This window comes from Paracoccus xiamenensis (assembly GCF_011308835.1).
Classification (GTDB): Bacteria; Pseudomonadota; Alphaproteobacteria; order Rhodobacterales; family Rhodobacteraceae; genus Paracoccus; species Paracoccus xiamenensis.
Genome location: NZ_JAAOHY010000006.1, coordinates 56,410 through 112,987 on the forward strand (window position 1 = coordinate 56,410; position 56,578 = coordinate 112,987).

The following is a 56,578-nucleotide window of genomic DNA, read 5'->3' on the forward strand; positions in this document are numbered from 1 at the left end:
CCTTTCGGGCGCCGCCGAAGATCTGCACCAGTCGCGGGGCCGCGCAAGCGTTCCCACGCCCGAAGATGCCGCCGCCGCCGCGGCCGAGGCCCGGATGGCCGAACTGCGCGGCGCTGCTGCGGCTTTGAGGGTGGCGATTGGCGGCGCCCGCTCTGACGTGGCGGCGGTGCTGCGGCAGATGCAGGCCGAACTGACGGCTGCAATGGACGCGCTGTCGAAGGGGCGCGAAGCCAGCCCGGAGGGGAATGCCGAGGCCGCGTCGTCGGGGGCCGCTGGCAGTGGTGAGTTACTGGTCGGACAGGCTGCCACGCTCAGCGCGCGAATCGGGCGCAAGTGATGCGCCGCGCCTGACCGGCACGGCGCCTGTGCAACACGCCGAGACCGTCAGGCCTTCAGGCGATCACGCAGGAATTGCAGGGTGGCGCCCAGCCCGTCTTGCGAAATTCCGTGCCCGGTCCCTTTCATCACGTAGGTGAAGACCTCAAACCCGGCTGCAGCCAGCGCATCTGCTGCCAGGCCCAGATCGGCAAAGGGGACAACGGGGTCTTCGTCGCCATGGATCAGCAGGACAGGCGGCTTGACGCGCGCCTCGGCCGCCAGCAGTTCCGGCGCCAGCAGACGGCCCGAGATGCCGACGATTGCCGCCACCGGCTTGTCGCGCCGCGGCAGCACATGCAGCGCCATCATCGTGCCCTGCGAAAAGCCGACGACTGCCAACTGGTCGGGGGTGATTCCCTCATCCGCGATCACCTTGTCGAAAAAGGCGTTCAGGTCCTGCGCCGATTGACCCATCGATGCGCGGGCCTGTTCCTCGCTGGATCCGTCGAGCCAGGGAATCGGGAACCACTGCCGCCCAAAGGGATTGCCGCCGTTAGGTTCAGGGGCGTCGGGGGCATAGAACGCCGGGTCGGGCAGATATGGGGCCAGAACATCGGCCAGGCCCAGCAGGTCCGCACCATCGGCACCATAGCCATGTAGGAACACGACAACCCGAGACGCCTTTTCGGGGCCTTTGCGGTCGGACTTCAGGGCGCGGGTCATGGCAGGATCCTTTGCATCAGGGGCGCTTGGCGTCGACAGATAAGGTGGGCGGGGACGGCCCGCAACTCATTGCCGCGAATGCTGTCCACGCAATGCAGCCGAAGCGACGGCAGAATCGCGCCGCAGGCCCTTGTTTCAGCGGTCGCCGACCTTGCCATCGCGCGGGGGATTCCCATGTTGATATCGAACGCTATTTGCCAAGGAGCCCGCCGATGAAATGTCCCGTCGATGACGAAACCCTGCTTATGACCCAACGCGATGGGGTCGAGATCGATTATTGCCCCAAATGCCGGGGTGTCTGGCTGGACCGGGGCGAGTTGGACAAGATCATCGAAAAATGCATTGGCTCTGCCACGCCAGCCGTGCCGCTGACCCCGCCGCAGGGGGCGCAGCCGGCCGCGGTCAACCAGGCCCCACCGCAGCCGCAATACCAGCAGCCACAATATCAGCAACCGCAATACCAGGACCGCCGCGAGCCGCGCTATGACGACCGCCAGCGGTATGATGACCGGCGGCGCTATGACGATGATGATTACTACAAGGGCAAGCGCAAGAAACGCGAAAGCTTCCTTAGCGAGCTGTTCGATTTCTGAAGATCCGGCCACTCTGCACACGCGATGCGGCGATGGGAAACCATCGCCGTTTCTGTTTGCGGTCGGGCAATGCGAAGCTTGGGCCGTGCGCCAGCGCTGCGGTCACCTTTCTTCTGCCGCGTTGCAGTCGCCTCGCACGGGGCAGGTATAAGCCGCTAGCGATCCCAGATGTGGCCGCCTTGGCCCTGTAAGACCATTGCTGTGGGGTTGGCATCCGGGTGCGCACCGCCCTAGAATGCCGCCTTCACGAGGGGGCGCATTTGACGGCATTCCAAACTGGCGGCGCTAACGCCCCGCAATTCGACGATTGCGATCCCCGCGTTGCCTATAACCGGGTCTTCTTTGCGCTGCTGCGTGTGCAGCGTAGTCTCATGGCGGGGATCGAGAAAAGCCTGACCAAGTTCGGAATCCGGCACCCGATCTGGTACGAAATCCTCTATGCGGTCGAGCAGGCCGGCCAGAATGGTATCCAGATGCTGGATCTGCAGCAGCGGCTGGCGGTCCCGCAATATGCGTTGTCGCGCCATGTCGACCGTATGGAAAAGGCTGGACTGATCGTCAGGCGACCGCTGCCGGGGGCCGGGCGTGCGAAAAGCCTGCACCTGACCGAGGCCTCGGTGGGTTTGCAGGACGAGGTCTGGGAGGTCTATGTCCGGCACATTCAGGACGCCATCGGCCCCAGAATGACAACGGACGAGGCCTATGACCTCGTCCGTATCCTGAACCGCCTTTACGGTGACGATTAGAAGCGTTTGCTCACCACAAGCGAGATATTGCGGCCCGGTTCATACAGCGGCTCTACCGAGGAAAAGTCCTGACCATAGGTCGCCCGGTCGGCGTAGTTCTTGTCAAACACGTTGTCGATTTCACCCCGGATGACCAGCCCGTCCAGCGAACGCGGCGCATATTCCGCGAACAGGTTCAGCACCGCATAGCCGGGGATTTCCCTGTCGGCGTCCACTTCGGTATCCGAATAGCGCTGCGCGGCCTCGATACTGCCGCCAACAGTCAGGTCATAGGCGTCCAGCTCATGCTGAGCCTCGATCGCAAAGACGCCGCCAAGGGGCGTGCCCAGATCAACGGCGGTGTAGCTGTCGGTGCCGGCGCCGTTCACCTCGACCTTGCTGTAGGAATAGGACGCGCGCAGGAAGCCTGCCTGCCAGCCGTAACCGAGGCCAAGGTTGAAGCCGCGGCTGGTCATGTCGGCGTTGCTATTGGCGCGATAGCTGCTGAATCGCAGGTTGTCGATTTCGGTGCGGAAGATTTCACCGTCCAGCCGCAGATCACCCGATTCGTAGTCGAAGCCGACGGTATAGTTGCGCGAACGCGACGCTTTCAGGTCTTCATAGTCCCATGCCGGGTTGAAGATGAAGTTATCTTCCAGCATCACCCCGCCAAAGACGGTAGACATTCCCGCCCGCAGGCTAAGCGCGTCGGTCACCGCATAGGACACCGAGCCATTGCCGCTGAAGCCAGAGAAGCTGTCTTCCCATCCATTGGTGCCTTCGAATTCCTGCCGGTCCCAACGCGCGCCGAACGATACGGCGATCCGGTCCGTCGGTTCCATCCGCGCCTGCGCATAGATGCCGACGTTTTGCGACTTTTCGGTCGTGCCGTCGTTCTGCGCGTCGCGATAGCGGCTTTCGCGGTCGTGGTAATCGACCCCGGCGGTGATGTTGTCGGTGCCGTTCAGGTGAAAGCGGTTCTCGGCCTTGACCGAGAATGTTTTGTTCAGGCCGCGGCTGGTGCCATATGCTACATCAAGCGGCTGGGCGACGCCGATATCGACCTCGGACCAGCCAATGGTGACGCGCGGGTCCCACATGCCCTCGGCCTGCATATTGCGATAGGACAGCGCATAGGTGGTGCGGTCGGTTTCGTAGCGGCGCAGCGGGAAGCCGCGACCGTCATCGACGAAATTGGCGCGGTAAGGGCGCAACGCGTCATCTTTCATGCGCTGGCCGGAAAGTTCGAAGCGGTGGCCTGCGTCGGATTCGTAAGCGAGTTTCAGCAACCCGGTTTGCAGATCGGCAGCGCTGCCGGCCACGTCCTTGCCGGCGCCGGTCTCGTAATCGTCGCCGGTTGCGGATTTTGCGTAGCCGAGCACCTCGAAGCCGTTATGTCTGCCTGCGAGCGTCAGCGACCGGCCAAAGGTATTGCCATTCTCCGCATAGGAGAGGCGGATATTGCCGCCAAAGCTTTGGCCGTCCAGCAGGACATCCCCCGCGTCCACGGTTTCCATGACCACCGCGCCGGCCATGGCATTCGGCCCGGCATCGGCCGCCGCGATGCCGGCATCGACGCGCACGAATTTCATCAGGCCGGGATCGAAGGCATTGGCCGAAACGTGGTGGAAGATGCGGTTGTTCTGCGACACCCCGTCGACGGTGACGGCCAGGTTCAGCATGTCTACGCCGTTCACGAAGATCTTCTGCGCGACCGGGATCGCCCCGCCGACCGAGACCGATGCGATGCCGCTGAACAGGTCCTTCAGATCCCCCATCCGGGCGCGATCGAGTTCTGCGTCGGCGACATACTCGCTCGTCCCGCGATCAGCCGCGTTTCCGTCATCGTCACGGGCGCGGATGACGATGGGATCCAGCAAGATCGGCTGATCCAGTTCCTGGGCGATGATGGGAAGCGGCATCGCAGAAAGCAGCAGCGATGCCATGAGTTTTCGGTTCAGGGCCATTTCAATCTCCAGCGGGTGAAAATGGCTGGGGCTTGGGCCCTTGGCTGGTTTTCAGCTATCAGAGAGGGCTCGATCATGCAACTGCATGAATCTGGATGAGCCAATCAAATGCGGGAAATTACAGATTTGGTGGCATAGATGCAGAAGGATGGCGCAGATTGCGCCATCTGCTTCAGATGATCTCGACCGAGTATTTTTCGATCACGGTATTGGCCAGCAGGCTTTCGCACATGCGGGTCACCTCGGTCGTGGCGGCGGCGGGATCGGTGGCGGTCAGGTCCAGCTCGATCACCTTACCCTGGCGGACGCCGTCCACGCCCTTGTGGCCAAGACCGGCAAGCGCGTGGCGGATCGCCTCACCCTGCGGGTCCAGAACGCCGTCCTTCAGCATGATGGTCACACGGGCTTTCATCGGCGTAGTCCTTAGTTGATCAGGGTAGGTTTGTTCATCGGTGTGGCGCTGGCGGGCATCAGGCCCAGGCGGCGCGCGACCTCGGTATAGGCGTCCGTCAGGCTGCCCAGGTCGCGGCGGAACACGTCCTTGTCCAGTTTCTGCCCGGTCTTGACGTCCCACAGCCGGCAGCTGTCGGGGCTGATTTCATCGGCTACGATCAGGCGCATGAAGTCGCCGTCCCAGATCCGGCCGATCTCGATCTTGAAGTCGATCAGCTTGATGCCGACGCCGAAGAACACGCCCGAAAGGAAGTCGTTTACACGCAGGGCCAGCGACACGATGTCGTCCAGATCCTGCTGAGAGGCCCAGCCGAAGGCGATGATGTATTCTTCCGACACCATCGGATCGCCCAATTCGTCATTCTTGAACGAATATTCGACGATCGGGCGGGGCAGTTGCGTGCCCTCTTCCAGCCCCAGCCGTTTGGACAGCGAACCGGCGGCAAAGTTGCGCACGATCACTTCCAGCGGGATGATCTCGACTTGGCGGATCAGCTGTTCGCGCATGTTGATGCGGCGGATGAAATGGTTGGGCACGCCGATATTGGTCAGCCCGTTCATGAAGAATTCGGACAGCCGGTTGTTCAGGACGCCCTTGCCTTCGATCGTCGCCTTCTTCTGGGCGTTGAAGGCGGTCGCGTCATCCTTGAAATACTGGACAAGGGTGCCGGGTTCGGTGCCTTCATAAAGGATCTTGGCCTTGCCTTCGTAGATCTTCTTGCGCCGGGGTGCCATGGAATGCGCCGTCCTTTCAGGGCCGGATGAATATGGGACGGCTATAAAGAAGATGCTCCGGCGCGGCAATACTGGGCAGGCCCCTTGCAATACAGGGTTGTGATATAAAGGTGGTATGGGCATATCTGACAACAGGGATTCAGGAGATATGAATGACCACCTTTGACGACCGCGAACGTTCCTATGAGGCGAAGTTTGCCCGCGATGCCGATCTGCAGTTCAAGGCGGAGGCACGCCGCAACCGTCTGCTGGGCGAATGGGCGGCCGAATTGCTGGGCAAGTCGGGCGAAGATGCCAAGGCCTATGCGCTGTCTGTCGTGACCTCGGATTTCGAAGAGCCGGGTGATGACGACGTGTTCCGCAAGATTGCCGCAGACCTTGAGGGCAAGGCCGACGAGGCCGCCATCCGCGCCAAGATGGCAGAGCTGGTGGCAGTGGCCCGCCAGCAGTTGATCGACGAGTCCTGATCGGCGCTGATCGATCCGGCAAGGTTGAAAAGGCCCGGCAGCGATGCCGGGCCTTATGCGTTGGTCGGGATCAGGGCGCGGGGCGGTCGTCCAGGCGCAATTGCAAAAAGGCCAGATCCAGCCAGCTGCCGAATTTCACCCCGACCTGCGGCAGCAGCCCTGTCTGGGTGAAACCCAGCTTTTCATGCAGGCGGATCGAACCCGTATTGCCGGCCTCGATACCCGCCACCATGACATGTTTGCCAAGGTCGCGGGCGCGGGCGATCAGGGCCTCCATCAGTGCGCAGCCAATGCCGCCGCCGCGCAGATCGGCGCGGACATAAACGGAATGCTCGACCGTGTGGCGATAGCCGTCGAAGGCGCGCCAATCCCCGAAAGAGGCATAGCCCAGCACCGCCCCATCCCGCGCTGCGACCAGCACCGGATAGCCGGCGCGGCGGCGGTCGGCCAGCCAGGTGGCGCGATTGGCCAGATCGACCGGCGTGTCGTTCCAGATCGCCGTCGTATGGGCGACGGCATCATTATAGATCGCCATGATCTCGGGAAGGTCGCGGTCTTCGGCGTCGCGGATTTCCATGGGTTCTGCCTTGTCGCTGCTGGGGGGCGCGTCGTCATATTGGCAGATGGGTCGGCACCGGCAAGCCGGATCACGCGGGCGGGTGGCTGTAGCCCGTCACCCGGGCAGAGCCGTCCACCGTGCACAGATGCCGGCGTCCGCCGTCCCATGTTTCCACCGTGGCAAGCCCGCCCGCTTCGGACAGCCAGCGGGGCCGGACCTCAGCGGTCGGGCGGTTCACATGCGCGGCAATGGCATTGGCGCAGGCGGTCTCTTGCCGCTGGCGCAGGTCATCGGGCGGGGGTGTGGCCTCCATACAGGCGGCAAGGGCGCAGGGCAGGATCAGGCAGAGAATCGCACGCATGGCAAAGCTCCGGTTCCGGGGGCATGCGCCATCATCGGTCCGCCGCGCCTGCGGATCAAGGCGCGTATATAAGCGGGCAGACGGCCTAGCTGACGCCCAGCCCCGCCTTCATCATCAGCCGCCGGACCGGGGCGATGCCGTAGATTGCGCCCAGCCCCGCTGCCCGCAGGTCGCGCAGCGGCCGGGGCGTTATCATGCTGGCGCGGTTCAGCAGGTCGATGCCGGCGATACGCAACCGCGCCTCGCGCCAACGGCGGCGCTGGAATTCGTCCAAGCTTTCGCGGCTGCCGGGATCGGTTCGCGACAGGTCCAGAAGCAGCGTCAGATCGGCCAGGCTCATGTTTAGGCCCTGCGCGCCGATGGGCGGCACGACATGGGCGGCCTCGGCGATCAGGGCGGCGCGCGGACCGGTGAAGCGGTCGGCAAGCTGGCTGATGATCGGCCAGGCGGTCAGCCGGGTCGCAAGGCTCAGATGCCCGAGGATCCCGGTCGAGCGGGCGTTCAGCTCTGCCTCGAACGCATCCGGGGGCAGCGACATCAGGCGCGCGACCTCGGGGCCGCGTTCCATCCACACAACGGCCGAGGAGGGCTTGCCGTCCCGGTCAGGCAGCGGCACCAGCGTGAACGGCCCGCCGGATCGGTGGATCTCGGTCGAGACATTCTGATGCGGGATTTCGTGGGTGACGGCAAAGGCAAGCGCCTTCTGGCCGTAGCGCGTCGTCTTCACCCCGATCCCCAACGCCTGCCGGATGGCCGAATCGCGCCCATCCGCACCCACCACCAGCCGCGCGGCGACCCGGCTGCCATCCGACAGCGTTACCACTGCGGCATCGTCTCGCGCGGTCAGCCCGCGCGTCGCTGTGCCGGGGCGGAAGTCGACATTCTCCATCGCCGACAGGCGGGCGGTGATTTCGCGGCGCAGCAGCCAGTTGGGCAGGTTCCACCCGAATGGCGCGTCCGAGATGTCCGAGGCGTTGAAATCGCGCACCAACCGGGCCTCTGGCTCTGCTCCGCCGGCATCGACGATCCGCATGATCTGCAAGGGCGTGGCGTGCGGCGCCAGCAGATCCCACAGCCCGGCCCGTTCCAGCAGCCGGATCGAGGGTTGCAGGAAGGCCGTGGTTCGCAGGTCCGACCCGTCAGCGGCTTCCTCGGTCACCGGGGGGGCGGGGTCGACGCAGATGACGCGATGGCCGTCGGCGCCAAAGGCGGCGGCGGCAACAAGTCCGGCAATACCGCCGCCCGAGATCAGGATGTCGGTCGGTATCGTGTCTTCCGTGATCGTCATGGGGTCAGTTTCCGGCCATGATCGACAGCAGCGCCGCCCAGATAACGGCAGTGCCGACCAGACCCAGAATGCCAAGCGCGGGCAGGCCGAACAGCACCACGATCACCGCGCAGATCACCAGCAGCGCGGCAACGATCAGCAGGATGCGGGCGGCAAGCGCGTTTTCCGCATTCGTGGCTTGCGGGTCGTCGATCAGGGCTTCGGCCATGTCATTTCTCCAGTCCGGGGTTCCCCAGACTTTGCCAGAGCCGGCGCTTTCAGACAAGCGAACGCAGGAAGCCCGTCAGGTCGTCGGTGCGGTGCTGGACATGCGGGCCAAGGCTGAAATCGGCCGTCAGCTCGTCCGGGCCGTGGCGTCCCTGACCGACCAAAACCGTGCGCATGCCCAGCTTTGCCGGCACTTCCAGGTTGCGCGGGTCGTCCTCGAACATGGCCGCGGCGCTGGGGTCGAAGCGGTGGGCGTCGATGACTGCGGCATAAGCGCGCGCATCGGGTTTGGGGTGAAAGTCCACCTCTTGGATCCCATAGATCGCCTCGAAGACGGGCAACTGCCGCGCCCTCAGCACCTTGACCGCATAGGCCGCATCGGCATTGGTGTGAACGATCTTGCGCCCCGGCAGCGCGGCAATCGCGTCAGCCAGCGCCGGGTCGGGGGTCAGCACCGAAAAGTCGATGTCATGCACATCCAGCAGATAGGCCTCCGGGTCGATCTTGTGTTCGGCCATCAGCCCGGCCAGCGTGGTGCCGTAATCGCGCCAGTAATGGGCGCGCAGACGGTCGGCCTCGGCTGCTTCCACGCCCAGCAGGTTCTGGACATGGGCAACCATGCGAGCCTCGATCTGGCCGAACAGCGCGGCTTCCGGCGGATACAGCGTATTGTCCAGATCGAAGATCCAGGTGGTGACATGCGAAAAATCCATGCGCGCGTGATAGGCCCGAGGGTTGCGGGTTGCAACGCCCGGTCTTCGCGCTTGCATTCCGGCGGCGCATCACGGCTACTGTCGCCATGAAAGACGCCTATGCCCTCATCGTCGAGGCGATTGACGACGGTATCTACAAGCCCGGCGACCGTCTGGTCGAATCGGAACTGGCGGAACGCTTCGGCGTGTCGCGGACGCCCGTGCGCGAAGCGCTGCAGCGGCTGGAAACCCAGACCATGGTCAAGCGCGACGGTCGTTCGCTGATCGTATCGACGCTGGACCATAACCAACTGTCCGAGCTTTATACCGTACGGACAGAACTAGAGGCTCTGGCCGCCCGCCTTGCTGCCCGCCACGCCACGCCCGAAGAATTGCGCGTCCTGCAATCCATGATCGAGGATGACCGCAAGGTCCTTGGCGACCCCGAGGCGCTGGCGCGGTCGAACTGGCGTTTTCACCATCAGATCCACCTCGCCTCGCATAACCGCTATCTGGTGCAGCAGCTGGACATGGTCCATCGCAACATGGCGCTGATGGCGCGCACCTCTCTGGCCGCCGAAGGGCGCGACCGTGCGGCGCTGGCGGAACATCAGGCGGTGGTTGATGCGCTGGTATCTGGCGACGGTGCGGCGGCGGATGCGGCGCTGCGGGCGCATATCTCGAAAGCCTTCGAGACCCGCCTGCGCGAGGACGCCCGGCGCGAGCCATGAGGATCATCGAAACCCCCGACGATCTGGCCGAGGGCCGCGCCCATCTGGCCGCCGTCTGTCCCGTCTGGGCGGGGGCGCTGCCGGAACTGGAATTGCCGATGCGTCGCCGGGATGACGGATTTGCGGCGATCCTTGATGCGATCATCGGCCAGCAGATTTCCATCGCGGCTGCGGGGGCGATCATGGCCCGGCTGCAAGCCGCGGGGCTGAGCGAACCCGCAGCGATCCGGCAGGCGGGCGAGGAGGGGCTGAAAGCCTGCGGCGTGTCGCGCCCGAAGATCCGCTATCTGCTGGGCATCGTCGCCGATGAACCCGACTGGGTCGCGCTGCGCGATGCCCCCGACGCCGATGTCATCGCTGCGCTGACCGCGCTGCCGGGGATCGGCCAATGGACGGCCGAGATCTACCTCGCCTTCGCGCTTGGCCGCACCGATGCCTTCCCCGCCGGCGATCTGGCCCTGCAGGAATCCGCCCGCCTGCTTTACGGGCTAGATGAACGCCCCAGCCCCAAGGCGCTGATCGAACTCGCCGAGCCGTGGCGCCCATGGCGATCTGTCGCCGCGCGTGCGCTGTGGGCGCATTATCGGTTGGCGAAGGGCAGGGAGGGCGTGCGGTCGTAAAAGGGTCGTTCACGCGATGGTATCATACGCAGATCAGTTTTCGTCCTTGGGTTGCCGCAGCCGGATCAGAGCTGATTGTGCTTGCTCCTTAAATAGTCCTCGGTCGAGACTTCGTGCATCCGCGTCCCGATCAGGTACCAGTCGTTGCGTTTTTTCTGATGCCCCGTCACCCAGGACAACAGCAGGTCGCGGATATCCTCGGCGACGGTGATTGCCTGCGAAATGACGGGGATGTAGTGCAGTGGCCGCAATAACCAGCCACCGATTTCATAGGCGCGCCTCGCCTTCAGGTCGCCCTGACGTCGTTGGCACGCCCCAGCCATGGCTTGAAGCAGCTGCCGCTCTGCATCCTTGCTGGGGGCAGAGGACAGAATTTCGCCGATCTGCTTGGAATAGTCGGCGACTGTCCGGTCCTTCCGTACAGCCAGCAATTCGTCGGCGTCAGTTGCCTGAAAGCGGATCAGCGCCCCGATGGGTTCATAGCGCAGCGGGTCAATGCCGGTCATGTCGGGCAGATCGATTGGTGCGGGGCAGAACGTACGGGCAACGAAGGACACGACGTCCTTGAGTACGGCGATATCGGCCTCGGGCAGGACCAGCTTTGCCTGCTCGCGCTGCGCCGTCTCGACCTGAGACAGCAGCCGGTCAAGATACATCAGCCGCGCATTTTCTACATAGTCGCTGTGATCTTTCGCCAGTTCTGCCTGCAATTCGGGCGGATAATGCGCAAAGTCCAGTCGGCCCGCGCGGGCGAGGCTGGTCGGGGACAGCGCGTTGTTTTGCAGCAAAAGGCCGGCGAACTGGCGAATGTCGGAATGGCCATCCGGGCGCGAATCGCGGATACCGAAATCGGCCACTTTGAAGCTGCCGTAGTCATTGCCGTAAGGCATGTTCCAATCGGCGCTGGGAACCAAAGTCGCGGCCGAGATTGCCAGGAAGGTGTCGGCGCAGCCGAAGCTGGGCGGATCGACGAACCTGTTCAATGCGACATAGTAGGGGTGCTGGCTGATATTGCGTTCGGGCATGACCGTTTCGTCAAAGCGCCGTATCATGGCATTTTCCGCATGCCCGCCCAGAACGATGTTTAGCCGGTTTTCCATTTGCCCCCTCCACCCTCTCGACCACTGCATGATAGTGCTGCTGCCGCATCAGGCCAGCTGAATTTCGCCGGTCGAAGCGTGCCTGGCCGGACCCGCCCGAAAGGGCGGTCATTCGTGGACAAAAAGGCGGACAAAAAAACGGCCCGGCAAAAATGCCGGGCCATTGTGCTTTCGCGCTGCTGAGTTCCTACTGCGCTGCAGCCAGCAGATCCGTGATCCGGCGGACCGAGGCGCGGCGGTTGTCGCGTTCGTCGGTCAGGACCGGGACCTTCAGGTATTCCTCGCCATAGCCCTGCACGACCATGTTTTCCGGGGGCACGTCGAAATACTCCGCCAGTGCCAGCGCCACCGATTCCGCGCGCCGGTCCGACAGGGCCAGATTATAGGTGGCTGAACCCACCGCATCTGTATGGCCTTCGATCAGGAAGACCTCGCGCGGATTGGTCTTGATGGCGTCTTCCAGCACCGTGCCCAGCGTCGCCAGCTGGCGCGCCTGATCGGGGTTGATTGCGGCTGAACCGGTGTCGAAGGTGATCGCGTCGATATCGACCGGGGCAACCAGATTGCGCACCTCGGGGATCGATCGGATCTGGCCCAGTGTAAAGTGGCGGTTGACGGCGGCCTCGCGCGCCAGTGCCTCGCGCAGCGCGGCCTCGGTCGTGGGTGCTGTGGCCTCCGGCTTCGGCGCAGGCGGCAGATCCGAGACCTGCACCGGCGGCACCTCGACCGCTTCGTCGATCAGCACGGTTTCGGTCCCGTCCGCCGCGACATGGATCCGGCGCAGCACGCCCAGATCGGCGCCGCGAATGGTGATGATCTGCGAACCATCGGGCCGCACGACCACGGTACGCGACGAGCCGTCGGCATAGTTTTCCGTCCGCAGCTCGTTGCCGGGCTGACGCAGCAGCATGTTGTCATCCTTCAGCACCTGCTGGCTGCCATCGTTGCGGGTGACGATGACCCGGTCGCCGGTGTTCAGCGCCACCTCGCGATTGCCTTGCAGGATCTCGCCCACCGCCAGCGCACCAAGGCCCGCCAATGCGATGCTGGCCAGATCGCTGCCGCCATCATCCCCACTGTCACCCGAGCCCTGCAGGGCGTTGGCCGTCTTGATCGCATCGGCGATCTTAGTTTCGAAATCCTGATCCGAGCTGCGCACGCTGTCCTCGGTCAGCGTCTCGGTCACCACCTCGGCATCTGCCGCGTCGCTGTCATCCAGCGCTGCCGCCTTGGGCTTGGCACCCTCGGCCGCTTCCTTCGCCGCGGCGGTGTTTGAGCCACGGGCGCGCAGCTTGCCATCCTCGCCGACGGTATATTGCTGCTGGCCAAGCTGGCCGATGATGATCTGGCCTTCAGGCCCCACATTTACCGCCACGCCTTTGGGGCTGACGAGGGCCACGTCCTCGGCGCAGGGGCGGGGGGTGCCGTCGATGCAGGCCAAGCCGTCCGCCGTCAGGCCGTCGGCGATTTCTGCCTGAAGGACCGCGTTCAGACCCGGCATCGCGGCGACCCGGTTCGGTAGCCGTTCTTCGATTTCGGCGGCTGACATGCGCGGCTCATCGCCGGCATGGCTGTCCTCGGTCGCCACCAGTGCGGCGGCCGGCTGTTCGCCAGCCGCTGCAGCAGCCAGTTGCTTGGCCAGTTCATCCTGCGCCGGATCCGCCTCGGTACTGAGGGCGGCCTCTGCCTTTTCCTTCGCCTCGGTCAGCTTTTCCGCCAGTGCATCGGCTTCCGGCTGGTCCTCTGCGTCGGCGGGCTGTGCCTCGGCTGTCTCAACCTCTGCCGGCGGCTCGGCTTCCGGTGCGGCCTCTGCGGCCTCTGTGGGGGCAGTTTCGGCCTGCTCCTCAGTTGCTGCCTCGGCGGCGGGTTCTTCCAGCTTCGCAGGCGCTTCAGCCGTCTCGGTCTCGTTCACCGCTTCGGCCTGATCGGTTACTTCATCGGTTGCGCTGGCATCGGCTGCCTCGCTCGTCTCATCCTCGGCGGTCGGAGCTTCGCCCAGCAGCTGTGCCGCCTGTGCTGTTGCATCGGCCAGCCGCGCTTCGGCCAGGGCGCTGAAATCACTGTCGCGCACCACGGGCTGCCCGTTGGTGATGCGGAAGGGCTGCTGCGCCGTCGGGGCCAGAATGATCTCGCCGCCTTCGCTGAGCTGCACGGCGACGCCGGCGGGCGTCACCAGCGGCATGTCATCCGCGCAGGGCCGGGCAGAGCCGTCCAGGCAGGAAAGGTCTGCGTTTTGCAAACCAGCGGCGCGTTCCGCCGTCAGCAGCGCGCTCAGCCCGGGCAGACTCTCGGCCCGTTCGGCGCCGCGGGTCTTCGCGGCATCATCCGGCAGCACGATCTCCGCCGCTGCGGGCACGCCTAAACCCAACGAAAGCAGTGCCGCAAGGGCGGTAGAATTGGCCGTGAAACGGGGCATGTGATCCTCTCCCGGTCTGATTTTCTGTCGGCAGCATAACGGACGGAACGGTTCATCGTTCCATATTCGGGGCTGCACGGGCCGTAACGCTTGCGCGACCGTGCGCGCCGTCCTATCCCCTGACAGACATAACGGAAGGGAGGCCGAAAATGGCACTGAAACCGAAGGATGCCCCGGATCTGGGCCGTTTCGACTGGGAAGATCCGTTCCGGCTGGAAGACCAGCTGACCGAGGAAGAGCGCGCCATCCGCGACGCCGCCCGCGCCTATGCCCAGGACAAGCTGCAACCGCGCGTGATCGACGCGTTCCGCGACGAACAGACCGACCCCGAGATCTTCCGCGAAATGGGCGAGATGGGCCTTCTGGGCGTCACCGTGCCTGAAGAATACGGCGGCATCGGCGCATCCTACGTGGCCTACGGTCTGGTCGCGCGCGAGGTCGAACGCGTCGACAGCGGCTATCGCAGCATGATGTCGGTGCAAAGCTCGCTGGTGATGTACCCGATCTATGCCTATGGCTCGGAGGAGCAGCGCCAGAAATATCTGCCGAAACTGGCATCCGGTGAATGGATCGGTTGCTTCGGCCTGACCGAACCCGATGCCGGTTCGGACCCGGCGGGCATGAAGACGCGGGCGAAGAAGACCGCGGATGGCTATGTGCTGAACGGGTCCAAGATGTGGATCTCGAACTCGCCCATCGCCGATGTCTTCGTCGTCTGGGCCAAATCCGAAGCCCATGGTGGCAAGATCCGCGGCTTTGTTCTGGAAAAGGGCATGAAGGGGCTTTCGGCGCCGAAAGTGGGCGGCAAGCTGAGCTTGCGTGCCTCCATCACTGGCGAGATCGTCATGGACGATGTCGAGGTCGGCGAAGACGCCCTGCTGCCGAATGTCGAAGGTCTGAAAGGTCCGTTCGGATGTCTGAACCGTGCGCGCTATGGGATCAGCTGGGGGGCGTTGGGTGCGGCCGAGTTCTGCCTGCACGCCGCCCGCCAATACGGCCTGGACCGCCACCAGTTCGGCAAGCCGCTGGCCCAGACCCAGCTGCATCAGTTGAAGCTGGCCAATATGATGACCGAGATCGCCCTGGGCATGCAGGGCAGTCTGCGTGTCGGCCGGCTGCTGGACGAAGCCAAGGCCGCGCCCGAGATGATTTCGATCGTCAAGCGCAACAATTGCGGCAAGGCGCTGGAAATTGCTCGCTGGGCGCGCGACATGCATGGCGGCAACGGCATTTCCGAGGAATTCCAGGTCATGCGCCACATGGTGAACTTGGAAACGGTGAACACCTATGAGGGCACGCATGACGTCCATGCCCTGATCCTCGGCCGTGCAATTACCGGACTGCAGGCGTTTTTCTAAAGGACCGCGCCAAAAGGGTGGGGGCTGTCTGCCCCCGTCCTTCGGACTCCCCCGAGGATATTTCGGCCAGAGCGAAAGCGTATTTCATTCTGGGATAAATATCCTGGGGTGAATGGCCGCAGGCCAGAGGGGCAAGGCCCCTATGCGGGCGGGGCCGCGGGCTTTCGCCTCAACAACCGCAGCAGCGGCATTTCGATCAGCAGATAAAGCACATGGCTTGCCGGGCCGCCGCGCGGGGGATCAAATCCCCTCGCCGACGAAGGCCTTCTCGACCACGAATTCACGGGGTTCGGAATTTGCGCCTTCGTGCAGGCCGAAGCCTTCCAGCACCGCCTTGACGTCGACGTTGAAGGCCAGGCTGCCGCAGATCATGGCGCGGTCTTCCTGCGCGTTGATCGGCGGCAAGCCCAGATCGGCGCATACCTTGCCCGAGGTCATGTTGTCAGTGATCCGGCCCATCAGCGGCGATTCCTCGCGCGTGGTGGTGGGGTAATACAGCAGACGCTCGGCGAAGCTGTCGCCGTAAAGTTCGGTCAGCAGTTCGTCGTTGCGCAGGTTTTCGACCAGCTCGCGGCCATAGTTCAGTTCATCTGCGGTGCGGCAGGTATGCATCATGATGACCTGTTCGTAACGCTCGAACGTTTCAGGATCGCGCATCAGTGAGGCAAAGGGGGCAAGCCCGGTGCCGGTGGCCAGGAACCACAGCCGTTTCCCGGGCAGCAGTGCATCCAGCACCAGCGTGCCGACAGGCTTCGGGCGCAGGATGATCTGATCGCCTTCCTTGATATGCTGCAGCTTCGAGGTCAGCGGCCCGTGCGGCACCTTGATCGAGTAGAATTCCAGTTCCTCGTCCCAGTTGGGCGAGGCGATGGAATAGGCGCGCAGGATCGGCTTGCCGTTATCGCCCGGCAGCCCGATCATCACGAATTCGCCCGAGCGGAAGCGCAGGCTGGCGGGACGGGTCACCCGGAAGGAAAACAGCCGGTCGGTCCAGTGTTTGACGGCGGTGACCGTCTGCGCGTCGGGCAGGGTCGGCTTTTCACGATTCGGGGCGGGGGCGGCGTCGTTCACGGCGATATCCAGTGTCATAAGCGATCCTGCGTCATCTAGGGCATGGCGGCCCGTCATTGAAGTCCAGCTGCGGCGGCATATTGTCCCGGCCAGAGTGATTCAATCCGCAGTTCTAGAACAATTTCCGCATTTGCGGCAGGGGGTCTGGCTGGATAAGGAAATTCTTGTAAGGTCGAGGTCTGTCCGAGGGACCGTTTCCTGTATCGCGCTTGCGGCGACGGCCAGCTTGCTGCGCCGGGCCCGTCAATCAGGACTGATCGTCCACCACCGACAGGATATCGGGCACCGCCGGGCAGGGCAGAAGGCGGTTATGGGCGACATCTGCCAGCGTCGCATTGTGCAGGAAGACATATACATGGGCAGAAAGGCTTTGCCACAGCCGGTTCGACAGCGTCTGCGCCCGTGATCCCGACACCCCGCCCGACGCGCCGGCCCCGATATGCAGCGCGCTGACGGTTTCGTCGACCGCGGCCAGCACGTCGGCCACGCGGATCTCGGTCGCGGGGCGCGACAGCTTGTAGCCGCCGCCCGGTCCGCGTGCGGATTCGACCAGTCCGGCCCGGCGGAGTCGAACGAAAAGCTGTTCGAGATAGGGCAGCGAGACATCCTGCCGTTCGGCGATGTCGGCCAGCGAAGTCAGTGAACCGGCCGGCTGCAGTGCCAGATCGACCAGGGCCACCATGCCATAGCGGCCCTTGGTGGAAAGTTTCATGCGATTTCCCCTCGCGCTGAAGTCGGGTGTGGCGGTGGCGGCACCCGGTAAAGATTGACGAACGCGCGGGGCTTGGGCTAACTGCCCCGGTCCCGGCAGCCCTTGCGCAGGCCGGTCCTGGCCCACATCTACCGGGCTTGGAATAGTTGTCGCCCTTGCTTGCGTCAAGAAAACCGTTTCGCGAAGGATCCCATGCCCGAACTGATCTTTGCCGGCCCCGATGGCCGCCTTGAAGGCCGCTATCACGCCCAGCCCAAGCCCGATGCGCCCATCGCCCTCATCCTGCACCCGCATCCGCAATATGGCGGGACGATGAACAACCGCGTCGTCTATAACCTGCATTACGCCTTCCACAAGATCGGCTTTACGGTCATGCGGTTCAACTTCCGTGGCGTTGGCCGCAGCCAGGGAGAGTTCGATCAGGGCATTGGTGAGCTGTCGGATGCCGCAGCAGCGCTGGATTATCTGCAGGCGATGAACCCGAATTCAAAGCATTGCTGGGTTGCCGGCTTCAGCTTTGGTGCCTGGATCGGGATGCAGCTGCTGATGCGCCGGCCGGAAATCACCGGGTTCATCAGCGTCGCGCCGCAGGCCAACATGTATGACTTCAGCTTCCTCGCGCCGTGCCCGGCATCGGGGCTGATCATCAATGGCTCGTCCGACCGGGTGGCCCCGCCGAAGGATACCGAGGGTCTGGTGTCCAAGCTGCGCGAGCAGAAGGGCATCACCATCAGCCATGATGTCATCGAGGGTGCGGATCACTTCTTCCGCGACGATGAGGTGCATATGAACCCGATGATCGACAAGGTTCAGACATATGTCCGCCGCCGTCTGACCGAGGGCACGCGCTGATCGCACTGCGGTGATCCTTGCCGTGCTGTGGCTGTCACCGAATCAAGCGGCTGAGCCGCTGCAACCGGAAAGTGAAGGGGGCCGCGCGGCCCCTTTTTCATGTGCGGATCAGATGCAAGTGGCGGCGTGGGGACAGGCAGGCTAATACTCCGCACAAAACGGAGGCCCTGATGACCCAGCCCGATCTTGATGCCCAATTCGCCTTTCTTGCCGAGGCGGATAAGCTGAAATCTGTCATGCGGGCCAACACCCTGATCGACCTTTCGCGGCACGAAAACAGCGCCGAACACAGCTGGCATCTGGCGCTTTACGCGATGGTGCTGGCCGGGCAGGCGGCCCCCGGCGTCGATCTGGGTCGGGTCATCCAGATGCTGATTCTGCATGATCTGGTGGAAATCGACGTGGGCGATGTGCCGTTGCATTCGGCCGGTGGGCAGGCGCACGACTCGCCCGAGATCCAGCAGGCCGAAGCCGAAGCCGCCCGCCGCATCTTCGGCCTGTTGCCTGCCGCGCAGGGCGCGGCCTTCCTGACGCTTTGGCAAGAGTTCGAGGCCAACCAGACCCCCGACGCCGTTTTCGCCAAGTCGCTGGACCGGACCCAGCCGGCGATCCAGAACATCGCCTCGGGCGGGGCGGGCTGGCGGGACTACAATGTCAGCTTCGCCGATCTTGAACAGCGCGCGGGTCGCAAGATCGCCCGTGGCCTGCCGGCGGTCTGGGATTGGCTGCTGCCCCGCGTCAAGGCCTTCTTCGACTGACCGGAACGGATGGCGCGGCAAGCGTCTGGGTCAGTATGCGAAGGCATACCGCCTTCCTTTCCCGAACGATTGCCGCTATACCGCCGCCAAATCGAAATCCAACCGAAGGGATGCCCCATGTCGAAGATCAAGGTAGCCAACCCTGTCGTCGAGCTCGACGGCGACGAGATGACCCGGATCATCTGGGACTTCATCAAGAAAAAGCTGATCCTGCCTTATCTCGACGTCGACCTGAAATATTATGACCTGGGCATCGAAGAGCGTGACCGCACCGAAGACCAGATCACCGTCGACGCGGCCAACGCGATCAAGGAATATGGCGTCGGCGTAAAATGCGCCACCATCACCCCCGACGAGGCGCGGGTCGAGGAATTCGGCCTGAAGAAGATGTGGCGCAGCCCCAACGGCACCATCCGCAACATCCTTGGCGGCGTGATCTTCCGCGAGCCGATCATCGCCCGCAACGTGCCCCGTCTGGTCCCGCACTGGACCAAACCGATCATTGTCGGCCGTCACGCATTCGGCGACCAGTACCGCGCCACCGATTTCCGTTTTCCCGGCAAGGGCAAGCTGACGATCAAGTTCGTCGGTGACGATGGCGAGACGATCGAGCATGAGGTCTTCCAGGCGCCCGGCTCTGGCGTGACCATGGCGATGTACAACCTCGACGACTCGATTCGCGATTTCGCCCGCGCCTCGATGAACTATGCGCTGCAGCGCAACTATCCGCTGTATCTGTCGACGAAGAACACGATCATGAAGGCCTATGATGGGCGCTTCAAGGACATCTTCCAGCAGATCTTCGACGAAGAATTCGAAGACAAGTTCAAGAAGGCCGGCCTGACTTACGAGCACCGCCTGATCGACGACATGGTCGCCAGCTCGCTGAAATGGAATGGCGGCTACGTCTGGGCCTGCAAGAACTACGACGGTGACGTGCAGTCGGATACCGTTGCGCAGGGCTTCGGCTCGCTTGGCCTGATGACCTCGGTGCTGATGACCCCTGACGGGCAGACGGTCGAGGCAGAGGCAGCCCACGGCACCGTGACCCGCCACTATCGCGAGCATCAGAAGGGCAAGGAGACCTCGACCAACTCCATCGCTTCGATCTATGCGTGGACCGGCGGGCTGAAGCACCGCGCCAAGCTGGACCAGAATGATGCGCTGATGACCTTCGCGCAGACGCTGGAAAAGGTCACCGTGCAGGCTGTGGAAGACGGCTATATGACCAAGGATCTGGCGCTGCTGGTCGGGCCGGAACAGAAATGGCTGTCGACCATGGGCTATCTGGAAAAGGTCGATGAGTACCTGAACAAGGCGCTCGCCTGATCGACAGACGCGAAAGCCGGGCCCCAACGCCCGGCTTTCTGCTATCCCGAGCGCCCAAATGCGCCGGGGGACGGGCGCAACGCGACCAAGGGGGCCGCGCCCCCTTTCCCTGAGGCTCGACAAGCGCTATCTGACCCACATTCCCAGCCAGACCGGAGCCCGCGCCATGAAAGCCGCCGTCATCACCTTCCCCGGATCGAATTGCGACCGCGACCTGCGGGTGGCCCTGCGCGAGGCGGGCGCCGATGTGGCGCAGGTCTGGCACAAGGATGACGCGCTGCCTGCGGGCACCGACCTGGTGGCGGTGCCGGGCGGGTTTTCCTTTGGCGACTATCTGCGCTGCGGTGCCATTGCCGCGCAATCGCCCATCGCGCGGGCGATCCGCGCCCATGCCGAACGCGGCGGCTTCGTGCTGGGCGTCTGCAACGGCTTTCAGGTGCTGACCGAATTGGGTCTGCTGCCGGGCGCGCTGATGCGCAATACCGGGCTGACCTTTATCGCCAAGCCAGTGGGGCTGGAAGTCACCACCACTGACAGCGCCTTCACCGCCGACTATGCCGCCGGTCAGATCCTGCAAATCCCGGTTGCCCACCATGACGGCAATTACCAGATCGACCCCGAGGGTCTTGCCGCGCTGCGCGATCAGGACCGCATCGCCTTCCGCTATGCGCCGGCGATCAATGGCTCGGTGGCGGATATTGCCGGGGTGCTGTCGGAAAACCGCCGCGTGCTGGGGATGATGCCGCATCCCGAACGCGCCATTGACCCGTCCCATGGCGGCACCGATGGCTGGGCCATGTTTGCCAGCCTTGCCGGTGCCTTGCTGGCGGCGTGACAACGCGCTTCTTGGCAGAAGGCACGGGCTTGCCTAGATTGTCCTGATCGGCAATCGCAGCGGAAACCGGCATTTGAACCTGAACACGCCCGAAGACGACCGCCCCGCACGCGTGGCGCGCGCGGTTGATGGCGATACCGCCGTCAATCCGTGGATCCTGCGTGTGGCGCTGGTGTTGCTGCTGGGCCTGTCGGCGCTGGTGCTTTGGGCCACGAATATCTGGCTGACGGAACGCTTTTCCGAAAACACCCGCGTCCGGGCAGAACTGCGCGCCACGCTGTATTCCGGGCAGCTGCAATCGGAACTGCAGCGCAATTCGGTGGTGCCGATGATGCTGGCGCGTGACCCGGCGCTGATCTCGGCGCTGTCCTCCAGCGATTTCGCCACGACCTCGGCGCGGCTGATTACGGCGCAAAAGGATATCGGCGCCGCCTCGATCCGGCTGCTGGATGCCTCGGGGCGGACAGTGGCGGCGACGGACCGCCAGCTGCTGGGCACGAACTATGTTGCCGCGCCTTATTTCGTTGATGCCATGCGGGCGCGCGATACCGTCTTTACGGTCGCGTCCTCGGAACGTGGTGGGTTCGAGTTCGTCTATTCCCGCGCCATCGCCGACAGCACCCGCACGCTGGGGGTTATCGTGGTGGGCACCGACCTGACGCGGCTGGAACAAAGCTGGGCCGGAATCAGCGACGCGGTTGCCGTTACCGATTCCACCGGCCAGGTGATCCTGACCACCGAAGGCCGCTGGCGTGGCCTGCCGCTGGAGGAGGCGCTGGCGATCCGGCCTGCGCCCTCGGCGATCGAACGCGCGTTTCAGGTCACCAATGACTGGTCGAACACCCCCGTCGATGCCTGGATCAAGGGCCGCGCGGTGATGCAGACCGAAACCCGCATCCCCTTCAGGGGCTGGCGGATGTATAACTTCACCACCTACGAATCCATTCGCGAACGCGTCCTTGCCGTGTTGGGGATGGAGGCCACGTTCTTCGCCGTTCTGGCCGCCTCCATCTTCTATGTGCTGTCGCGGCGGGCGCAGCGCCGCTCGGTCGTCTATATGCGCGAATCGGCGGATCTTCGGGCGCTGAACGTGCGCCTGACCCGCGAGATTGCCGAACGCGAGCGGGTGCAGCGCGAATTGCGGGTGGCCGAGCAGACCGTGCAGCAATCTTCAAAACTGGCGGCACTGGGCGAGATGTCGGCCGGTGTCAGTCACGAGCTGAACCAGCCGCTTGCTGCGATGAAGACCTATCTGGCCGGCGCGCGGTTGCTGCTGGACCGGGGCCGCTCGGACGAGGCGCTGTCCAGTTTCCAGCGAATCGACGATCTGGTGGACCGCATGGGGACCATCACCCGGCAGCTGAAATCCTATGCCCGCAAGGGCGGTGAGGCGTTCGAGCCGGTCGATCTGCGCGCTGCCCTGTCCAGTGCCCTGACCATGATGGAGCCGCAACTGCGCGCGCGCCCCGTCCGCATCATCCGCAACCTGCCGCGCAAGCCGGTCATGGTTTACTGCGACCGTATCCGGCTGGAACAGGTGCTGATCAACCTGCTGCGCAATGCGTTGGACGCCACCAAGACGGCGAAAGATCCACGTATCGAGATCGGGATCGAAACCGGGGCTCAAGCCGTTGTGACCGTGCGTGACAACGGACCTGGGGTTAGTGATCTGGACAAACTCTTCGAACCGTTCTTCACCACCAAGAAGCCCGGCGAGGGCACCGGCCTGGGGCTGGCGATCTCGTCCGGTATCGTTGCTGATTTCGGCGGTCGCCTGACCGCGCATAATGCCGAGGACGGAAGCGGCGCCGTATTCGAAATGGCGTTGCCGATCTACGATCCCGACGGCGGGCGAGCCAACGCCCCGCTGGCTGCGGAATGAAAAGGAATGAATGAGTATGAGCAAGACGCTCCAAATCGCCATCGTTGATGACGAGCCCGATATGCGCGAATCCATCAGCCAGTGGCTGGTTCTGTCGGGCTTCAACACGGTCACCTTCGCCTCGGCCGAGGATGCGCTGAAGGAGATCAGCAGCGACTGGCCCGGCGTGGTCATCAGCGACATCCGCATGCCCGGCATGGATGGCATGGCCTTCCTGAAACGCCTGATGAGCATCGACAGCGCGCTGCCGGTCATCATGATCACCGGCCATGGCGACGTGCCGATGGCGGTCGAGGCGATGCGGATGGGGGCCATGGACTTCATGGAAAAGCCCTTCAAGCCCGACCGTATGACCGAGCTGGCGAAGAAAGCCACGCAGATGCGCCGCATGACCCTGGACAACCGCGCCCTGCGCCGCGACCTGTCCGAAGGCCAGCAGGTGATGTCAAAGCTGGTCGGCCAGTCAGCGGCGATGGAACGCCTGCGCGAGGATATTCTGGATCTGGGTCAGGCCGATGGCCATGTGCTGATCGACGGCGAGACCGGCACCGGCAAGACGCTGGTGGCCCATGCGCTGCATGCGGTCGGGCCGCGCGCCTCGAAGAAATTCGTGCCGGTGGCCTGCGCGGCCTTCGATCCCGACAGGCTGACCTCTCGGCTGTTCGGCCCGATGGAAGACGGCATCCCCGCGGTCGAGGAGGCCCGCGGCGGCACCCTGTGCCTGGAAGATATCGAGGCGCTCCCGGATGCCTTGCAGGCCCGCCTTCTGGGCTTTATCGCCGATCAGGGCAGCCCGGCCGAAACCCGCATTATCGCCATTTCCAACGCCCGCGGCGACGGCCGCCGGCCCGAGGATCTGCTGCGCCCCGACCTGTTCTATCGCCTGTCGGCCTTGCAGATCACCGTGCCGCCCTTGCGTGCGCGGGGCGAGGATATTCTGGCGCTGTTCACCCGCATGACCGAACAGTTCGCCGATGAATATGGCTGTGAACCGCCACAGGTGAACGCGCAGGAAGCGGCGCAGCTGTTGCAGGCCCCGTGGCCCGGTAACGTCCGCCAGCTGATCAACGTGGCGGAACGCGCTGTGTTGCAGAACCGGCGCGGTTCCGGCTCGATCACCTCGCTGCTGATGACCGAAGGCGACGAGGATCAGGCCCAGGCCACCACGACCGAGGGCAAGCCGCTGAAGGAATATGTCGAAAGCTTCGAAAAGATGCTGATTGACAACACGATGCGCCGCCACAAGGGCAGCATCGCGGCGGTGATGGACGAATTGTGCCTGCCGCGCCGCACCCTGAATGAGAAGATGGCGAAATACGGGCTGAGCCGCGGCGACTATCTGTGATTGGTCGGCGTCGTGCCTCGACGGCGCGATGCCGCCCCGGATTGCTGGTTCGACTGACCGCCGATCATGCGGGCGTAATCAGTTTCCCATTGAACTTTCGGCCCCGCCGCCCTTATGTTCAACATATGCGCGGTCATTCAACTGTCGGTTGATCCGTTCCGGGATGAGCGCGCCATCAGTTTCGCAGCGGAGGCTGGCCCGCCTGAAGGTGGCCGTCATCCGCCAAGAAAACCGCCCTGCGGCGCATTCAGTGCGAGGGCTGTCATTCGCTGCCCCTCAGCCCATGGCCGGGGCCAAGAGGTAACAGACGCGATGCAACGCGCGCGACTTTTCAAGGCGGAATTGCTGCGGGGACCAACCCCTGCATACGCCTGCGTCGCCGCGCCCGCGTCCCCATCATATCGCAGCCCTGACCAGCGTCCTGCCGCAAGCAGGCGTGTCAGGCTGCGCGAAAGAATCAACTATGGCAAAGAAAATGCTGATCGACGCCACGCATGCGGAAGAAACCCGCGTCGTCGTGGTGGATGGAACCAAGGTCGAGGAATTTGATTTCGAGACCGTCAACAAGCGCCAGCTTGCGGGCAATATCTATCTGGCCAAGGTAACGCGGGTTGAACCCTCGCTGCAGGCCGCATTCGTGGATTATGGCGGCAATCGCCACGGCTTTCTGGCCTTCGCGGAAATCCACCCGGATTATTACCAGATCCCCGCCGCCGACCGTCAGGCCCTGATGGAGGAAGAGCGCGCCTATGCCGAGGCCGTCGCCGCCGAGGAAGCCGCGCGCGAAAAATCCGGGGGCCGCAAGTCGCGCCGTCCGGCCCGTGCCGAAAAGGTCGAATCGGGTGACGAGACCGTCGCCTCGGACGAGATTCCGGGGATGGAGGTCGTCGATCACGCCGAGGAGGGCGCGGCCGAGGGCGAGGTCGCTGCCAAGGAGGCCGAAGCCGTTGAAGCCGACACCTCTGCGGCGGAAACGGCCGAGGTCGATGCCTCTGACGATAGTGCCGAGCGCGAAGCCGGCGATAAGGATGACAGCATCGAATCGGTCGCCGACGAGGACGTGACCGAAGAAATCCGCGCGCCGAAGAAACCGCGTGCGCGCCGCTACAAGATCCAGGAAGTCATCAAGGTCCGCCAGATCATGCTGGTGCAGGTGGTCAAGGAGGAACGCGGCAACAAGGGCGCGGCACTGACCACCTATCTGTCGCTGGCAGGCCGTTATTGCGTGCTGATGCCCAACACCGCGCGCGGCGGCGGGATTTCCCGCAAGATCACCAATGCCGCCGACCGCAAGAAGCTGAAAGACATCGCAGGCGAATTGAAGGTGCCGCAGGGTGCGGGTCTGATCATCCGCACCGCCGGCAGCCAGCGCACCCGGACCGAGATCAAGCGCGACTATGAATATCTGATGCGGCTGTGGGAACAGATCCGCGAACTGACCTTTGCATCCACCGCGCCGGCGCCGATCTATGAGGAAGGCGATCTGATCAAGCGCACGATCCGCGACCTTTACAGCCGCGAGATTGACGAGGTGCTGGTCGAGGGCGATCGCGGTTACCGCGTGGCCAAGGACTTCATGAAGATGATCATGCCGTCCCATGCCAAGAACGTGAAGCATTACACCGACCCGATGCCGCTGTTTGCGCGTTATCAGGTCGAGGGCTATCTGGCCGGCATGTTCAACCCGGTCGTGCAACTGAAATCGGGCGGCTATATCGTCATCGGCGTGACCGAGGCGCTGGTGGCCATCGACGTCAACTCTGGCCGGGCCACCAAGGAAGGCTCGATCGAGGATACGGCGACCAAGACCAACCTCGAAGCCTGCGACGAGGTGGCCCGCCAGCTGCGCCTGCGCGACCTTGCCGGGCTGATCGTCATCGACTTCATCGACATGGACGAGCGCAAGAACAACGCCGCCGTCGAAAAGCGCCTGAAGGACAAGCTGAAGACCGACCGCGCGCGGATCCAGGTCGGCAAGATCTCGGGCTTCGGGCTGATGGAGATGTCGCGCCAGCGGCTGCGTCCGGGGATGCTGGAATCGACCACGCAGCCCTGCGCGCATTGCCACGGCACGGGCCTGATCCGTTCCGATGACAGCCTTGCGCTGACCATCCTGCGCGCCATCGAGGAAGAGGGGACCCGCAAGCGGAGCCGCGAGGTGCTGGTGCGTGCGCCCATCGCCGTCGCCAACTTCCTGATGAACGCCAAGCGCGAACATATCGCCACCATTGAAAGCCGTTACGGCATGTCGGTGCGGGTCGAAGCCGATCCCTCGCTGACCTCGCCCGATTACGCGATCGAGAAGTTCAAGACCGCCACCCGTGCCGTTCCCGAAGTGATCGCCCCGGTGCTGTCGGTCGATGCGCAGCTGATGGCGCAGATCGACGAGGACGAAAACGTCGTCGAAGAAGCCGAGGAAATGGAGGCCGAAATCGCCGCCGAGATCAAGGCGGATGACGAGGCCAATGCGCGTGCTGAAAGCGAATCCGACGGCGAGGGTCGGGGCAAGCGCCGCCGCCGCCGCCGTCGCCGGGGTGGCAAGGACCGCGAGGATCGCGACGCCCAGAATGGCGAGGACGAGGACGAGACCTCGGAATCGCCGGTCATGGTGAAGGCGGTCGAGGAAACCGACGCCGAAGCCGCGCCCGCCGAGGACGCGCCCGAGGCACCGAAAACCCGCAGCCGCTCGCGCAGCCGGTCGCGGCGCAAACCCGTCGAGGCGGAAGCGGTCGTAGCCGAAGCAGTCGCGGCGGAAGAACCCGCCCCGGTCGCCGAAACGGTGGTCGAGGCTGTTGCAGACCCGGTTGCAGCCGATGCGCTGCTGGAAACCGAGGCCGGCCCGTTGGGCGATGATACCGCGTCAGCGCCTGTCGCCGATCAGCCTGAAACCCAAACGGATGCTACCGCTGCCGCAGTGGAACAGGCCGAAATCGTCAGCGAAGACAGCGCGCCTTCGGCCGAGGCCGCTGTGCCCGCGCCCGAACCCGAGCCCGAGCCCGAGCGGGTGGCGGAAACGGTCGGCGAATCGGTTGCCGCGGCAGAGGCCGAACCCGCCCCGGCACGGCCCAAGCGGCGCGGCTGGTGGTCGATCGGCTGACCCTGTCCCGCACACGCACAGCAAAGGCCCGCCACATGGCGGGCCTTTTGCATTGGATGCAGCGGGCCTGCACGCGGTGGGCTGACGACACTGTGACAGGCTGTCCACTGGCGCGGGCGGCGAAAATCTCTAGTCTCTCCGCATGTTTGGCATTGATCTGATAGACGCGAGCTTCCTGCCCGCCGCCTTTGTCGCCCTGCTGGCCGGGGTTGTGTCCTTCCTGTCGCCCTGCGTGCTGCCCATCGTGCCGCCCTATCTGGCCTATATGACCGGGGTGGGGGTGAACGGGCTGAAGACGGGCGAACGCAGCGCGGTGCCGGCGGCGCTGATGTTCGTGCTGGGTCTGTCGACGGTGTTTCTGGTCATGGGCTTCGCGGCATCCGCGCTTGGCCGGGCGTTTCTGGAATATCAGGTCTGGCTGGCCCGGATCGCCGGCGTCGCCGTCATCATCATGGGCCTGCATTTCCTGCATGTCTTCCGCATCCCGATCCTCGACCGCGAGGCACGGCTGGAGACCGGCGATCAAGGCGGATCGGCGCTTGGGGCCTACGTTCTGGGCCTCGCCTTTGCCTTTGGCTGGACGCCCTGCATCGGGCCGTTGCTGGGCACGATCCTGTCGCTGGCCGCCACCGATGCCGATGCCACGCGCGGCACCGCGCTGCTGGCGGTTTACGCGCTGGGGCTGGGCATCCCGTTCCTTCTGTCGGCGATCTTCATCAACCGCGCCATCGGGCTGATGAACCGCATCAAGCCGCATATGAAAGCGATTGAGCGGGTGATGGGCGTGTTGCTGATCGGCGTGGGGCTGATGCTGATCAGCGGACGTATGGCCGCCCTGTCTTACTGGATGCTGGAAACCTTCCCCGGCCTTGCCACGCTGGGTTAGCGCTTCACGTTCCGCTTCAGGTCGGCCAGCGTGATGGCGCGGGTTGCGAAGCTGAGGGTGAAATAGATTGCCGCCCCGCCAAAGACCAGCAGCGCCAGTTCCGGCAGGCGCGCCATGCCGATGCGGTCGGTCCAGCCATTGATGAACCACAGCGCCGCCGCCATCAGAGCCGAGGAAAGCAGGATCCGCGGCGCGGTCCGACGCACACGGGCATCGGCCTGCACCGACTGGCCCATGCCGCGCGTTCCCCGCCACAGCTGCGCAACCATTACCCACGCCGCAACCGAGGTGCCGATGGCCGCCGCCAGAAAGCCTACCGCGCCCATCAGCCCAAAGGCCACGGCGGCATTTACCACCATCGAGATGACGGCGTAGCGGAAGGGGGTCTTTGTGTCCTCGCGCGCGAAATACAGCGGTTGCAGGATCTTTTGCAGCACAAAGGCTGGCAGCCCAAGGGCATAGACGATCAGGGCATTGGCCGTCTGGCGGGTGTCAAAGGCGCTGAACTCTCCCCTTTCGAACAGGGTCGAGACCATGGGAACGGCGATGACACTGATCGCAAAGGCGGCCGGCAGGGTCAGGAACAGCCCGAATTCCAGCGCCCGCGAAAAGGCGGCTTGGCCGCCTTCGTGATCCTCGGCCCGCAGACGGCGGGCGAGTTCGGGCAGCAGAACGACGGCGACGGCGGCGCCGACGACGCCAAGCGGCAGCTGATACAGCCGGTCGGAATAGGACAGCCAGGCAATTGCGCCGTCGAAGAACGACCCGACCTGACGACCGACCAGCAGGTTGATCTGCACCACGCCGCCCGCGAACATGGCGGGCAGGGCGATGGCCAGCAGGCGGCGAAGGTCCGGGGTCAGGCGCGGTCGGCGGGGCAGGAAGGTCCAACCGGTGCGATGCGCGTCCCACCAGACCAGCCCCAGTTGCGCGATGCCGGTGATCGGCGTCGCCCATGCCAGCGTCAGGCCCAGATCCCAGCCGAACCAGCGGCCCAGATACATGGCGATGATGAACAGCAGGTTCAGCAGCACCGGGGCGGCGGCGGCGGCGGTAAAGCGGTGGTTCGCGTTCAACACCCCGCCCACCATCGAGGCCAGCGAGATCAGCAGGATATAGGGGAAGGTGATGCGGCCATATTCGACCGCCAGATCGAATCGTTCATCGCCGACAAAGCCCGCAGCCATCAGCCAGACCAGCCCCGGCATCAGGATCATCCCAAGTGCAGAAAAGATCATCAGCACGAAGCTGAGCCCCGCGAAGGCGTCGCGCGCAAAGCCCTGCGGGTCGTCGCCGCCTTCCAGTTTCTTGGAAAACATCGGCACGAAGGCGGTGTTAAAGGCCCCTTCTGCGAAAAAGCGGCGGAACATGTTGGGCAGGGACAGCGCGACCAGAAACGCCTCGGCCACGGGACCGGTGCCCAGCCATGCCGCCATCAGGATGTCGCGGACAAAGCCGGTGATGCGGGACAGAAATGTCCACAGCCCGACCGAGATGAACCCGGCCACCATTGATTTCTTCATGCTTATGCTCCTGCCCGCTCGGCGCCTTCACGGATTGCCTGACGCAGCCTTTTTTCCAGTGTCTCGCGGCGGCCTGCCTGATGCAGTTTCAGCCCGAAGGCGTCCTTGACATAGAAGCTGTCGACCACCTGCGCGCCATAAGTCGCGATGACCGCGCTGGCGATCTGGATGTGATTTGCGGCCAGCGTCCGGGTCAGGTCGTAAAGCAGGCCCGGACGGTCGCGGGTGTCGACCTCGACGATGGTATAGATTTCCGAACCCTCATTGTCGAAGGTGATGTGGGTCGGGAATTTGAAAGCGCGGTCGCGCTTCTTCATCTGGTCCTTGTCGGCAAAGGCGTCGCGCGCCACCACCTCGCCCTTCAGGGTCCGGTCGATCATCTTCGACAGACGCGGCAGGCGGTCGATGTCATAGGGGTGGCCCTCGGCATCCTGCACCCAGAATACGGCGGTCGCGAATCCGTCTTTCGAGGTATAGGTGCGCGCATCGACGACGTTCGCCCCGACCAAAGCCAGCGCGCCCGCCAGCCGCGAGAAGATGCCCGGATGATCGGACAGTACAAAAGCCGCCCGCGTGGCATCGCGGTCGGCATCGGGGTGCAGGTCGATGCGGATTTCGTTGTCCGAGATGCCCTTGAGCAGCTGCGCGAAAACGGCATGCGTTTCCGTGGGCAGCCCTTGCCAGTAATTCGCATAGTGGCGCGCGGTTTCGGCCCGGATGGCCTTTCCCTCCCACCCTTGGGCGGCGAGGTAATGGCGCAGCGACCGCTTGGCCTCATCACGGCGTTGATCGCGGTTCAATGCCTCCATCCCGCTGTCCAGAACGGTGGCGGTCTGTTCGTATAGCTGGCGCAGCAGCACGGCCTTCCAGTTGTTCCAGGTGCCGGGGCCGACGCCGCGAATGTCGCAAACGGTCAGCACCAGAAGCAGGTCAAGCCGCCGGCGCGATTTCACCGCCTTGGCGAAGTCACGGATGGTCCGGGGGTCCGAGATGTCGCGCTTCTGCGCCACATCCGACATCAGCAGGTGGTTGCGGACCAGCCATTCCACGGTCTCGATCTCATCGGGGGAAAAGCCCAGCCGTGTCGTCACACGCCGGGCGATCTGGGCCCCGATGATCGAGTGATCCTCGGGCCGGCCCTTGCCGATATCGTGCAGCAGCGTGGCCAGATACAGCACCCGCCGGTTGATCTCGCCGGCCATGATCCGGCTGGCGATCGGCAGATCCTCGACCTCACGGCCCTGTTCGATTTCCGACAGGGCGACGATGCATTGAATGGTATGCTCGTCCACCGTGTAGTGGTGGTAGACGTTGAACTGCATCATCGCCACGATGGGTTCGAATTCGGGGATGAAGGCGGACAGCACCCCCAATTCGTTCATCCGGCGCAGGGCGCGTTCCGGGTTGCCGTGTTTCAGCAACAGGTCAAGGAAGATCCGCACCGCTTCGGGGTTTTCGCGCATGTCCTCGTCGATCAGATCGAGGTTCGATGCCACCTGCCGCATCGCTTCGGGATGGATGAGGATGCCGGTGCGCAGCGCCTCTTCATAAAGGCGCAGGATGTTCAGCGGGTCCTTCAGCGCGGTATCGGGATCGGAAAATGTCAGGCGCCCGGCGTTTTCGGCAAAGCCCGGCCGCATCTTCTTGCGCCGGCGAAAGATGCGTTCCAGCAGCGGTTGCTGAAAGACGTGGCGACTTTCCAGCGCGGCCAGGAAGACGCGGGTCAGGTCACCCACGCGGGTGGCATGGCGGAAATAGTCCTGCATGAACAGCTCGACCCCGCGCCTGCCGGGGCGGTCGTGATAGCCCATGCGGCGCGCCACCTCGACCTGCATGTCAAAGGACAGCACGTCGACGGGCCGCCCTGCGATCAGGTGCAGGTGGCAGCGCACGGCCCAAAGGAAATCCTCGGCCTGCCAGAAGGCCAGGTGTTCCTCGCGCGAGAAGAAGCCAAGATCGACCAGCTGCGCGGCGCGTTCGACCCGGTGAATGTATTTCGCGATCCAGTACAGCGTTTGCAGGTCGCGCAACCCGCCCTTGCCTTCCTTGACGTTGGGTTCAAGGACATAGCGCTGTCCACCCTGCCGGGTATGACGCTGGTCGCGCTCGGTCAGCTTTGCCTCGATGAATTCGGGGACTGTGCGGTCGAACAGCTCGGCCCACAGCCGGTCGCGCAGCGTTTCCGCCAGCGAGATCTGGCCCGCAACCGGGCGATGTTCCACCATCGAGGTGCGGATGGTCATGTCCTGCGCGGCCAGTCGCAGGCAGTCATCGATGCTGCGGGTGGCGTGGCCGACCTTCAGCTTCAGGTCCCACAGCATGTATAGCATGGATTCCACCACGCTCTCGGCCCAGGCAGAGGTCTTGTACGGCGTCAGGAACAGCAGATCGACATCGGATTGCGGGGCCATTTCGGCCCGGCCGTAACCGCCGACGGCCAGCACGGCCAGATGCTCTGCCTCGGTGGGCGAAAGGATCGGGTGCAGGTGGGTGGTGGCGACGTGGTAAACCGTGGTGACGATGGCGTCGGTCAGGCTGGCAATGGCGCGCACCGTCTCGCGCGCGGCGCGCGGGTGGGTGTCGAAGCCGGCGATGATGTCATCCATCGCGGCTGTGCGCGCGGCCTGCAGGGTGGCCACCGTTTCAGCGCGGACCGCACGGGCATCAGGGGCAGATTTCAGCCTTGCATCCAGGTCCGGCAGGAAGATTGCAGGATCGAATATCGAATGCGCCCCGGGCAATGCCGGGGCGCTTTGGGGCAGGGTTTCGCCGGCGGAGCTCAAGTCAGAGCCCGAAGCCGCCGCCGAAGCTGCGCGGGGCGGGGTCGATGATGACGACCCTGCCATTGTTGATCGTGGCGATCGACATGCCGCGTTCATTGGTGCCGTTCGGGCGCAAGCGGAAGACGCCGTTGACGCCGGTAAAGCCGGCCGAGCGGGTCAGCCCGATGGTGTTCACCGCGTTCTTATTGCCCGAGCCGGCAAGCGCGGCGATTGCGGCCACGCCGTCGTAACCCAGCGAGCCGAGGTCATGCGGTGCTTCGCCGTAAGCGCCGCGGTAGCGGTTGATGAAATCGCCCTGCAGCGTGGTGTCTGGCAGTGCAAACCAGCCGCCCTGGACACCTGGCAGCGACAGCCGCGCGGCCGGGATGTCCCAGCGAGTCAGGCCCATGAACTGCGTCTGCGCCGAGGTGACACCGGCGGCATTCAGCTTGTCCGTCAGATAGGGCAGCACGGCCTGTTGGTTGGCAGTCATGAAGATGGCGTCGATGCGCCCCGATTTTGCCGCCTCGGAAACTGCCGGGATGATCGCGTCGATACCATCCTGCGACAGCGCGTGCTGTTGCTTGCCGGTCAGGGTGGCGCGGTTCTGGGCGATGGCAGTTTCGATCGCGCCCGCGCCGATCTGGCCGGCCGGGTCGTTTTCATAGACCATCAGGAAGCGCCGCAAGCCTTGCTTGACGCCATAGCCGACCAGCCGGTCGGCGACGTTCTGGAAAGTATTCCCCAAAACATAGACGTTGCCGCCCGCGATTTCGGCATTGTTCGAGAAGGACAGCACGTTGAGGTTATTATCCTTCATCGCATTGCCGACGGCATTGGCCGAATCGGCAAACAGCGGACCTAGGATGATCTTCGCGCCCTCGGCCGCTGCCTTTTCTGCGGCCTCGACGGCAGAGGCTTCGGCCGGGGTGGTGGTATAGACGCGCAGGTCGATTCGCGCGCCGCGCGCATCAGATGCCGCCATCCGCGCCGAATTGGCCAGCGAACGCCCGAGCCAGTCGAGATCCGCATTCCCGGTGCCGCCCGGCACCAGCAGTGCGACCTGCACAGGCTGGCTGGGGTCAATTTGTGGCCCGATGGCGGGTCCCGAACGGCCGAGGCTGGTGGGTTGGCAGGCAGCGACCGCAAGACCGGCTGCCACGATGCCCGCCTGCGCGGCACGCCGCGAGATTCGCTTGGCAATGGTGAACATCACTTTGATTCCCTATTGTCAGGTTGTTGTGGCTTTGCGCCGCAGCCTATTCACAACACCCTGCCTTGGCAACGCAGGGCCAACCAAGCGAGCCTGACGTGACCGACCAAAGCGACGCCCCCCGACCGCTTCCCGCCCGGATCGAGGCGCCCCGGCTTGATCCGGGGTTGTATCTTGTTGCGACCCCGATCGGCGCTGCGCGCGACATCACCCTGCGCGCATTGGATGTGCTGAATGCGGCGGACGTTTTGGCGGCCGAGGATACGCGGACCATGCGCCACCTGATGGACATTCACGGCGTGCCCCTGCGTGGCAGGCGGATCATCGCCTATCACGACCATAACGAGGGCCGTCAGGGTGGACCGCTGGTCGAGGCGCTGGGTGCCGGCAAATCTGTTGCCTATTGCTCGGATGCGGGAACACCGCTGGTTGCCGATCCGGGATTTCGCCTGGCACGTGAAACCGTAGCGGCAGGCGGACGCGTGCACGCGGTCCCGGGCGCGTCTGCCGCGCTGGCGGCGCTGACGGCTGCAGGCCTTCCCAGTGATCGCTTTCTGTTCGCGGGTTTCGCCCCGCAGGCGTTGGGTGCCCGCCGGAGCTGGCTGGCCGAGGTCGCCGCCACCGACGCGACCGCGATTATCTTCGACAGCCCCAGACGCGTTAAGCAAACCTTGGGAATTTTATGCGAGATTGATCCGAATCGTCATACTGTCCTGTGTAGGGAACTGACCAAGAAGTTCGAAGAAGTCATGCGGGGGACCGCTGCTGAAATCGCCGCCCGCATTCCAGATGGTGGCGTTAAGGGCGAAGTTGTCCTGCTGCTGGACCGGCCGGCCGCGCAGGTCGTCGACGAGGCCGATGTAGAAGCGGCGCTTGCGGCGCTGCTGGAAGAAATGTCCGTTCGCGACGCCGCCGCCGTCGTTTCGGACCAGTTCGGAATTGCGCGGCGGGATGCCTATCAACTGGCCCTGTCGCTGGGAAAGGATCGCTGATGCAGCTCTGCTTTGATTTCGATCGGGTTCCCGTCACACCTGTGGTGCTTCCGCAGACTGCGCCTGCACAATCCTTGCCGTGCGTCTCTAATGCGCGTCGTGCTCGTGGTCGGACAGCATATCAGGCGGGCCTGATGGCCGAGGCTTCGGTCGCCGATCATTACCGGCGTGCCGGATATGAATTGGTTCAGATGCGCTGGCGCGGCAAGGCCGGGGAAATCGACATGATCCTGCGGCGCGACGGCCAGTATATATTCGTCGAGGTAAAGGCATCGCGGGATTTTTCCCGCGCCGCCGATCGTCTGACGCGACGCCAGATGGACCGAATCTGTCGAGCCGCCTGTGAGTTCTGTGGCACTCTGCCGACTGGCCAATTGACGGACATGCGACTGGACGCGGCATTGGTTGACCAGTTCGGCCGGATCGAAATCATCGAGAATGCCTTTTGGGAGCAATAGGGCCGGCACCATCGCGGCTTGATCTGCGGCGCATAACGTCCGACAACGCGGCAAAACAGAGGATGCCGCCATGAGCCTTTATGTCGCCCTGCAGATGGACCCGATCGAAGATGTGGCCATTGATGCAGACAGCACCTTTCGCATCGGCATTGAGGCCGAGGCGCGCGGTCACAGGCTTTTCCAGTATACGGTTGATCGGCTGACCTATCGCGCGGGCCGAGTTTATGCGCGTGGCCGCCCGGTTACCCTTCGCCGCGAGCAGGGCAATCACGTGGATTTCGGCGACTGGGCGGTTGTCGATCTGAAAGAATTTGATGTCGTCTGGCTGCGTCAGGATCCGCCCTTCGATATGGGCTATGTCACCTCGACCCATCTGCTGGACCGGGTCCGCGACGACACTCTGGTGGTCAATGATCCGTTCTGGGTTCGCAACAGCCCCGAAAAACTGATGGTGCTGGATTTTCCCGATCTCACGCCCGAAACCCTGATCACGCGTGACGTGGCTGAGATCCGTGCCTTCCGCGAGGCCCATGGCGATATCATCGTCAAGCCTCTTTACGGAAACGGTGGCGCGGGGGTGTTCCATTTGCGTCCTGACGATCCGAATCTGTCCTCGCTGATGGAACAGTTCGCCGGGATCAATCGCGAGCCGGTGATCGCACAGCGTTACCTGCCGGAGGTCAAGAGCGGCGACAAGCGCATCATTCTGGTTGACGGGGAGCCGATCGGCGCCATCAACCGCGTCCCCGCCCAAGGCGAGGCGCGGTCGAACATGCATGTCGGTGGCCGACCGGAAAAGACCGGGCTCACACCGCGCGAGCGGGAAATCTGCGCCGCAATCGGTCCAACCTTGCGCGAAAAGGGACTGCTGTTCACTGGTATCGACGTGATTGACGGCTGGCTGACCGAAATCAACGTCACCTCGCCAACGGGCCTGCAGGAATTGGAGCGTTTCGACGGTGTGAACGGCGCTGCAGCGATTTGGGATGCTATTGAGCGCAAGGTTGCCGCGCGGCAGGGCTGATAGGCATTAAGCTGCATTGAGCAGGGCGAAGGCTGCCGCATTCGCCCTGTTGCAGCTGTGCATCCGAGCGGTTCGCTTTGAGGCGGCGCTCTCTGACGTCACCCAACTCGCGCGCGTCAGCGGTTCACTCTGGTTATTCTCTCATTTGAAGGCCACTCTTGCCCGTGCGGTGGAGGGGGCTCATGCAGTGCGACGCAATTGAGACGGGCGGTTCAGGTCCGCCGAATTGCAGGGTGACGAGTCCAATCGGCTGCAAATACGAACCTCGCGGGTCGTGGTGTCCTGACGACTGGTCGAAAAAAGTGTTTTGTGGTCCTGCATCGGGTGGCAGCGACGATCAGCATATACAGTTGACTGCGCTCGACTGGCGCCTCGGACAGCGGTTGGTGCTGCGCGAGTTTCTCCGTCCTGCGGCACGTGGGCAAAGGGCATCTGGTGTCGATATGGCCCCGAGCAGCTATTACCTTTCCGCAGGCGCAGTGCTTAGTGATGCGGGCGAAATGACTCCGCACAGTGTCGGTGTCCCCCCCCTTCTATCCTTTCACCGCCTCACCCGCCGGCGACAAAAGGCAGGCGATAGCTGAGTGCTTCGGCGACATGTTCGCCCCGCACGTCAGGGCTTTCGTCCAGATCTGCGATGGTGCGCGCGGTGCGCAGAACGCGGTGATAGCCGCGCGCGGTCAGGCCCAGCCGATCAGCCGCGCGGCGAATCAGATCGCGGCCGTCGGGGTCGGGCTGGGCGATCTGTTCCAGCAGCGCGGGTGGGGTTTCCGAATTGCAGCGCGGCCCCGTCGGGCCAAGGTCGAACCGGGTGAATCGGGCGCTTTGGCGGTCCCGCGCTGCGGCGACGCGCGTTGCGACCTGGGCAGAGCGGTCGCCCGCCGGCGGCAGGTCGAGGTCGTCGAGGCTTACGGCGGGCACCTCGATCCGCAGGTCAAAGCGATCCATCAGCGGGCCGGAGATCTTGCCGAGGTAATCCTCGCCACAGTTGGGGACGCGGGCGCAGGCGCGGGCCGGATCGGCCAGGTAACCGCAGCGGCAGGGATTGGCTGCAGCGACCAGCAGGAAGCGGCAAGGATAGCGGATATGGGCGTTGGCGCGGGCGACGGTGATTTCGCCGGTCTCGATGGGCTGGCGCAGGGTGTCCAGCACCTGACGCGAGAATTCGGGAAACTCGTCCAGGAACAGCACGCCGTTATGGGCGAGGCTGATTTCGCCCGGTTTCGCGCCGCGCCCGCCGCCGACAAGTGCGGCCATCGAGGCCGTGTGATGCGGGTCGCGATAGGGGGCATGGCGCGGAATGCCGCCGTCCTTCAGAAGCCCGGCGAGGGAATGGATCATCGAGGTTTCCAGCGCCTCGGCCGGGGTCAGCGGCGGCATCAGGCCGGGCAGGCGGGCGGCGAGCATGGATTTACCGGCGCCGGGTGGGCCGACCATCATCAGGTGGTGCCGGCCTGCCGCTGCGATTTCCAGCGCGCGTTTGGCGCGTTCCTGGCCCTTCACCTCTTGCAGGTCGCTGCGGGATGCGGGTTGGGCAGCCTGCCCCGGCTGGGCGCGGGTCAGGGGCGTGCGGTCGGTCAGGTGGTCGATGACGTGGCGCAAGTGGCTGGCGGCGAAGACGGGCACTGTGCCGACCCATGCGGCTTCGGGGCCGCAGGCTGCCGGGCAGATCAGGGCGCGGTCGTCCTCGGCCGCGGTCATGGCGGCGGGCAGGGCGCCGGTGACCGGGGCCAGCCGGCCATCAAGGGCCAACTCGCCCAGTGAAACCAGATCCGACAGCGCCTCGGCCGGCAGGATTTCCAGCGCCGCAAGCACCGCAAGCGCGATGGGCAGGTCGAAATGCGACCCTTCTTTCGGCAGATCGGCGGGCGAGAGGTTCACGGTGATCCGCCTTGACGGAAGCGCGATTGCCAGCGCGCCAAAGGCGGAACGCACGCGTTCGCGCGCCTCGGACACGGCCTTGTCGGGCAGGCCCACAATCGCGAAACCCGGCAGCCCCGCGCCGACCGAGGCCTGCACCTCGACCAGACGGCCCTCGACCCCCTCGAAGGCGACCGTGTAAGCGATGGCGACCATGTTAACCTCTTTTCGGGGCAAGCTAGGCCGCGCCTGCTTAAAGAATGGTTAACATCTGCATGGACGGGTTTCCTTGCCGTTCGGGGTTTGGTCGCATATCTGCGGGATACAGCAGTCATGGAGGCGCCGATGCAGGGCAGCCGTATTCTTCTGGTGATTGGCGGCGGCATCGCGGCCTATAAGTCCCTGACCCTGATCCGCGATCTGCGGCGCGAGGGGTGTCGCGTCGTGCCGGTCCTGACCCGCGCGGCCGAGGAATTCGTGACCCCGCTTTCGGTGGCGGCGCTGGCGGCCGAGGACGTTCATCGCGACCTGTTCGATCTGACGCGCGAGGCAGAGATGGGCCATATCCAGCTGTCGCGCGACGCTGATCTGGTGGTGGTGGCGCCCGCCACGGCGAACCTGATGGCGAAAATGGCGAATGGGATTGCGGACGATCTGGCCTCGACCCTGCTGATGGCGACGGACAAGCGGGTGCTGATCGCGCCGGCGATGAATGTGCGCATGTGGCTGCATCCCGCGACGCAGCGGAACCTGGAAGTTCTAAAGGGCGACGGCATTCTGGTCGTGGGGCCCGATGACGGCGATATGGCCTGCGGTGAGTTTGGCCCCGGTCGCGCGGCGGAGCCGCCGGCGATTGTCGCGGCCATTCGCGAGGCATTGGCGGCCGAAGGCGGCGCGCGGCCGCTGACCTTGCCAGAGACGTCACCCAACCCCGCGCGGCCCGCGCCGCTGCGCCTTGGGCCGAATGTCGCGGTGGGACCGCTGAGCGGTCGGCATGTCGTGGTGACCTCGGGGCCGACGCAGGAAGCGATTGATCCGGTGCGCTATATCTCGAACCGTTCATCGGGCGCGCAGGGGACGGCGATTGCGGCCGCGCTGCGCGATCTGGGTGCGAAAGTCAGCTTTGTCACCGGCCCGGCCAGCGTTGCGCCGCCCGAGGGCGTGACGGTGATCCCGGTTGAAACCGCCGACGAAATGCGCGCCGCGGTCGAGGCCGCGCTGCCGGCTGATGCGGCGGTGATGGCGGCGGCTGTGGCGGATTGGAAAGTCGCCAATGCCGCCGGCAGCAAGATCAAGAAAGATACCAGCGGCCAGTTCCCGACGCTGGAATTTGCGGAAAACCCGGACATCCTGGCATGGATCAGCAAACTGGCCGCCCGACGCCCGCGTCTGGTCGTGGGCTTTGCGGCGGAAACCAATGACGTCGTTGCGAATGCCACCGCCAAGCGCAAGCGCAAGGGCAGCGACTGGATCGTGGCCAATGACGTCTCGACCGGGAGCGGCACGTTTGGCGGCAAGGACAACACGGTCACGCTGATCTCGGATGCGGGGGCGGAAAGCTGGCCCCGCATGGGCAAGGACGAGGTAGCGAAGAAGCTGGCCGGGCGAATCGCGGAGGCCTTGCGGTGAGAACCTATCTGGACTGGAACGCGACCACGCCGCTGCGCGAAGAAAGCAAGGCAGCGATGCGCGCCGCGATGGAGATGGAGGGCAACCCCTCGTCCGTCCACAGCGAAGGGCGGGCTGCCAAGATGGCGATGGAACGCGCGCGCGAACAGGTCGCCGTGGCGCTTGGCGCGGAAGGGGCGGATGTGATCTTCACCTCGGGCGCGACCGAGGCGGCGGCGATGGTTCTGGCCGGGCAGGGCGTTTCCTGCGCGGCGGTCGAACACAGCGCCATCAAGGCATGGTGTGACGCGGATCTGGCCGTGGACGGCAATGGGATCGTGACCGTGCCGGACCCCAGCCGCGCCAGCCTGCAACTGGCAAATAACGAAACCGGGGTGATTCAGTCGCTGCCCGAGGGGCTGGCCTCCAGCGATTTGACGCAGGCGTTCGGAAAAATTCCCTTTGCGTTCAATTGGCTGGGTGTTACCGCCGGTTTCGTCAGCGCGCATAAGCTGGGCGGCCCGAAAGGTATCGGCGCGCTGATCGTGAAGAAAGGGACAGAGGTTCCCGCCCTGATCCGCGGCGGCGGACAGGAACAGGGTCGCCGTGGCGGCACCGAAAATATGATCGGGATCATGGGATTCGCGGCGGCAGCCGTTGCCGCGCAGCGCGATCTGGAAGCCGGTCTGTGGGATGAGGTCGCCGCCCGCCGCGACGCGTTAGAGGCGCGTTTGCTGGCATCGGCCCCCGGTGCCGTCATTGCAGGAAAAGATGCACGGCGCTTGCCGAATACGACCTGCATTCTTACATCGGGCTGGAAGGGTGAAACGCAGGTCATGCAGATGGATCTGGCAGGATTTGCGGTGTCAGCGGGATCGGCCTGTTCTTCGGGCAAGATCCGGGCCAGCGGCACGCTTCAGGCGATGGGTTTTGATGACAGTACCGCGCAATCGGCGATCCGCGTATCCATAAGCCCGGCTTTGGGTGACGATCAGATCAACCGATTTGCGGATGCGTGGGAAACCGCGTATTCACGCTGGCGCGGCAGGAATGGCTAGGCTACTGCCCAGCCGAAGGAAGGACAAAGGATGAACGTGACCACCGATCTTGAGGTGCGTGAGGGTGTTGACCGTGAGACGGTCGAGACCGTCGCCAATATGGGCAGCTACAAATATGGCTGGGACACGGAAATCGAGATGGAATACGCCCCCAAGGGCCTTTCCGAAGATATCGTCCGTCTGATCAGCCAGAAGAACGAAGAGCCCGAATGGATGACCGAATGGCGTCTGGCGGCCTATCGCCGCTGGGTCACCATGCAGGAACCCAAATGGGCGATGCTGAACTATCCTGAAATCGATTTTCAGGAACAATATTACTATGCCCGTCCGAAAAGCATGGAAGTAAAGCCGAAATCGCTGGACGAGGTCGACCCGAAGCTGCTGGCGACCTATGAAAAGCTGGGCATTCCGCTGAAGGAACAGATGATTCTGGCCGGCGTCGAAGGTGCTGGCGAAACCCCGTCCGAAGGCCGCAAGGTCGCCGTCGACGCGGTTTTCGATTCGGTCAGCGTCGGCACCACCTTCAAGGACGAGCTGAAGAAAGCGGGCGTGATCTTCTGTTCGATTTCCGAAGCGATCCGGGAATATCCCGATCTGGTGAAGAAATATCTGGGCAGCGTCGTGCCGCCGACCGACAACTTCTATGCGACGCTGAACAGCGCCGTGTTTTCGGATGGCAGCTTCGTATATATCCCGCCGGGCGTGACCTGCCCGATGGAACTGTCGACCTATTTCCGCATCAATGCGGAAAATACCGGGCAGTTCGAACGGACGCTTATCATCGCAGATAAAGGGTCTTACGTCAGCTATCTGGAAGGTTGCACCGCGCCCAAGCGCGACACTGCGCAGCTGCACGCTGCCGTCGTCGAGATCGTGATTCTGGAAGATGCCGAGGTGAAATACTCGACCGTCCAGAACTGGTTCCCCGGCGATGAAGAAGGCAAGGGCGGCATCTACAACTTCGTCACCAAGCGCGCCGATTGCCGCGAGGCCCGCGCCAAGGTGATGTGGACGCAGGTGGAAACCGGCTCGGCGATCACCTGGAAATACCCGTCCTGCATCCTGCGGGGCGAGGAATCTTCGGGCGAGTTCTATTCCATCGCCATCGCCAACAACATGCAGCAGGCCGATACCGGCACCAAGATGATCCATCTGGGCAAGAATACGCGTTCGCGCATCGTGTCCAAGGGAATCTCGGCCGGGAAGGCGCAGAACACCTATCGCGGGCTGGTGTCGATGCACCCGCGCGCGACCAACAGCCGCAACTATACGCAATGCGACTCGCTTCTGATCGGCGATAAATGCGGTGCCCACACCGTGCCCTATATCGAGGTGAAGAATAACAGCAGCCGGGTCGAGCATGAGGCGACGACCTCCAAGGTCGATGACGAACAGCTGTTCTACTGCCGTCAGCGCGGCATGGACGAGGAACAGGCGGTCGCGGTCATCGTGAACGGCTTCGTGCGCGACGTGCTGCAGGCCCTGCCCATGGAGTTCGCCATGGAGGCGCAGTCACTGGTGGCGATCTCGCTGGAAGGCTCCGTCGGATGAGGCGGGATAATCTCCGAAAGCTGATCGTCCCCGCCATGGCTGCGGTAGGCGTCTATGCAAGCGCCGGTCTCTGGGCCCAAGGAAGCTATACTGCTTTCAAGGGAGGGCTGGCTGCCTTGGTATTCACGTTGCTGGCGGAATTTATTGCGGGGCTTCTTGCCAGAGGTCGTCAATGATCGTCACCACGACCCCCAGCGTCGAGGGGCGCCGGATCGCCGCCTATCACGGCGTCGTCACCGGCGAGACGATTATCGGAGCGAATATTTTTCGTGACCTGTTCGCAGGTATTCGCGACATCGTCGGCGGGCGTTCGGCCAGCTACGAAGGCGCTTTGGCTGAAGCCCGTTCGACCGCGATGAACGAAATGCAAGACCGCGCTGCCGCGCTTGGTGGCAATGCGGTCGTGGGCGTCGATCTCGATTACGAGGTCATCAACAACATGCTGATGGTGTCGGCCTCTGGCACCGCCGTCACGATCGACTGAGGAACAAAATGCTGAAAATTGAAAACCTGCACGCCAAGCTTGAAGACGAGGGCAAGCAGATCCTCAAGGGTGTTACGCTGGAAGTTCCGGCGGGCGAGGTTCATGCCATCATGGGGCCGAACGGCTCAGGCAAATCTACGCTGTCCTATGTGCTTTCGGGCCGCGACGGCTATGAGGTGACCGAGGGCGAGGCGACCCTGAACGGCGAGGACCTGCTGGAGCAGGAGCCCGAGGAACGCGCCGCCGCCGGCCTGTTCCTGGCCTTCCAGTACCCGGTCGAGATCCCCGGCGTCGGCAACCTGACCTTCCTGCGCACCGCCGTGAACGCACAGCGCAAGGCGCGGGGTGAGGAAGAACTGTCCGCCGCCGATTTCCTGAAGGTCGTTCGCGAAAAGGCGAAATCGCTGGATATCGACGCCGATATGCTGAAGCGTCCGGTCAATGTCGGCTTTTCAGGTGGCGAAAAGAAGCGCAACGAGATCCTGCAGATGGCCATGCTGGAGCCGAAGATGTGCATCATGGACGAGACCGATTCCGGTCTGGACGTCGATGCGATGCGGCTGGTGGCCAAGGGCGTGAACGCTCTGCGCGCGCCTGATCGCAGCTTCCTTGTCATCACCCACTATCAGCGCCTGCTGGACCATATCCAGCCCGACGTGGTCCATATCATGGCCGATGGCCGGATCGTCCGCACCGGTGGGCCTGAATTGGCGCTGGAAGTCGAAAAGAACGGCTATGCCGACATCCTCGCGGCGGAGGCAGGCTGATGGCGGATACCGCAGTTCTGACCCACGAGGCGGGGGCGGCCGATCCGGGCCTTGCCGCCCGGCTGGGGGCGCTGGATCTGCCGGCGGGCGGCTTTACCGCACCGGCGCGCAAGGCGGCGCTGGCACGCTTTGAAAAGATGGGCCTGCCGCGCGGTCGCGACGAATATTGGCGCTATACCGACCCGTCGGCCTTCAACGCCGCTGTGCCTGCGCCCATGGACATCGCCGATAGCGGGCCGGACGGGCCGCTGTTCGAGGATCTGGACCGGCTGCGGCTGGTCTTCGTGGACGGGGTGTTTGACGCCGCTGCCTCGGACGATCTGGCGCTGGAAGGCGTCGAGATCGACACGCTGGCCGCCGCCGAAGGGCAGGCCGGGCACTGGGCGGCCGATGTCTATGGCACGCTGGAGGCCGAAGGCCAGACCCGCGTGGCGCGTCCCTTCGGCGCGCTGAACACGGCTGTGGCGCGCGATGGCGCGCTGATCCGGGTGACCGGCAAGCCCTCGCGTCCGATCCACCTGATCCACCGCCGCGCCGATGACAGCGCCGATGTCTATTTCCACCACGTCATTGTGGTCGAACCGGGGGCCGAGGTCACGGTTCTGGAAACCGGCATGACCGGCGCCCGCTCGAACTATGTGATCGAGGTTGACGTGCGCGAAGGCGGCAGCTTCCACCATATCACCGCCAAGCGCGCGGGCTATCAGAAGCTGGGTTGGGGCGGGATCTTTGCCCGCGTCGCCGCCAAGGCGCTGTTCAAGTCCTTCAACCTGTCGCTGAACGGTACGCTGATGCGCCACGAGGCGGTGATCGACATCGTTGGCGATGACGCTGTGGCCCATATCGCGGGCGCGGTGCTGGGCGATGGCAAGAACGGCGATTTCGCCCATGACGACACCGTTTTCATCACCCATGGGGCCGAACGCGGGGAATCGCGTCAGGTCTTCAAAAAGGTGCTGAAAAACGGCGCCAAGGGCATTTTCCAGGGCAAGATTCTGGTCCAGCCCGGCGCGCAGAAAACCGACGGCTATCAGATCAGCCAGGCGCTGCTGCTGGACGAAGACAGCCAGTTTCTGGGCAAGCCGGAACTGGAAATCTATGCCGATGACGTCCAATGCAGCCACGGCTCGACCACCGGCGCGATTGACGAAACGGTGCTGTTCTACCTGCGCTCGCGCGGGGTGCCCAAGGGGCGCGCCATTGTGCTGATGGTGCTGTCGTTCCTCGCGGACGCATTGGCCGAGGTCGAGGATGAAAGCCTGCGCGAACAGATCAGCGAACGTCTGGACGCATGGCTGACAAGGCACGCATAAGCGCGGGGATCGCGCCCCGCGTTCTGGCCAGTTGGCGCCGGCCCGGACAGGTCGTGCGCGAGCTGTCGCCAATGTCCGAAGGCGCCATGCTGGCGGTGCTGATGGGGGCGATGCTGGTCTTCCTGATCGCGCAGGCCCCCGGTCACGCCCGCGCCGCGGCGCTGGATCCGGCCGTGCCGATGGCCGGCCGGATGGCCGGCGCGCTGACAGCGGTGCTGCTGATGATGCCGCTGGTGGCCTATGCGGTCGCTTCGCTGGTGGCATTTGCGTCGCGGCTGACACCCTGGCGGCTTGAGGGCGAGGATTCGCGGCTGGCGCTGTTCTGGGCGCTGCTGGCAATCTCGCCCGCAATGCTGCTGTCGGGATTGGTCGAGGGGCTGATCGGCCCCGGTGCACCGCTGTCCCTGACCCGCCTGGTTGCGGGCTTGGGCTTTTTGTTCATCTGGGGCGCGGGCCTGCGCGCCCTTTCGAGGCCGGCATGAGACTGAATGATCTGCTGATCCTGACGCAAAACTCGGTCCGCAATCCGGCGCTGGCGGTGCGTCAGCTGCAATCGCTCGACCTGCCGATGCAGGCGCGCTGGATGGCGCTGCTGGTCGTGGTGGCGCTGTCGGCGATCCTCGGCACCTTGGCGGTGCGGCTGTTCCCGGCATTGGCCGATGGCGGTTTGAGCATCCCGGTCCTGTCGCCGATGGCACGGGTGGCGCTGCAAACGGCCGGCATGGTGCTGACCGCCTGGCTGATCGCCACCGTGGGCCGCAGCTTTGGCGGGGTGGGCGATTTCCCGGACGCGCTGCTGATCGTCATCTGGCTTGAATTCCTGCTGATGTCCGCGCAGGCGGCGCAGATCGTCCTGATGCTGGTCTTCCCCTTCCTTGGCAGCATTCTGGGCATCGTGGCCCTTGTCCTTGTCGTCTGGCTGAGCGTTCAGATGATCAAGGCGCTGCATGGTTTTTCCAGCGCGGCACTGGTCTTTCTGGGCCTTCTGGGCGCGACGCTGGTGACGCTGATCTTCCTGACGGTAATGGCCGGTGCCCTCGGCCTGATGCCGGAACTGCCCGCAGAGGTATCCCCATGAGCTTCGATGTCGAATCCGTTCGCGCCGATTTCCCGATCCTGTCGCGGCAGGTGAACAATCGCCCGCTGGTCTATCTGGACAATGGCGCCAGTGCCCAGAAGCCCAAGGTGGTGATCGACGCCATCACCCGCGCCTATGAGGGCGAATACGCCAATGTCCATCGAGGCCTGCACTATCTGTCCAACCTGGCGACGGAAAAATACGAAGCCGTGCGCGGCATCATCGCCCGCTTTCTGAACGCCCCGCATGAGGACGAGGTGATCTTTACCTCGGGCGCGACCGAGGCGATCAATCTGGTCAGCTATGGCTGGGCGGGCCCCCGTTTTCAGCCCGGCGACGAGATCGTGCTGTCGGTTCTGGAACACCACGCCAACATCGTGCCCTGGCACTTCCTGCGCGAACGGCAGGGCGTGGTGCTGAAATGGGTCGAGCCCGAACCCGACGGCTCGCTTCCGCCTGAAAAGGTACTGGGCGCCGTGGGGCCGAAGACCAAGCTGATCGCGGTCACGCATATGTCGAACGTGACCGGCACGGTCGTCGATGTGGGCGCGATCGCACGCGGAACCGATGTTCCGGTGCTGGTTGATGGCAGTCAGGCGGCGGTGCATTTGCCGGTGGATGTGGGCGCGCTTGGCGTCGATTTCTATACCATTACCGGCCACAAGCTTTACGGCCCCTCGGGTTCGGGCGCGATTTGGATCCGCCGCGAAAGGCAGGCCGAGATGCGCCCCTTCATGGGCGGCGGCGACATGATCCGCACGGTGACGCGTGACGGCGTCGACTATGCCGATGCGCCGCTGAAATTCGAGGCCGGCACGCCGGGCATCGTCAACCAGATCGGTCTGGGCGTGGCGCTGGAATACATGATGGGTCTGGGCATGGAAAACATCGCCACCCATGAAAAGGTTCTGCGCGACTATGCGCGCGAGCGCCTGCGCGAGTTGAACTGGCTGCATATCCAGGGGGATGCGCCCGACAAGGGGGCGATCTTCTCGATGACCATGGACGGCGCGCATGCCCATGACGTGGCCACAATTCTGGACAAGCGCGGCATCGCCGTGCGCGCCGGCAGCCATTGCGCCATGCCGCTGATGGATTTCTTTGGCACCACCGCCACGGCGCGGGCCAGCTTTGGCATGTACAATACCAAGGCCGAGGTGGACGCCCTTGTCGACGGCCTGCAATTCAGCCGAGAGCTGTTTGCCTGAGCCTATGCACCCCTGAATCGACCCGGCCCGCAATTTTGGCATCAGCCCATTGCGGGCCGTTGCGTTTGCGGGTAATCAGGCCCCCACGCACCCGTAGCTCAGCTGGATAGAGCGTTGCCCTCCGAAGGCAAAGGCCACACGTTCGAATCGTGTCGGGTGCGCCACTTCACAACAGAAATAAGTGTGCCGAAAGCCGCGCGCGTCTCCCATTTTTAGCGCAGCCTCCCAGATGGCCCGACGCGGCAGGTCAGGAACGCGCCGCGCCTGACTGTCGTCAGTTGGCGGGCGGAACCTCGACATTGTCGATCAGGCGTACCCCGTCCAGCCATGCGGCGACCAGCAGCCGCCGTGGATGGCAGGGACGAGGGGGCCGCAGGGATTCGCTGTCGCGCAGTTCGATATACTCGACCGGTCCGATGCCGTTCTGCGCCAGTGTCTCGCGGGTTTGCGTCAGGACATCGTCGACATTCGCGCCCGATCCAATGGCTGCGGCCGCCGCCAGCAGCGCCTCGGGCAGGGCGCGCGCCTGTTGTCGCGCCGTGACCGATAGCCGCTGATTGCGCGATGACATGGCCAGCCCGTCATCGGCGCGGACCGTCGGGCAGCCGACAATCTCGACCGGCAGTTTCAGGTCGGCCACCAGACGCCGGACCAGTTGCAGTTGCTGCCAGTCCTTTTCGCCGAAATAGGCCCGATCCGCCTGCGTCATGTTGAACAGCATGGTCACGACCGTCGCCACGCCGTCGAAATGGCCGGGGCGATGCGCGCCTTCCAGCGTGTCGGTGATGCCCGAGACCGAAACCGTGGTTGCATGACCGGGCGGATAGACCTGCGCCCCATCCGGCACGAACAGCGCGTCGATCCCCAAGGGGCCCAGCAGCTCGGCATCGGCCAGCTCGGTGCGGGGATATTTGTCGTAATCCTCGGCCGAGTTGAACTGTCTGGGGTTCACGAACAGCGTCACGATGACGCGGTCGCATTCGGCCTTTGCCGCGCGAACAAGGCTAAGATGGCCGTCATGCAGCGCGCCCATGGTCGGGACAACGCCGACCCGCTGACCCGCGCGCCGCCATGCTTGCGTGGCCCGGCGCAACTCATCCAGGCTGGTGACAATGGGCGCGCTCATGCCTTGCCTTCTGTGGCAAAGCTGTGTTCCGGGCCGGGAAATTGCTTGGCGCGGACATCGGCGGCATATGCCGCGATCGCCTGGGCGGCATTTGCGCCCATCTCGGCGTAGCGCTTGACGAATTTGGGGCGGAAATCGGCGAATAGCCCCAGCATGTCATCCAGCACGAGGATCTGCCCGTCGCAGCCCACGCCCGCGCCGATGCCAATGGTTGGCACGCCGATTTCGGCAGTGATCCGGGCGCCGAGATCTTCGGGCAGTTTTTCCAGCACGACCGCGAAAGCCCCGGCCTCGGCCAGTGCGGCGGCGTCCTGCGTGACCCGTGCAGCATCCTCGCCCCGGCCCTGCACCTTGTAACCGCCAAGGGCGTTGACCGATTGCGGGGTCAGCCCGACATGGCCCATGACCGGAATGCCCCGATCGACCAGGAAGCGCACGGTTCCCGCCATATGCTGCCCGCCTTCCAGCTTGACCGCCTGACAGCCGGTCTCGGCCACGATCCGGGCGGCATTGCGAAAGGCCTGCTGCGGCGATTCCTCGTAAGAGCCGAATGGCATGTCGACCACCAGGCAGGCCCGGCTGGTCGCGCGCGCCACGGCCTGACCGTGCAGGATCATCATCTCCATCGTGACACCCACGGTCGACGGCAGGCCGTGCAGCACCATCCCCAGACTGTCGCCGACCAGCACCACGTCGCAATGCTCATCAACCAGTCGGGCCATGGGCGTTGTATAGGCGGTCAGGCAAACCACGGGGCTTTTGCCCTTCAGCTGGCGAATATCGACGGGCATCAGCTGGCGCTGGCGGTCGGGGGTTGCGCTCATCTCGGTTCTTGCCTTTCGGTTGAAGCGGATCGGGGCTAGGGGGGCTTAACCCCAACACGCGCCATATGCCAACAGGTTTGCGCAATCAGCGCGGCCAAAGCCATGCCCGCGTACGGACAACGACCCCGGCCCCCTGCGACACTGCTGCTGCCATGGCCAACGTGCCGCGCGGGTGCGTCTGATATCGGTCAAGGTGCCGATCTGGGTGGCGCCTAAGAAGTCAGCATGAGATTTGCGAATCGCCTTCTCGTTTTCGTGCTGATCGCCGCGATATCCATCCTTACCGGTGGGCAGGCGGGGCGTGCGGGCGTGCATGATGCCCGCGCGATCGAGATCTGCGCCGAGAATGCGATCACCATCATCTATGTGGACGCGCAGGGCCGGCAGGTTCCGTCCGCGCCGATCTGCGATTGCGCGGCCTGCAAGCATTGCGCCGTCCCGGCGCTGGCGCTGCTGCCCATGGTCGCGACGGTGGCGAGCCTGTCACGTCACGCACACCCGCATCTGGCCACTCCCAAAGTCTTCAGCCCACTGCGCACGCCTTGGTCGCATCAATTGGCCCGTGGCCCTCCACCCCCGAAAGGGATGAAATGAGCCTCCACCGCATCCTCCTGTCTGTCTGGACCTTGCTGATCGGGGCCTGCCTGTTTGCGACGCAGGGGCTGGCCCAGCCCGCCGCATCTGCCGACGACGTTCTGTCGACCTATCTGGCCGAGGTCGCACCAGCCGATCTGGTGCCCGGTGCCGACGCCTATGGGCCGATCCGCGACGACGCGCCCGTGGCCCCGGTGCTGCAAGGCGACACGTTGCTGGGCTATGCCTTCATCACCTCGGATTTCGTTGGCACCACCGGCTATTCCGGCAAGCCCATTCACACCATGGTCGCCGTCAGCCCCGAGGCGAAGGTGCTGGGCGTGCAACTGGTCAAGCATTCCGAGCCCATCGTCCTGATCGGCATCCCCGAGGCCAAGATGAAGGCCGTTGCCGAGGGTTATGTCGGTCTCGATCTGGTCGCAGAGGCCGAGGCAGGCGGGTCAGCGCATGAGCTGAATATCATTTCAGGCGCGACGGTCACGGTCATGGTGATCGACGATTCCATCGTGCGCGCCGGGCTGAAGGTGGCGCGCATTCTGGGCCTTGGTGGGCTGGCGGGCGAAGAAGCTGGCGCCCCGCCCCGCCAGATCAACCCCGAGGCCATGGCCACGGGCGACTGGAACACGCTTCTGGGTGATGGCACCATCCGCGCCCTGCGCCTGACCACGGGCGAGGTGAATGAGGCCTTCGCGGCACTTGGCGATCCGCGCTCCGATGCCCGCGCGCTGACCGACCCGCCGGACACCACCTTCATCGACATGCAGGCGACGCTGGTCAGCGTGCCGGGGATCGGCAAGCCGGTGCTGGGCGATGCGGCATTCGCCAATCTGGACGGCTGGCTGGAAGAGGGCGATCAGGCGGTGCTGATCGCGGGGCAGGGGATCTACAGCTTCAAGGGCTCGGGCTATGTGCGCGGCGGCATCTTTGACCGTATCCAGCTGATCCAGGACGATATTTCGGTGCGGTTCCGCGACCGCCAGCATCGCCGTTCGGCCATTGCGCTGACGGGGGCGCCGAACTTCACGGAAGTCGACCTGTTCAAGATCCCTGCGGACAGCGGCTTCGATCCGGCCAAGCCTTTCCGCGTCCAGCTGCTGGTCCATCGCGATGTGGCCGCGATCGAGAAGCTGTTTACCACCTTTGATCTCAGCTATGCGCTGCCGGAAAGCTACCTGCTTGCCCCGCCGCCCGCGCCGGTGGCGGAAACCCCCGTCGAGGTCGCGCCCGATCTGGACGAAAGCGCCGCGCAGGCCGCGCTGTGGAAACGTATCTGGGACGCCAAGACGCCGCAGGTCATCACCCTGCTGGTGCTGCTGACAGTGCTGACGGCGGCCTTCTTCTTTCAGGAGTTCCTGACCCGGTCGGAACGCGCGGTCTATTGGTTCCGCATGTCCTTCCTGACCGTGGTGCTGGTGGTGCTGGGCTGGATGTGGAACGCGCAGCTGTCGGTCGTGAACATCATGGCGCTGGCGAACAGCCTTGCCACCGGCTTCAGCTGGCAGGCCTTCCTGCTGGATCCCCTGACTTTCATCCTGTGGTTCGCGGTCGCCGCTGCGCTGATCTTCTGGGGTCGGGGTGCCTATTGCGGCTGGCTGTGTCCCTTCGGCGCGTTGCAGGAACTGACCAACCAGATCGGCCGCAGGCTGGGCATCCCGCAGTTTACCCTGCCATGGGGCCTGCATGAACGCCTGTGGCCGATCAAATACATGATCTTCCTCGGGCTGTTCGGGGTCTCGCTGGCCTCGCTGGAACAGGCCGAGCATCTGGCCGAGGTCGAGCCCTTCAAGACAGCCATCGTGCTGAAATTCGTCCGCGCCTGGCCCTTCGTCGTCTATGCCGCAGGCCTGCTGATGGCGGGACTGTTCGTCGAGCGTTTCTATTGCCGCTATTTGTGCCCACTTGGCGCGGGCCTCGCCATTCCGGCGCGGATCCGCATGTTCGACTGGCTCAAGCGCTACAAGGAATGCGGCAATCCCTGCCAGACCTGCGCGAATGAGTGCTTCGTGCAGGCGATCCACCCGACGGGAGAGATCAACCCGAACGAGTGCCTGAACTGCATGCATTGCCAGGTCCTGTATCACAGCCATTCCAAATGCCCGGTGGTCATCAAACGCGACAAGCGCCGGGCCAGCATTTCCGCCAACTCCGCCCCCGATCTGAAGCCTCGGGACGGGCTGGCCAACCACCCCAATCTGAAAGTCAAAGGCGAAGGAGTCTGACATGACTGACGAAACGAAACACGGCATCAGCCGGCGCGGCCTTCTGGGCGCGACAGCGGGCGGGGTCGCCATCGGCGGCATGGGCCTTGGCGGCGCGACGGCGCTGCTGGCAGGTGGTGGCGTGGCCACGCCCGCCGCCGCGCAAGGCGCATCAGAAGGTGCAAGCTGGGAACTGAAGCCGGGCGATCTGGATGAATATTACGGCTTCTGGTCCTCGGGCCAGACCGGCGAGATGCGCATCCTCGGCGTGCCGTCGATGCGCGAACTGATGCGGGTGCCGGTCTTCAACCGCTGCTCGGCCACGGGCTGGGGCCAGACCAACGAGTCGCTGAAGATCATGACCGAGACCATGCTGCCCGACACCAAGGCCTATCTGGAGGCGAACGGCAAGAAGGTCCATGATAATGGCGACCTGCACCACGTCCATATGTCCTATACCGACGGGACTTATGACGGCCAGTATCTGTTCATGCAGGACAAGGCGAATACGCGTGTCGCCCGGGTGCGCTGCGACGTGATGAAATGCGACAAGATCCTGGAAATCCCCAATGCCAAGGCCATGCACGGGATGCGCCCGCAAAAGGTGCCCTCGTCCAGATACCTGTTCTGCAATGGCGAGGACGAGACGCCGCTGGTCAATGACGGCTCGACCATGGACGACCCGTCGACCTATGTGAACCTGTTCACGGCGGTTGATACCGAGACGATGACGGTTGCATGGCAAATCATCGTGTCGGGCAATCTGGACAATACCGATGCCGATTACGAAGGCAAATATGCCTTCTCGACCAGCTACAACTCGGAAATGGGGATGACCCAGGCCGACATGACCTCGGCCGAGCTGGATCACGTTGTCGTCTTCAACCTTGCCAATATCGAGGCGGGGATCGCGGCCGGCGACTTTCAGGAACTGAACGGGGTCAAGATCCTCGACGGGCGCAAGGAAAACGCGGCCAAGAGATACACCACCTATATTCCGGTGCCGAACAACCCGCACGGCTGCAACATGGCGCCCGACAAGAAGCACCTGTGCATTGCGGGGAAGCTGTCGCCCACGGTCACCATCATCGACGTGACCAAGCTTGACGCCGTCTTCAACGACGGTGCCGCGCCGGAATCGGTCATCGTGGCGCAGCCGGAAGTGGGCCTCGGGCCGCTCCACACCGCCTTTGACGGGGCGGGCAACGCGTTTACCTCTCTGTTCCTCGACAGCCAGGTGGTGAAGTGGAACATCGAACGCGCCATTGCCGCCCATAACGGCGAGGCGGTCGATCCGATCATCTCGAAGGTCGATGTGCAGTATCAGCCGGGCCACCTGAAAACGACCATGGGCGAGACCTTGGAAGCGGATGGCAAATGGCTGGTCTGCCTGTCCAAATTCTCGAAGGACCGGTTCCTGAACGTGGGTCCGCTGAAGCCGGAAAACGATCAGCTGATCGACATTTCCAAGGACGAGATGGTCGTGGTCCATGACGGCCCGAACTTTGCCGAACCCCATGACGCCATCGGTGTCCATGCCTCGAAAATGGCCAATATCAAATCGGTCTGGGATCGTCAGGATCCGATGTGGGCCGATACCCGCGCCCAGGCCGAGGCCGACGGCATCGATCTGGACGACTGGCAGGATACGGTCATCCGCGACAAGGACGACCCGACCAAGGTGCGCGTCTACATGTCTTCGCAGGCGCCGACCTTCGCGCTTGACAGCTTTGAGGTGGACGAAGGCGATGAGGTCACCGTCATCATCACCAACCTCGATGACATCGACGACCTGACCCACGGTTTCACCATGGGCAACCACGGCGTGGCGATGGAAATCGGGCCGCAGGCGACCTCGTCGGTGACCTTCGTTGCGGCGCGACCGGGTGTCTACTGGTATTACTGCCAGTGGTTCTGCCATGCGCTGCACATGGAAATGCGCGGCCGTATGTTCGTGCGTCCGAAAGCGGCCTGATGATCCGCGCGCTTGCCCTTTGCCTGTGTCTGGCCTCGCCGCTGTTTGCGGCGGAACGGGCCGTGCCCGCAGGCGAGGGGCTGGCGCAAGCCATCGCCGTGGCCGCGCCCGGCGATGTGCTGATCCTTGCCCCCGGCCTGCATGGCGGGCCGGTGGTGATCGACAAGCCCCTGACGCTGGATGGCGGCGGTAAGGCCCGTATCGACGCGGGCGGGCAGGGCTCTGTCATCAAGGTCACCGGAGCGGACGTGGTGATCCGCGGCCTGACCCTCACCGGATCGGGCAATTCCCATCAGGACATCGATTCCGGCGTGCTGATGACCCGCGAGGCCAGCGGCGTGCTGGTCGAGGACAACCGCATCGAAGGCAATCTTTACGGCGTCGACATTCATGGCGCGAAGGACAGCATCGTGCGTGGCAATACCATCATCGGGCGACAGGACCGGCGGATGAACGACCGGGGCAATGGCGTCTATGTCTGGAACGCGCCGGGTGCCGTGGTCGAGGGCAACGATATCCGCTTTGGCCGCGACGGTATTTTCACCAACACATCGCGCAAGAACATCTTTCGAAACAACACCTTCCGCGATCTGCGCTTTGCCGTGCACTATATGTATACCCATGACAGCGAGGTTTCGGGCAATGTCTCGATCGGTAATCATCTGGGTTACGCGATCATGTATTCGGACCGGGTGAAGGTGCTGAACAATATCTCGCTGAAGGATCGCAGCCACGGGGTCATGCTGAACTATGCCAACAGTTCCGACGTGGCCGGCAATCTGGTCGCTGGCGGGACCGAGAAATGTACCTTCATCTATAACGCCCACAAGAACCTGATCGCCGGCAACCGTTTCGAGGGCTGCGATATCGGCATCCATTTCACCGCCGGATCGGAACGCAATGCGATCACGGGCAATGCCTTCATCGGCAATCGCGAGCAGGTGAAATATGTCGGTTCCCGCGATGTGGAATGGAGCCTGGAGGGCCGCGGCAATTCCTGGTCCGATCACCCGGCTTTCGATCTGAACGGCGACGGTATCGCCGACAGCCCGTTCCGCCCCAACGACCTGATGGATCGCATCCTGTGGTCGCAGCCGGCGGCCGGCGCGCTGATCGGTTCGCCCGCGGTGCAGTTGATCCGCTGGGCGCAGTCCAGCTTTCCCGCGACCATGCCGGGCGGTGTTGTCGACAGCTTTCCGCTGATCGCCGCCCCGCAGATCGCAATCCCCGAAGACGTGGCCGCCATGGCGGCCGAAGCGCGGCCCGCATGGCTGCAAGAAGGTTACGATGACGCCGCGATTGACCCTCTCACAACTCACTAAGCGCTATGGCGATGTCCACGCGCTGACCGATGTTTCGCTGGCGGTCGCACCGGGCGAGCGGGTGGCGCTGTTGGGACACAACGGCGCCGGGAAATCCACGCTGATGAAGATCGTGCTTGGGCTGATCGGCTTTGATGGCGGCACCGTCTCGGTCGAAGGTGCGGCCCCCGGCAGTACCGCCGCGCGCCGCATGACCGCCTATCTGCCCGAAAACGCCGCCTTCCACCCGGCGCTGACCGGGCGCGAGCTGGTCTGCCAGTATCTGCGCCTGCGCGGCCAGCCGGGGGCGCAGGCGGGCGCGTTGCTGGACCGCGTGGGCCTTGCCCATGCCGCCGACCGCCGCATCGGCACCTATTCCAAGGGGATGCGGCAGCGGGTCGGGCTGGCGCAGGCGCTGATCGGCCAGCCGGCGCTGATGGTGCTGGACGAACCGACCTCGGGCCTCGATCCGGTGTCTCGGCGCGAGTTCTATGCGCTGATCGACGATCTGGCCCATGCCGGGGCCTCGGTGCTGTTGTCCTCGCACGCCCTGACCGAGGTCGAGGCGCGGACCGACCGCCTCGTCATCCTGTCGCGCGGCCGCATCGTCGCGGCGGGGACGCTGGGCGACCTGCGCGCGCGCGCGGGCCTGCCGCTGAGCGCCACGGTGACGCCCGCGCCGGGGGCGATTGCTGCCGTGCGCGCGGCGCTGCCGCCCGATGCGGATTGGCGTGACGGGCAGGCGCGTCTGGCGCTGCCGGTGACCACCAAGATGGGTTTTCTGTCGCGTGTTGCCGCCCTTGGCGGCCAGGTCGCCGATGTCGAGATCGCCCCGCCCAGCCTTGAGGACATCTATACCCATTTCAGCCATGCGACCCCACCGGACGCCGCTGAACCCAGACAGGCGGAGGCCGCATGAGCCGCATCCTGACCATTGCCGGAACCGAGTTCCGCATCGCCCGCCGCAACCGCTGGGTCACCGTCTCGGCGCTGATGATGATGATCTTCGCACTGGTGCTGACCGCCGCCGGATCGGCACCCTCCGGCGCATTGGCCGCCGACCGGCTGTCGGTCGTGGTGGCCAGCCTGACCAGTCTGGCCGTCTATGTCGTGCCGCTGATCGCGTTGCTTTTGTCCTTTGACGCCATCGCGGGCGAGGTCGAACGCGGCACCTTACCGCTGCTGCTGACCTATCCCGTGTCGCGCGCCGAGGCGCTGGCGGGCAAGCTGCTGGCGCATCTGGGCGTGCTGGCGCTGGCGCTGCTGGCGGGTTACGGCCTTGCCGCCGTGGTGGCGATCCTTGGCGACCGGGCCGCACTGGCGGGGCTGCCGGCGTTGTGGCGGCTGGGGTGGAGCTCGATCCTGCTGGGCATCACCTTCCTGGGCGCGGGCTATGCGCTGTCTTCGCTGGCAGGGCGACCGTCCGGGGCGGCGGGGCTGGCAATCGCGCTGTGGGTGGTGCTGGTGGTGCTGTATGATCTGGGGCTGCTGGCGGTGGTTGTGGCCGACGATGGCGGGGCGCTGACCACGCAGGCGCTGCCGGTGGCGCTGCTGGCGAACCCTGCCGATGCCTTCCGCCTG

General features: G+C 64.2%; 52 protein-coding genes and 1 tRNA gene (2 of these 53 running past the window's edge). 34 read left to right on the forward strand and 19 right to left on the reverse strand.

All coding sequences use genetic code 11. From position 1 onward, the window contains the following. Window positions 1-337, forward strand: partial view of a hypothetical protein gene (locus G7044_RS13085; protein ID WP_166329573.1) — the 3' portion only. The gene continues 233 nt to the left of window position 1, outside the view; 337 of the gene's 570 nt are visible here — the last part of the coding sequence; the start codon falls outside the window, past its left edge; its stop codon occupies window positions 335-337. Between the two features lie 47 nt (window positions 338-384). Here the strand turns inward: G7044_RS13085 and G7044_RS13090 are convergent, their stop codons facing one another. Then, the gene (locus tag G7044_RS13090) at window positions 385-1,041 is read right to left on the reverse strand and encodes an alpha/beta hydrolase (protein ID WP_166329575.1); all 657 of its coding nucleotides are present in this window, start codon (window positions 1,039-1,041) and stop codon (window positions 385-387) included. A gap of 212 nt (window positions 1,042-1,253) precedes the next feature. Here G7044_RS13090 and G7044_RS13095 point away from each other — a divergent pair, with 212 nt between their 5' ends. Beyond that, window positions 1,254-1,634 (forward strand): TFIIB-type zinc ribbon-containing protein, encoded by a 381-nt coding sequence (locus tag G7044_RS13095; protein ID WP_166329577.1) that lies wholly within the window; start codon window positions 1,254-1,256, stop codon window positions 1,632-1,634. Window positions 1,635-1,894: 260 nt separating this feature from the next. Further along, the gene (locus G7044_RS13100) at window positions 1,895-2,380 is read left to right on the forward strand and encodes a MarR family winged helix-turn-helix transcriptional regulator (RefSeq protein WP_235931304.1); all 486 of its coding nucleotides are present in this window, start codon (window positions 1,895-1,897) and stop codon (window positions 2,378-2,380) included. Here the strand turns inward: G7044_RS13100 and G7044_RS13105 are convergent. The 3 genes from G7044_RS13105 to purC all read right to left on the reverse strand — a co-directional run bounded on the left by G7044_RS13105 (window position 2,377) and on the right by purC (window position 5,514). Beyond that, window positions 2,377-4,326, reverse strand: a complete 1,950-nt coding sequence (locus tag G7044_RS13105; protein WP_166329579.1) for a TonB-dependent receptor plug domain-containing protein — start codon at window positions 4,324-4,326, stop codon at window positions 2,377-2,379. The genes G7044_RS13100 and G7044_RS13105 overlap by 4 nt on opposite strands. Before the next feature lie 172 nt (window positions 4,327-4,498). Next, window positions 4,499-4,738 (reverse strand): phosphoribosylformylglycinamidine synthase subunit PurS, encoded by a 240-nt coding sequence (gene purS, locus G7044_RS13110; protein WP_166329581.1) that lies wholly within the window; start codon window positions 4,736-4,738, stop codon window positions 4,499-4,501. 11 nt (window positions 4,739-4,749) lie between these two features. Further along, the gene (gene purC, locus G7044_RS13115) at window positions 4,750-5,514 is read right to left on the reverse strand and encodes a phosphoribosylaminoimidazolesuccinocarboxamide synthase (protein ID WP_166329583.1); all 765 of its coding nucleotides are present in this window, start codon (window positions 5,512-5,514) and stop codon (window positions 4,750-4,752) included. A gap of 152 nt (window positions 5,515-5,666) precedes the next feature. On the opposite strand from purC, the gene G7044_RS13120 reads away from it, so the two are divergent. Continuing rightward, the gene (locus G7044_RS13120) at window positions 5,667-5,981 is read left to right on the forward strand and encodes a DUF1476 domain-containing protein (RefSeq protein WP_166329585.1); all 315 of its coding nucleotides are present in this window, start codon (window positions 5,667-5,669) and stop codon (window positions 5,979-5,981) included. A 70-nt stretch (window positions 5,982-6,051) separates the two neighbouring features. Here the strand turns inward: G7044_RS13120 and G7044_RS13125 are convergent, their stop codons facing one another. From G7044_RS13125 to G7044_RS13145, 5 genes are all read right to left on the reverse strand, one after another. Further along, the gene (locus G7044_RS13125) at window positions 6,052-6,558 is read right to left on the reverse strand and encodes a GNAT family N-acetyltransferase (protein WP_166329587.1); all 507 of its coding nucleotides are present in this window, start codon (window positions 6,556-6,558) and stop codon (window positions 6,052-6,054) included. A 70-nt stretch (window positions 6,559-6,628) separates the two neighbouring features. Next, window positions 6,629-6,901 (reverse strand): hypothetical protein, encoded by a 273-nt coding sequence (locus G7044_RS13130; RefSeq protein ID WP_166329589.1) that lies wholly within the window; start codon window positions 6,899-6,901, stop codon window positions 6,629-6,631. 85 nt (window positions 6,902-6,986) lie between these two features. Further along, window positions 6,987-8,189: a UbiH/UbiF family hydroxylase gene (locus G7044_RS13135; protein ID WP_166329591.1), complete on the reverse strand. Its 1,203-nt coding sequence runs from the start codon at window positions 8,187-8,189 to the stop codon at window positions 6,987-6,989. A gap of 4 nt (window positions 8,190-8,193) precedes the next feature. Then, a complete protein-coding gene (locus G7044_RS13140) occupies window positions 8,194-8,397 on the reverse strand; it encodes a hypothetical protein (protein WP_166329593.1) in 204 nt (67 codons plus the stop codon). A gap of 49 nt (window positions 8,398-8,446) precedes the next feature. Then, window positions 8,447-9,109, reverse strand: a complete 663-nt coding sequence (locus tag G7044_RS13145; RefSeq protein WP_166329595.1) for a pyrimidine 5'-nucleotidase — start codon at window positions 9,107-9,109, stop codon at window positions 8,447-8,449. Between the two features lie 86 nt (window positions 9,110-9,195). Between G7044_RS13145 and G7044_RS13150 the strand changes: the two genes are divergently transcribed. Continuing rightward, window positions 9,196-9,819, forward strand: coding sequence for a GntR family transcriptional regulator (locus tag G7044_RS13150; protein ID WP_166329597.1), 624 nt, complete (start codon window positions 9,196-9,198; stop codon window positions 9,817-9,819). Then, on the forward strand, window positions 9,816-10,439 hold the full coding sequence (locus G7044_RS13155) for a DNA-3-methyladenine glycosylase family protein (protein ID WP_166329599.1): 624 nt from the start codon (window positions 9,816-9,818) through the stop codon (window positions 10,437-10,439). Before G7044_RS13150 ends, G7044_RS13155 begins: the two co-directional genes overlap by 4 nt. A gap of 65 nt (window positions 10,440-10,504) precedes the next feature. Here G7044_RS13155 and G7044_RS13160 read toward each other — a convergent pair whose 3' ends face one another. Further along, complete coding sequence (locus G7044_RS13160; RefSeq protein ID WP_166329601.1) at window positions 10,505-11,539, reverse strand: hypothetical protein; 1,035 nt, start codon at window positions 11,537-11,539, stop codon at window positions 10,505-10,507. A 187-nt stretch (window positions 11,540-11,726) separates the two neighbouring features. After that, window positions 11,727-13,955, reverse strand: a complete 2,229-nt coding sequence (locus G7044_RS13165; protein ID WP_166329603.1) for an OmpA family protein — start codon at window positions 13,953-13,955, stop codon at window positions 11,727-11,729. A 149-nt stretch (window positions 13,956-14,104) separates the two neighbouring features. On the opposite strand from G7044_RS13165, the gene G7044_RS13170 reads away from it, so the two are divergent. Further along, a complete protein-coding gene (locus G7044_RS13170; RefSeq protein WP_166329605.1) occupies window positions 14,105-15,313 on the forward strand; it encodes an acyl-CoA dehydrogenase in 1,209 nt (402 codons plus the stop codon). A 240-nt stretch (window positions 15,314-15,553) separates the two neighbouring features. Here G7044_RS13170 and G7044_RS13175 read toward each other — a convergent pair whose 3' ends face one another. Continuing rightward, window positions 15,554-16,402 (reverse strand): ferredoxin--NADP reductase, encoded by an 849-nt coding sequence (locus G7044_RS13175; RefSeq protein ID WP_166329607.1) that lies wholly within the window; start codon window positions 16,400-16,402, stop codon window positions 15,554-15,556. Window positions 16,403-16,631: 229 nt separating this feature from the next. After that, window positions 16,632-17,096: a Fe-S cluster assembly transcriptional regulator IscR gene (iscR, locus tag G7044_RS13180; protein ID WP_166329609.1), complete on the reverse strand. Its 465-nt coding sequence runs from the start codon at window positions 17,094-17,096 to the stop codon at window positions 16,632-16,634. A gap of 192 nt (window positions 17,097-17,288) precedes the next feature. On the opposite strand from iscR, the gene G7044_RS13185 reads away from it, so the two are divergent. The 8 genes from G7044_RS13185 to G7044_RS13220 all read left to right on the forward strand — a co-directional run bounded on the left by G7044_RS13185 (window position 17,289) and on the right by G7044_RS13220 (window position 28,080). Continuing rightward, window positions 17,289-17,948 (forward strand): alpha/beta hydrolase, encoded by a 660-nt coding sequence (locus tag G7044_RS13185; protein ID WP_166329611.1) that lies wholly within the window; start codon window positions 17,289-17,291, stop codon window positions 17,946-17,948. Between the two features lie 170 nt (window positions 17,949-18,118). Beyond that, window positions 18,119-18,706, forward strand: coding sequence for an HD domain-containing protein (locus G7044_RS13190; RefSeq protein ID WP_166329613.1), 588 nt, complete (start codon window positions 18,119-18,121; stop codon window positions 18,704-18,706). 117 nt (window positions 18,707-18,823) lie between these two features. Next, entirely contained in the window at window positions 18,824-20,035 is a 1,212-nt protein-coding gene (locus G7044_RS13195) for an NADP-dependent isocitrate dehydrogenase (protein ID WP_166329615.1), read from the forward strand. Between the two features lie 166 nt (window positions 20,036-20,201). Continuing rightward, complete coding sequence (purQ, locus tag G7044_RS13200; protein ID WP_166329617.1) at window positions 20,202-20,870, forward strand: phosphoribosylformylglycinamidine synthase subunit PurQ; 669 nt, start codon at window positions 20,202-20,204, stop codon at window positions 20,868-20,870. Window positions 20,871-20,982: 112 nt separating this feature from the next. Beyond that, window positions 20,983-22,752, forward strand: a complete 1,770-nt coding sequence (locus G7044_RS13205; RefSeq protein ID WP_407947410.1) for a sensor histidine kinase — start codon at window positions 20,983-20,985, stop codon at window positions 22,750-22,752. Window positions 22,753-22,768: 16 nt separating this feature from the next. Beyond that, on the forward strand, window positions 22,769-24,097 hold the full coding sequence (locus tag G7044_RS13210; RefSeq protein ID WP_166329619.1) for a sigma-54-dependent transcriptional regulator: 1,329 nt from the start codon (window positions 22,769-22,771) through the stop codon (window positions 24,095-24,097). 463 nt (window positions 24,098-24,560) lie between these two features. After that, window positions 24,561-27,194: an Rne/Rng family ribonuclease gene (locus G7044_RS13215; protein WP_166329621.1), complete on the forward strand. Its 2,634-nt coding sequence runs from the start codon at window positions 24,561-24,563 to the stop codon at window positions 27,192-27,194. 142 nt (window positions 27,195-27,336) lie between these two features. Further along, entirely contained in the window at window positions 27,337-28,080 is a 744-nt protein-coding gene (locus G7044_RS13220) for a cytochrome c biogenesis CcdA family protein (protein ID WP_166329623.1), read from the forward strand. Here the strand turns inward: G7044_RS13220 and murJ are convergent. Genes murJ through G7044_RS13235 form a run of 3 tightly spaced genes read right to left on the reverse strand, consistent with a single transcriptional unit; the run spans window position 28,077 to window position 33,578 of the window. Continuing rightward, window positions 28,077-29,603: a murein biosynthesis integral membrane protein MurJ gene (gene murJ / locus G7044_RS13225; RefSeq protein ID WP_166329625.1), complete on the reverse strand. Its 1,527-nt coding sequence runs from the start codon at window positions 29,601-29,603 to the stop codon at window positions 28,077-28,079. The two genes, G7044_RS13220 and murJ, sit on opposite strands and share 4 nt — an antisense overlap. 2 nt (window positions 29,604-29,605) lie before the next feature. Then, window positions 29,606-32,449, reverse strand: a complete 2,844-nt coding sequence (locus tag G7044_RS13230) for a [protein-PII] uridylyltransferase (protein WP_166329627.1) — start codon at window positions 32,447-32,449, stop codon at window positions 29,606-29,608. Continuing rightward, window positions 32,388-33,578 (reverse strand): penicillin-binding protein activator, encoded by a 1,191-nt coding sequence (locus G7044_RS13235; RefSeq protein WP_166329888.1) that lies wholly within the window; start codon window positions 33,576-33,578, stop codon window positions 32,388-32,390. The genes G7044_RS13230 and G7044_RS13235 overlap by 62 nt, the downstream gene beginning before the upstream one ends. A gap of 98 nt (window positions 33,579-33,676) precedes the next feature. On the opposite strand from G7044_RS13235, the gene rsmI reads away from it, so the two are divergent. The 3 genes from rsmI (at window position 33,677) to gshB (ending at window position 36,052) form a co-directional block, all read left to right on the forward strand. After that, a complete protein-coding gene (rsmI, locus tag G7044_RS13240; RefSeq protein WP_407947408.1) occupies window positions 33,677-34,570 on the forward strand; it encodes a 16S rRNA (cytidine(1402)-2'-O)-methyltransferase in 894 nt (297 codons plus the stop codon). Further along, window positions 34,570-35,028 (forward strand): YraN family protein, encoded by a 459-nt coding sequence (locus G7044_RS13245; RefSeq protein WP_166329629.1) that lies wholly within the window; start codon window positions 34,570-34,572, stop codon window positions 35,026-35,028. Before rsmI ends, G7044_RS13245 begins: the two co-directional genes overlap by 1 nt. Window positions 35,029-35,098: 70 nt before the next feature. Beyond that, complete coding sequence (gshB, locus tag G7044_RS13250; protein ID WP_166329631.1) at window positions 35,099-36,052, forward strand: glutathione synthase; 954 nt, start codon at window positions 35,099-35,101, stop codon at window positions 36,050-36,052. 549 nt (window positions 36,053-36,601) lie between these two features. Here the strand turns inward: gshB and G7044_RS13255 are convergent. Further along, window positions 36,602-38,128, reverse strand: a complete 1,527-nt coding sequence (locus tag G7044_RS13255) for a YifB family Mg chelatase-like AAA ATPase (RefSeq protein WP_166329633.1) — start codon at window positions 38,126-38,128, stop codon at window positions 36,602-36,604. 129 nt (window positions 38,129-38,257) lie between these two features. Between G7044_RS13255 and G7044_RS13260 the strand changes: the two genes are divergently transcribed. The 10 genes from G7044_RS13260 (at window position 38,258) to G7044_RS13305 (ending at window position 47,143) form a co-directional block, all read left to right on the forward strand. Further along, window positions 38,258-39,541, forward strand: coding sequence for a bifunctional phosphopantothenoylcysteine decarboxylase/phosphopantothenate synthase (locus G7044_RS13260; protein WP_166329635.1), 1,284 nt, complete (start codon window positions 38,258-38,260; stop codon window positions 39,539-39,541). After that, on the forward strand, window positions 39,538-40,578 hold the full coding sequence (locus G7044_RS13265) for a cysteine desulfurase family protein (protein WP_328803857.1): 1,041 nt from the start codon (window positions 39,538-39,540) through the stop codon (window positions 40,576-40,578). Before G7044_RS13260 ends, G7044_RS13265 begins: the two co-directional genes overlap by 4 nt. Window positions 40,579-40,608: 30 nt before the next feature. Next, the gene (gene sufB, locus G7044_RS13270) at window positions 40,609-42,129 is read left to right on the forward strand and encodes a Fe-S cluster assembly protein SufB (protein WP_166329637.1); all 1,521 of its coding nucleotides are present in this window, start codon (window positions 40,609-40,611) and stop codon (window positions 42,127-42,129) included. Window positions 42,130-42,301: 172 nt separating this feature from the next. Continuing rightward, on the forward strand, window positions 42,302-42,613 hold the full coding sequence (locus G7044_RS13275) for a heavy metal-binding domain-containing protein (RefSeq protein WP_166329639.1): 312 nt from the start codon (window positions 42,302-42,304) through the stop codon (window positions 42,611-42,613). Between the two features lie 8 nt (window positions 42,614-42,621). After that, on the forward strand, window positions 42,622-43,380 hold the full coding sequence (sufC, locus tag G7044_RS13280; RefSeq protein WP_166329641.1) for a Fe-S cluster assembly ATPase SufC: 759 nt from the start codon (window positions 42,622-42,624) through the stop codon (window positions 43,378-43,380). Then, entirely contained in the window at window positions 43,380-44,693 is a 1,314-nt protein-coding gene (locus G7044_RS13285) for a SufB/SufD family protein (protein WP_166329643.1), read from the forward strand. The genes sufC and G7044_RS13285 overlap by 1 nt, the downstream gene beginning before the upstream one ends. After that, window positions 44,672-45,175: a hypothetical protein gene (locus G7044_RS13290; RefSeq protein ID WP_166329645.1), complete on the forward strand. Its 504-nt coding sequence runs from the start codon at window positions 44,672-44,674 to the stop codon at window positions 45,173-45,175. Before G7044_RS13285 ends, G7044_RS13290 begins: the two co-directional genes overlap by 22 nt. Beyond that, window positions 45,172-45,771: a YIP1 family protein gene (locus G7044_RS13295; protein WP_166329647.1), complete on the forward strand. Its 600-nt coding sequence runs from the start codon at window positions 45,172-45,174 to the stop codon at window positions 45,769-45,771. Before G7044_RS13290 ends, G7044_RS13295 begins: the two co-directional genes overlap by 4 nt. After that, on the forward strand, window positions 45,768-46,979 hold the full coding sequence (locus tag G7044_RS13300) for a cysteine desulfurase (protein ID WP_166329649.1): 1,212 nt from the start codon (window positions 45,768-45,770) through the stop codon (window positions 46,977-46,979). Before G7044_RS13295 ends, G7044_RS13300 begins: the two co-directional genes overlap by 4 nt. Before the next feature lie 87 nt (window positions 46,980-47,066). After that, window positions 47,067-47,143, forward strand: a tRNA-Arg gene (locus G7044_RS13305). 110 nt (window positions 47,144-47,253) lie between these two features. Here G7044_RS13305 and panC read toward each other — a convergent pair. Both panC and panB read right to left on the reverse strand, forming a co-directional pair. Further along, window positions 47,254-48,105: a pantoate--beta-alanine ligase gene (gene panC, locus G7044_RS13310; RefSeq protein ID WP_166329651.1), complete on the reverse strand. Its 852-nt coding sequence runs from the start codon at window positions 48,103-48,105 to the stop codon at window positions 47,254-47,256. Next, entirely contained in the window at window positions 48,102-48,929 is an 828-nt protein-coding gene (panB, locus tag G7044_RS13315) for a 3-methyl-2-oxobutanoate hydroxymethyltransferase (RefSeq protein WP_166329653.1), read from the reverse strand. Before panB ends, panC begins: the two co-directional genes overlap by 4 nt. A gap of 225 nt (window positions 48,930-49,154) precedes the next feature. On the opposite strand from panB, the gene G7044_RS13320 reads away from it, so the two are divergent. The 6 genes in view from G7044_RS13320 to G7044_RS13345 are tightly spaced (at most 1 nt apart) and all read left to right on the forward strand, a layout consistent with a single transcriptional unit that may run on beyond the window. Then, the gene (locus G7044_RS13320) at window positions 49,155-49,523 is read left to right on the forward strand and encodes a hypothetical protein (RefSeq protein ID WP_166329655.1); all 369 of its coding nucleotides are present in this window, start codon (window positions 49,155-49,157) and stop codon (window positions 49,521-49,523) included. After that, window positions 49,520-51,742, forward strand: a complete 2,223-nt coding sequence (locus tag G7044_RS13325) for a NosR/NirI family protein (protein WP_166329657.1) — start codon at window positions 49,520-49,522, stop codon at window positions 51,740-51,742. Before G7044_RS13320 ends, G7044_RS13325 begins: the two co-directional genes overlap by 4 nt. A 1-nt stretch (window position 51,743) precedes the next feature. Beyond that, window positions 51,744-53,696 carry a TAT-dependent nitrous-oxide reductase gene (gene nosZ / locus G7044_RS13330; RefSeq protein WP_166329659.1) on the forward strand — a complete coding sequence of 651 codons (1,953 nt, stop codon included), beginning with the start codon at window positions 51,744-51,746 and terminating at the stop codon, window positions 53,694-53,696. Beyond that, on the forward strand, window positions 53,696-55,018 hold the full coding sequence (locus G7044_RS13335) for a nitrous oxide reductase family maturation protein NosD (RefSeq protein WP_166329661.1): 1,323 nt from the start codon (window positions 53,696-53,698) through the stop codon (window positions 55,016-55,018). Before nosZ ends, G7044_RS13335 begins: the two co-directional genes overlap by 1 nt. Further along, window positions 54,984-55,916: an ABC transporter ATP-binding protein gene (locus G7044_RS13340; RefSeq protein ID WP_166329663.1), complete on the forward strand. Its 933-nt coding sequence runs from the start codon at window positions 54,984-54,986 to the stop codon at window positions 55,914-55,916. The genes G7044_RS13335 and G7044_RS13340 overlap by 35 nt, the downstream gene beginning before the upstream one ends. Beyond that, on the forward strand, window positions 55,913-56,578 hold the 5' portion of the coding sequence (locus G7044_RS13345) for an ABC transporter permease (RefSeq protein WP_166329665.1). Its footprint extends 156 nt past the window's final position; only the first 666 of its 822 coding nucleotides appear in the window; its start codon is at window positions 55,913-55,915; the stop codon falls past the right edge of the window. Before G7044_RS13340 ends, G7044_RS13345 begins: the two co-directional genes overlap by 4 nt.

Excerpts from the sequence above, each read along its gene's own strand:
- purC (WP_166329583.1), bottom strand. The coding sequence starts at position 5,514 with ATGGCACCCCGGCGCAAGAAGATCTACGAAGGCAAGGCCAAGATCCTT.
- murJ (WP_166329625.1), bottom strand. The coding sequence starts at position 29,603 with ATGAAGAAATCAATGGTGGCCGGGTTCATCTCGGTCGGGCTGTGGACA.
- G7044_RS13135 (WP_166329591.1), bottom strand. The coding sequence starts at position 8,189 with ATGACGATCACGGAAGACACGATACCGACCGACATCCTGATCTCGGGC.
- G7044_RS13150 (WP_166329597.1), top strand. The coding sequence starts at position 9,196 with ATGAAAGACGCCTATGCCCTCATCGTCGAGGCGATTGACGACGGTATC.
- G7044_RS13275 (WP_166329639.1), top strand. The coding sequence starts at position 42,302 with ATGATCGTCACCACGACCCCCAGCGTCGAGGGGCGCCGGATCGCCGCC.
- panC (WP_166329651.1), bottom strand. The coding sequence starts at position 48,105 with ATGAGCGCGCCCATTGTCACCAGCCTGGATGAGTTGCGCCGGGCCACG.
- G7044_RS13160 (WP_166329601.1), bottom strand. The coding sequence starts at position 11,539 with ATGGAAAACCGGCTAAACATCGTTCTGGGCGGGCATGCGGAAAATGCC.
- nosZ (WP_166329659.1), top strand. The coding sequence starts at position 51,744 with ATGACTGACGAAACGAAACACGGCATCAGCCGGCGCGGCCTTCTGGGC.
- G7044_RS13090 (WP_166329575.1), bottom strand. The coding sequence starts at position 1,041 with ATGACCCGCGCCCTGAAGTCCGACCGCAAAGGCCCCGAAAAGGCGTCT.
- G7044_RS13325 (WP_166329657.1), top strand. The coding sequence starts at position 49,520 with ATGAGCCTCCACCGCATCCTCCTGTCTGTCTGGACCTTGCTGATCGGG.
- G7044_RS13285 (WP_166329643.1), top strand. The coding sequence starts at position 43,380 with ATGGCGGATACCGCAGTTCTGACCCACGAGGCGGGGGCGGCCGATCCG.
- sufC (WP_166329641.1), top strand. The coding sequence starts at position 42,622 with ATGCTGAAAATTGAAAACCTGCACGCCAAGCTTGAAGACGAGGGCAAG.
- iscR (WP_166329609.1), bottom strand. The coding sequence starts at position 17,096 with ATGAAACTTTCCACCAAGGGCCGCTATGGCATGGTGGCCCTGGTCGAT.
- G7044_RS13260 (WP_166329635.1), top strand. The coding sequence starts at position 38,258 with ATGCAGGGCAGCCGTATTCTTCTGGTGATTGGCGGCGGCATCGCGGCC.
- G7044_RS13190 (WP_166329613.1), top strand. The coding sequence starts at position 18,119 with ATGACCCAGCCCGATCTTGATGCCCAATTCGCCTTTCTTGCCGAGGCG.
- G7044_RS13185 (WP_166329611.1), top strand. The coding sequence starts at position 17,289 with ATGCCCGAACTGATCTTTGCCGGCCCCGATGGCCGCCTTGAAGGCCGC.
- G7044_RS13210 (WP_166329619.1), top strand. The coding sequence starts at position 22,769 with ATGAGCAAGACGCTCCAAATCGCCATCGTTGATGACGAGCCCGATATG.
- G7044_RS13155 (WP_166329599.1), top strand. The coding sequence starts at position 9,816 with ATGAGGATCATCGAAACCCCCGACGATCTGGCCGAGGGCCGCGCCCAT.
- G7044_RS13215 (WP_166329621.1), top strand. The coding sequence starts at position 24,561 with ATGGCAAAGAAAATGCTGATCGACGCCACGCATGCGGAAGAAACCCGC.
- G7044_RS13230 (WP_166329627.1), bottom strand. The coding sequence starts at position 32,449 with ATGGCAGGGTCGTCATCATCGACCCCGCCCCGCGCAGCTTCGGCGGCG.
- G7044_RS13245 (WP_166329629.1), top strand. The coding sequence starts at position 34,570 with ATGCAGCTCTGCTTTGATTTCGATCGGGTTCCCGTCACACCTGTGGTG.
- G7044_RS13335 (WP_166329661.1), top strand. The coding sequence starts at position 53,696 with ATGATCCGCGCGCTTGCCCTTTGCCTGTGTCTGGCCTCGCCGCTGTTT.
- gshB (WP_166329631.1), top strand. The coding sequence starts at position 35,099 with ATGAGCCTTTATGTCGCCCTGCAGATGGACCCGATCGAAGATGTGGCC.
- G7044_RS13255 (WP_166329633.1), bottom strand. The coding sequence starts at position 38,128 with ATGGTCGCCATCGCTTACACGGTCGCCTTCGAGGGGGTCGAGGGCCGT.
- sufB (WP_166329637.1), top strand. The coding sequence starts at position 40,609 with ATGAACGTGACCACCGATCTTGAGGTGCGTGAGGGTGTTGACCGTGAG.
- purQ (WP_166329617.1), top strand. The coding sequence starts at position 20,202 with ATGAAAGCCGCCGTCATCACCTTCCCCGGATCGAATTGCGACCGCGAC.
- panB (WP_166329653.1), bottom strand. The coding sequence starts at position 48,929 with ATGAGCGCAACCCCCGACCGCCAGCGCCAGCTGATGCCCGTCGATATT.
- purS (WP_166329581.1), bottom strand. The coding sequence starts at position 4,738 with ATGAAAGCCCGTGTGACCATCATGCTGAAGGACGGCGTTCTGGACCCG.
- G7044_RS13130 (WP_166329589.1), bottom strand. The coding sequence starts at position 6,901 with ATGCGTGCGATTCTCTGCCTGATCCTGCCCTGCGCCCTTGCCGCCTGT.
- G7044_RS13165 (WP_166329603.1), bottom strand. The coding sequence starts at position 13,955 with ATGCCCCGTTTCACGGCCAATTCTACCGCCCTTGCGGCACTGCTTTCG.
- G7044_RS13195 (WP_166329615.1), top strand. The coding sequence starts at position 18,824 with ATGTCGAAGATCAAGGTAGCCAACCCTGTCGTCGAGCTCGACGGCGAC.
- G7044_RS13175 (WP_166329607.1), bottom strand. The coding sequence starts at position 16,402 with ATGACACTGGATATCGCCGTGAACGACGCCGCCCCCGCCCCGAATCGT.
- G7044_RS13220 (WP_166329623.1), top strand. The coding sequence starts at position 27,337 with ATGTTTGGCATTGATCTGATAGACGCGAGCTTCCTGCCCGCCGCCTTT.
- G7044_RS13340 (WP_166329663.1), top strand. The coding sequence starts at position 54,984 with ATGACGCCGCGATTGACCCTCTCACAACTCACTAAGCGCTATGGCGAT.
- G7044_RS13125 (WP_166329587.1), bottom strand. The coding sequence starts at position 6,558 with ATGGAAATCCGCGACGCCGAAGACCGCGACCTTCCCGAGATCATGGCG.
- G7044_RS13320 (WP_166329655.1), top strand. The coding sequence starts at position 49,155 with ATGAGATTTGCGAATCGCCTTCTCGTTTTCGTGCTGATCGCCGCGATA.
- G7044_RS13105 (WP_166329579.1), bottom strand. The coding sequence starts at position 4,326 with ATGGCCCTGAACCGAAAACTCATGGCATCGCTGCTGCTTTCTGCGATG.
- G7044_RS13295 (WP_166329647.1), top strand. The coding sequence starts at position 45,172 with ATGAGACTGAATGATCTGCTGATCCTGACGCAAAACTCGGTCCGCAAT.
- G7044_RS13145 (WP_166329595.1), bottom strand. The coding sequence starts at position 9,109 with ATGGATTTTTCGCATGTCACCACCTGGATCTTCGATCTGGACAATACG.
- G7044_RS13170 (WP_166329605.1), top strand. The coding sequence starts at position 14,105 with ATGGCACTGAAACCGAAGGATGCCCCGGATCTGGGCCGTTTCGACTGG.
- G7044_RS13235 (WP_166329888.1), bottom strand. The coding sequence starts at position 33,578 with ATGTTCACCATTGCCAAGCGAATCTCGCGGCGTGCCGCGCAGGCGGGC.
- G7044_RS13095 (WP_166329577.1), top strand. The coding sequence starts at position 1,254 with ATGAAATGTCCCGTCGATGACGAAACCCTGCTTATGACCCAACGCGAT.
- G7044_RS13300 (WP_166329649.1), top strand. The coding sequence starts at position 45,768 with ATGAGCTTCGATGTCGAATCCGTTCGCGCCGATTTCCCGATCCTGTCG.
- G7044_RS13120 (WP_166329585.1), top strand. The coding sequence starts at position 5,667 with ATGACCACCTTTGACGACCGCGAACGTTCCTATGAGGCGAAGTTTGCC.
- G7044_RS13140 (WP_166329593.1), bottom strand. The coding sequence starts at position 8,397 with ATGGCCGAAGCCCTGATCGACGACCCGCAAGCCACGAATGCGGAAAAC.
- G7044_RS13290 (WP_166329645.1), top strand. The coding sequence starts at position 44,672 with ATGGCTGACAAGGCACGCATAAGCGCGGGGATCGCGCCCCGCGTTCTG.